The organism is Bradyrhizobium huanghuaihaiense, from assembly GCF_007830635.1.
Taxonomy (GTDB): Bacteria; Pseudomonadota; Alphaproteobacteria; order Rhizobiales; family Xanthobacteraceae; genus Bradyrhizobium; species Bradyrhizobium huanghuaihaiense.
In genome coordinates this window covers 1-55,891 of record NZ_VLLA01000030.1, presented here as the reverse complement: position 1 = coordinate 55,891, position 55,891 = coordinate 1, and the positions used below count along the sequence as shown (strand labels likewise).

General features: G+C 64.9%; 54 protein-coding genes (1 of these 54 cut by a window edge). 38 read left to right on the top strand and 16 right to left on the bottom strand.

Annotated elements, in window-relative coordinates:
• Positions 1-404 carry the start of a putative bifunctional diguanylate cyclase/phosphodiesterase gene (locus IQ16_RS37840; RefSeq protein ID WP_018645327.1) on the bottom strand. Its footprint begins 1,558 nt before the window's first position, so 404 of the gene's 1,962 nt are visible here — the first part of the coding sequence; the start codon lies at positions 402-404; its stop codon lies beyond the left edge, outside the window.
• 287 nt (positions 405-691) lie between these two features.
• The gene (locus IQ16_RS37835; protein WP_018645326.1) at positions 692-2,185 is read right to left on the bottom strand and encodes an FAD-dependent oxidoreductase; all 1,494 of its coding nucleotides are present in this window, start codon (positions 2,183-2,185) and stop codon (positions 692-694) included.
• 50 nt (positions 2,186-2,235) lie between these two features.
• Here IQ16_RS37835 and IQ16_RS37830 point away from each other — a divergent pair, with 50 nt between their 5' ends.
• On the top strand, positions 2,236-2,715 hold the full coding sequence (locus IQ16_RS37830; protein WP_035667200.1) for a MarR family winged helix-turn-helix transcriptional regulator: 480 nt from the start codon (positions 2,236-2,238) through the stop codon (positions 2,713-2,715).
• 55 nt (positions 2,716-2,770) lie between these two features.
• Here the strand turns inward: IQ16_RS37830 and IQ16_RS37825 are convergent, their stop codons facing one another.
• Positions 2,771-3,136, bottom strand: a complete 366-nt coding sequence (locus IQ16_RS37825; protein WP_018645324.1) for a nuclear transport factor 2 family protein — start codon at positions 3,134-3,136, stop codon at positions 2,771-2,773.
• 340 nt (positions 3,137-3,476) lie between these two features.
• Between IQ16_RS37825 and IQ16_RS37820 the strand changes: the two genes are divergently transcribed.
• Genes IQ16_RS37820 through hemC form a run of 3 tightly spaced genes read left to right on the top strand, consistent with a single transcriptional unit; the run spans position 3,477 to position 6,750 of the window.
• Entirely contained in the window at positions 3,477-4,067 is a 591-nt protein-coding gene (locus IQ16_RS37820; protein WP_018645323.1) for a TetR/AcrR family transcriptional regulator, read from the top strand.
• Positions 4,068-4,119: 52 nt separating this feature from the next.
• Positions 4,120-5,745 (top strand): GMC family oxidoreductase, encoded by a 1,626-nt coding sequence (locus tag IQ16_RS37815; protein ID WP_018645322.1) that lies wholly within the window; start codon positions 4,120-4,122, stop codon positions 5,743-5,745.
• Positions 5,746-5,769: 24 nt separating this feature from the next.
• Positions 5,770-6,750 (top strand): hydroxymethylbilane synthase, encoded by a 981-nt coding sequence (hemC, locus tag IQ16_RS37810; RefSeq protein WP_018645321.1) that lies wholly within the window; start codon positions 5,770-5,772, stop codon positions 6,748-6,750.
• A 371-nt stretch (positions 6,751-7,121) separates the two neighbouring features.
• On the opposite strand, the gene hemE is transcribed toward hemC, so the two are convergent.
• Positions 7,122-8,156 (bottom strand): uroporphyrinogen decarboxylase, encoded by a 1,035-nt coding sequence (gene hemE, locus IQ16_RS37805; RefSeq protein WP_018645320.1) that lies wholly within the window; start codon positions 8,154-8,156, stop codon positions 7,122-7,124.
• A gap of 106 nt (positions 8,157-8,262) precedes the next feature.
• On the opposite strand from hemE, the gene IQ16_RS37800 reads away from it, so the two are divergent.
• Together IQ16_RS37800 and IQ16_RS37795 are read left to right on the top strand one after the other, a co-directional pair.
• The gene (locus tag IQ16_RS37800) at positions 8,263-8,478 is read left to right on the top strand and encodes a hypothetical protein (protein ID WP_018645319.1); all 216 of its coding nucleotides are present in this window, start codon (positions 8,263-8,265) and stop codon (positions 8,476-8,478) included.
• Positions 8,479-8,651: 173 nt separating this feature from the next.
• A complete protein-coding gene (locus IQ16_RS37795; RefSeq protein WP_018645318.1) occupies positions 8,652-10,553 on the top strand; it encodes a sensor domain-containing diguanylate cyclase in 1,902 nt (633 codons plus the stop codon).
• A gap of 6 nt (positions 10,554-10,559) precedes the next feature.
• On the opposite strand, the gene IQ16_RS37790 is transcribed toward IQ16_RS37795, so the two are convergent.
• Both IQ16_RS37790 and trhO read right to left on the bottom strand, forming a co-directional pair.
• Positions 10,560-10,778, bottom strand: a complete 219-nt coding sequence (locus IQ16_RS37790) for a SlyX family protein (RefSeq protein ID WP_018645317.1) — start codon at positions 10,776-10,778, stop codon at positions 10,560-10,562.
• Positions 10,768-11,520, bottom strand: coding sequence for an oxygen-dependent tRNA uridine(34) hydroxylase TrhO (gene trhO / locus IQ16_RS37785; protein ID WP_018645316.1), 753 nt, complete (start codon positions 11,518-11,520; stop codon positions 10,768-10,770). The genes IQ16_RS37790 and trhO overlap by 11 nt, the downstream gene beginning before the upstream one ends.
• A 219-nt stretch (positions 11,521-11,739) precedes the next feature.
• On the opposite strand from trhO, the gene ggt reads away from it, so the two are divergent.
• From ggt to IQ16_RS37760, 5 genes are all read left to right on the top strand, one after another.
• Positions 11,740-13,326, top strand: coding sequence for a gamma-glutamyltransferase (gene ggt / locus IQ16_RS37780; protein WP_018645315.1), 1,587 nt, complete (start codon positions 11,740-11,742; stop codon positions 13,324-13,326).
• 220 nt (positions 13,327-13,546) lie between these two features.
• Positions 13,547-14,110 (top strand): (2Fe-2S)-binding protein, encoded by a 564-nt coding sequence (locus IQ16_RS37775; protein WP_018645314.1) that lies wholly within the window; start codon positions 13,547-13,549, stop codon positions 14,108-14,110.
• A gap of 4 nt (positions 14,111-14,114) precedes the next feature.
• A complete protein-coding gene (locus tag IQ16_RS37770; RefSeq protein WP_026312367.1) occupies positions 14,115-15,131 on the top strand; it encodes an FAD binding domain-containing protein in 1,017 nt (338 codons plus the stop codon).
• 2 nt (positions 15,132-15,133) lie between these two features.
• On the top strand, positions 15,134-17,422 hold the full coding sequence (locus tag IQ16_RS37765) for a xanthine dehydrogenase family protein molybdopterin-binding subunit (protein WP_018645312.1): 2,289 nt from the start codon (positions 15,134-15,136) through the stop codon (positions 17,420-17,422).
• 61 nt (positions 17,423-17,483) lie between these two features.
• Complete coding sequence (locus tag IQ16_RS37760) at positions 17,484-17,948, top strand: FKBP-type peptidyl-prolyl cis-trans isomerase (protein ID WP_018645311.1); 465 nt, start codon at positions 17,484-17,486, stop codon at positions 17,946-17,948.
• 164 nt (positions 17,949-18,112) lie between these two features.
• Here IQ16_RS37760 and IQ16_RS37755 read toward each other — a convergent pair whose 3' ends face one another.
• A complete protein-coding gene (locus IQ16_RS37755) occupies positions 18,113-18,331 on the bottom strand; it encodes a CsbD family protein (protein WP_026312366.1) in 219 nt (72 codons plus the stop codon).
• Positions 18,332-18,459: 128 nt separating this feature from the next.
• Between IQ16_RS37755 and IQ16_RS37750 the strand changes: the two genes are divergently transcribed.
• The 3 genes from IQ16_RS37750 to IQ16_RS37740 all read left to right on the top strand — a co-directional run bounded on the left by IQ16_RS37750 (position 18,460) and on the right by IQ16_RS37740 (position 20,062).
• Positions 18,460-18,975: a cupin domain-containing protein gene (locus IQ16_RS37750; protein WP_018645309.1), complete on the top strand. Its 516-nt coding sequence runs from the start codon at positions 18,460-18,462 to the stop codon at positions 18,973-18,975.
• Positions 18,976-19,109: 134 nt separating this feature from the next.
• Entirely contained in the window at positions 19,110-19,538 is a 429-nt protein-coding gene (locus IQ16_RS37745; RefSeq protein WP_026312365.1) for a VOC family protein, read from the top strand.
• Between the two features lie 35 nt (positions 19,539-19,573).
• A complete protein-coding gene (locus IQ16_RS37740) occupies positions 19,574-20,062 on the top strand; it encodes a VOC family protein (protein WP_018645308.1) in 489 nt (162 codons plus the stop codon).
• A gap of 121 nt (positions 20,063-20,183) precedes the next feature.
• On the opposite strand, the gene IQ16_RS37735 is transcribed toward IQ16_RS37740, so the two are convergent.
• Together IQ16_RS37735 and IQ16_RS37730 are read right to left on the bottom strand one after the other, a co-directional pair.
• Positions 20,184-21,317, bottom strand: a complete 1,134-nt coding sequence (locus IQ16_RS37735; protein WP_026312364.1) for a hypothetical protein — start codon at positions 21,315-21,317, stop codon at positions 20,184-20,186.
• A gap of 2 nt (positions 21,318-21,319) precedes the next feature.
• Positions 21,320-22,021, bottom strand: a complete 702-nt coding sequence (locus tag IQ16_RS37730; protein WP_026312363.1) for a FecR family protein — start codon at positions 22,019-22,021, stop codon at positions 21,320-21,322.
• Between the two features lie 51 nt (positions 22,022-22,072).
• On the opposite strand from IQ16_RS37730, the gene IQ16_RS37725 reads away from it, so the two are divergent.
• Positions 22,073-23,503 carry a phospholipid carrier-dependent glycosyltransferase gene (locus IQ16_RS37725; protein ID WP_018645305.1) on the top strand — a complete coding sequence of 477 codons (1,431 nt, stop codon included), beginning with the start codon at positions 22,073-22,075 and terminating at the stop codon, positions 23,501-23,503.
• Positions 23,504-23,566: 63 nt separating this feature from the next.
• Here IQ16_RS37725 and IQ16_RS37720 read toward each other — a convergent pair whose 3' ends face one another.
• The gene (locus tag IQ16_RS37720) at positions 23,567-24,208 is read right to left on the bottom strand and encodes an OmpA family protein (protein ID WP_018645304.1); all 642 of its coding nucleotides are present in this window, start codon (positions 24,206-24,208) and stop codon (positions 23,567-23,569) included.
• A gap of 479 nt (positions 24,209-24,687) precedes the next feature.
• On the opposite strand from IQ16_RS37720, the gene IQ16_RS37715 reads away from it, so the two are divergent.
• The 3 genes from IQ16_RS37715 to IQ16_RS37705 all read left to right on the top strand — a co-directional run bounded on the left by IQ16_RS37715 (position 24,688) and on the right by IQ16_RS37705 (position 26,592).
• On the top strand, positions 24,688-24,933 hold the full coding sequence (locus tag IQ16_RS37715) for a hypothetical protein (protein WP_018645303.1): 246 nt from the start codon (positions 24,688-24,690) through the stop codon (positions 24,931-24,933).
• A 121-nt stretch (positions 24,934-25,054) separates the two neighbouring features.
• Positions 25,055-25,309: a hypothetical protein gene (locus tag IQ16_RS37710; RefSeq protein ID WP_018645302.1), complete on the top strand. Its 255-nt coding sequence runs from the start codon at positions 25,055-25,057 to the stop codon at positions 25,307-25,309.
• Positions 25,310-25,425: 116 nt separating this feature from the next.
• The gene (locus tag IQ16_RS37705; RefSeq protein WP_018645301.1) at positions 25,426-26,592 is read left to right on the top strand and encodes a winged helix-turn-helix domain-containing protein; all 1,167 of its coding nucleotides are present in this window, start codon (positions 25,426-25,428) and stop codon (positions 26,590-26,592) included.
• 15 nt (positions 26,593-26,607) lie between these two features.
• On the opposite strand, the gene IQ16_RS37700 is transcribed toward IQ16_RS37705, so the two are convergent.
• Positions 26,608-27,570, bottom strand: coding sequence for an NAD(P)-dependent oxidoreductase (locus tag IQ16_RS37700; RefSeq protein WP_018645300.1), 963 nt, complete (start codon positions 27,568-27,570; stop codon positions 26,608-26,610).
• 175 nt (positions 27,571-27,745) lie between these two features.
• On the opposite strand from IQ16_RS37700, the gene IQ16_RS37695 reads away from it, so the two are divergent.
• A complete protein-coding gene (locus IQ16_RS37695; RefSeq protein WP_018645299.1) occupies positions 27,746-28,750 on the top strand; it encodes a LacI family DNA-binding transcriptional regulator in 1,005 nt (334 codons plus the stop codon).
• On the opposite strand, the gene IQ16_RS37690 is transcribed toward IQ16_RS37695, so the two are convergent.
• Positions 28,716-29,180: a ribosomal maturation YjgA family protein gene (locus IQ16_RS37690; protein ID WP_018645298.1), complete on the bottom strand. Its 465-nt coding sequence runs from the start codon at positions 29,178-29,180 to the stop codon at positions 28,716-28,718. The two genes, IQ16_RS37695 and IQ16_RS37690, sit on opposite strands and share 35 nt — an antisense overlap.
• A gap of 81 nt (positions 29,181-29,261) precedes the next feature.
• Between IQ16_RS37690 and IQ16_RS37685 the strand changes: the two genes are divergently transcribed.
• The 10 genes from IQ16_RS37685 (at position 29,262) to IQ16_RS37635 (ending at position 43,565) form a co-directional block, all read left to right on the top strand.
• Positions 29,262-30,593 (top strand): MFS transporter, encoded by a 1,332-nt coding sequence (locus tag IQ16_RS37685; protein WP_018645297.1) that lies wholly within the window; start codon positions 29,262-29,264, stop codon positions 30,591-30,593.
• A gap of 286 nt (positions 30,594-30,879) precedes the next feature.
• Positions 30,880-31,986: an efflux RND transporter periplasmic adaptor subunit gene (locus IQ16_RS37680; RefSeq protein WP_018645296.1), complete on the top strand. Its 1,107-nt coding sequence runs from the start codon at positions 30,880-30,882 to the stop codon at positions 31,984-31,986.
• Positions 31,987-32,248: 262 nt separating this feature from the next.
• Positions 32,249-35,386: an efflux RND transporter permease subunit gene (locus IQ16_RS37675; RefSeq protein WP_018645295.1), complete on the top strand. Its 3,138-nt coding sequence runs from the start codon at positions 32,249-32,251 to the stop codon at positions 35,384-35,386.
• Positions 35,387-35,419: 33 nt separating this feature from the next.
• Complete coding sequence (locus IQ16_RS37670; protein ID WP_018645294.1) at positions 35,420-36,019, top strand: TetR/AcrR family transcriptional regulator; 600 nt, start codon at positions 35,420-35,422, stop codon at positions 36,017-36,019.
• Between the two features lie 171 nt (positions 36,020-36,190).
• The gene (locus IQ16_RS37660) at positions 36,191-36,814 is read left to right on the top strand and encodes a flavin reductase family protein (RefSeq protein WP_026312361.1); all 624 of its coding nucleotides are present in this window, start codon (positions 36,191-36,193) and stop codon (positions 36,812-36,814) included.
• A gap of 257 nt (positions 36,815-37,071) precedes the next feature.
• Positions 37,072-39,339, top strand: coding sequence for an acyl-CoA dehydrogenase (locus IQ16_RS37655; protein WP_026312360.1), 2,268 nt, complete (start codon positions 37,072-37,074; stop codon positions 39,337-39,339).
• Positions 39,339-40,622, top strand: a complete 1,284-nt coding sequence (locus IQ16_RS37650) for an acetyl-CoA C-acetyltransferase (RefSeq protein WP_018645291.1) — start codon at positions 39,339-39,341, stop codon at positions 40,620-40,622. The genes IQ16_RS37655 and IQ16_RS37650 overlap by 1 nt, the downstream gene beginning before the upstream one ends.
• Before the next feature lie 2 nt (positions 40,623-40,624).
• Positions 40,625-42,721: a 3-hydroxyacyl-CoA dehydrogenase NAD-binding domain-containing protein gene (locus IQ16_RS37645; protein ID WP_026312359.1), complete on the top strand. Its 2,097-nt coding sequence runs from the start codon at positions 40,625-40,627 to the stop codon at positions 42,719-42,721.
• A 21-nt stretch (positions 42,722-42,742) separates the two neighbouring features.
• Complete coding sequence (locus IQ16_RS37640) at positions 42,743-43,153, top strand: acyl-CoA thioesterase (protein WP_018645289.1); 411 nt, start codon at positions 42,743-42,745, stop codon at positions 43,151-43,153.
• A 220-nt stretch (positions 43,154-43,373) separates the two neighbouring features.
• Positions 43,374-43,565 carry a hypothetical protein gene (locus IQ16_RS37635; RefSeq protein WP_018645288.1) on the top strand — a complete coding sequence of 64 codons (192 nt, stop codon included), beginning with the start codon at positions 43,374-43,376 and terminating at the stop codon, positions 43,563-43,565.
• Between the two features lie 219 nt (positions 43,566-43,784).
• Here IQ16_RS37635 and IQ16_RS47590 read toward each other — a convergent pair whose 3' ends face one another.
• Positions 43,785-44,234 (bottom strand): nuclear transport factor 2 family protein, encoded by a 450-nt coding sequence (locus IQ16_RS47590; RefSeq protein WP_430648223.1) that lies wholly within the window; start codon positions 44,232-44,234, stop codon positions 43,785-43,787.
• A 351-nt stretch (positions 44,235-44,585) separates the two neighbouring features.
• Entirely contained in the window at positions 44,586-45,038 is a 453-nt protein-coding gene (locus IQ16_RS37625) for a nuclear transport factor 2 family protein (RefSeq protein WP_026312358.1), read from the bottom strand.
• 154 nt (positions 45,039-45,192) lie between these two features.
• Between IQ16_RS37625 and IQ16_RS37620 the strand changes: the two genes are divergently transcribed.
• Together IQ16_RS37620 and IQ16_RS37615 are read left to right on the top strand one after the other, a co-directional pair.
• The gene (locus IQ16_RS37620) at positions 45,193-45,879 is read left to right on the top strand and encodes an HAD family hydrolase (protein ID WP_020607993.1); all 687 of its coding nucleotides are present in this window, start codon (positions 45,193-45,195) and stop codon (positions 45,877-45,879) included.
• A 107-nt stretch (positions 45,880-45,986) separates the two neighbouring features.
• A complete protein-coding gene (locus tag IQ16_RS37615) occupies positions 45,987-46,832 on the top strand; it encodes a DeoR/GlpR family DNA-binding transcription regulator (protein ID WP_018645284.1) in 846 nt (281 codons plus the stop codon).
• A 3-nt stretch (positions 46,833-46,835) separates the two neighbouring features.
• Here the strand turns inward: IQ16_RS37615 and IQ16_RS37610 are convergent, their stop codons facing one another.
• Both IQ16_RS37610 and IQ16_RS37605 read right to left on the bottom strand, forming a co-directional pair.
• Positions 46,836-47,252, bottom strand: a complete 417-nt coding sequence (locus IQ16_RS37610) for a type II toxin-antitoxin system VapC family toxin (protein ID WP_018645283.1) — start codon at positions 47,250-47,252, stop codon at positions 46,836-46,838.
• Positions 47,252-47,503 carry a type II toxin-antitoxin system prevent-host-death family antitoxin gene (locus IQ16_RS37605; protein WP_018645282.1) on the bottom strand — a complete coding sequence of 84 codons (252 nt, stop codon included), beginning with the start codon at positions 47,501-47,503 and terminating at the stop codon, positions 47,252-47,254. Before IQ16_RS37605 ends, IQ16_RS37610 begins: the two co-directional genes overlap by 1 nt.
• Positions 47,504-47,795: 292 nt before the next feature.
• Between IQ16_RS37605 and glpD the strand changes: the two genes are divergently transcribed.
• From glpD to IQ16_RS37570, 7 genes are all read left to right on the top strand, one after another.
• Positions 47,796-49,346, top strand: a complete 1,551-nt coding sequence (glpD, locus tag IQ16_RS37600) for a glycerol-3-phosphate dehydrogenase (RefSeq protein WP_018645281.1) — start codon at positions 47,796-47,798, stop codon at positions 49,344-49,346.
• Positions 49,343-50,419 (top strand): ABC transporter ATP-binding protein, encoded by a 1,077-nt coding sequence (locus tag IQ16_RS37595; RefSeq protein WP_145832053.1) that lies wholly within the window; start codon positions 49,343-49,345, stop codon positions 50,417-50,419. Before glpD ends, IQ16_RS37595 begins: the two co-directional genes overlap by 4 nt.
• 14 nt (positions 50,420-50,433) lie before the next feature.
• The gene (locus IQ16_RS37590) at positions 50,434-51,519 is read left to right on the top strand and encodes an ABC transporter ATP-binding protein (protein ID WP_018645279.1); all 1,086 of its coding nucleotides are present in this window, start codon (positions 50,434-50,436) and stop codon (positions 51,517-51,519) included.
• A complete protein-coding gene (locus tag IQ16_RS37585) occupies positions 51,519-52,493 on the top strand; it encodes a carbohydrate ABC transporter permease (RefSeq protein ID WP_018645278.1) in 975 nt (324 codons plus the stop codon). The genes IQ16_RS37590 and IQ16_RS37585 overlap by 1 nt, the downstream gene beginning before the upstream one ends.
• Positions 52,493-53,299, top strand: coding sequence for a carbohydrate ABC transporter permease (locus IQ16_RS37580; RefSeq protein WP_018645277.1), 807 nt, complete (start codon positions 52,493-52,495; stop codon positions 53,297-53,299). Before IQ16_RS37585 ends, IQ16_RS37580 begins: the two co-directional genes overlap by 1 nt.
• 10 nt (positions 53,300-53,309) lie before the next feature.
• Entirely contained in the window at positions 53,310-53,639 is a 330-nt protein-coding gene (locus IQ16_RS37575) for a DUF2160 domain-containing protein (RefSeq protein ID WP_018645276.1), read from the top strand.
• 130 nt (positions 53,640-53,769) lie between these two features.
• Positions 53,770-55,512 carry an ABC transporter substrate-binding protein gene (locus IQ16_RS37570; protein ID WP_035667209.1) on the top strand — a complete coding sequence of 581 codons (1,743 nt, stop codon included), beginning with the start codon at positions 53,770-53,772 and terminating at the stop codon, positions 55,510-55,512.
• The last annotated feature ends 379 nt before the right edge of the window (positions 55,513-55,891 follow it).

Below are 55,891 nucleotides of genomic sequence, written 5' to 3'. Positions count from 1 at the left end.
CCGGTCGAGGCATTGGCGAAGAAGGCGACCGGGACGATGCCCCAGGCCGCCCCGAGCAGAAAGGCATTGCGCACCAGCCGATGCATGGCGCGCTGCGAGACGAAGTGCGGCTTGGTGATGCGCCGTGCGCCGTGGGATTGCAGGCCGAATGCGATCGCGGCAGTGGCGACCGTGCCCGCCCAGATCAGGGCGAACGTCCGGTCCGGCGAGGCCCACAGCGCGATGGCCAGCACCATGGCGTTGCAGGCATTGGCAAGCATGATGCCGACCGAATAGCCGAGCACCAGCGACATCTGTTCGGCGCGGATGTGGCCCGCCACGGCCTCGTCCGTTGCGGGACCGCCGAACGCCGACAGATCGCCGGCGAACAGCCGCGCGAAATAGCTGGTCAGTTGAGTCCGCATTCCAGAGCCTAGCAGCAGGGCCGTTTGTCCGGCTCGATCCGAAGAATTCTCCGCAAACCTTTGACGAACTATGAATTATCCACGCTGGCGGCTGGTGTTGCGATCACTTCTAGGTGCCGAAAGATTTGTATCGATAACAAATCGATACAATTGCGGCGCGTCGCGTTACGGTTGTAACGGAGGGAACATGTTCGCCACGAGTTCCGCTGTCGAGCCGGGCGATGACACCGGTGTCAGGAAGGGGCGTTCAGCGCCCCGATTGCTTCGGATCGCAACAGAGCGATTCTTCAGACCACGCCTTGTTCGTCCAGGAATCGCATGAGCGCATCGGTTTGCTGCGAGCCGACGAAGGCGCCGATGTAGCCGTCGGGACGTATCAAGACCCAGTCCCCGGGCGAGACGGCGTAGGCGCTGCGGAAGTGCTGGCCTTCGTCGACGAGTTCGCCATCCGGGCCGATGCAGTGGACGTGTAGCCCGTTGCGCGCCGGCACGGCGTCGCGTTTCGCCTGATAGCCAAGCAGCGTCCAATGAGGTCCCTTGAGCAGCTCGAACAGCCGCATCGGCTGTCCGGCGGCGCCACGCAGCGGCGCATCCGGTGCACGATCTCCCGCGAGCAGCCCAGACTCGCGCTCCGGCTGCTCCAGCGCGAGCGGCGAGCCGGGATAGCCGATGTCGAGCTGCTGCACCTCGCGGCCGCGCCTCATCTCGCCACGCTTGGCGGCATCCAGCAATTTTGTGGCAAGGCCGAGCATGCCGGCGGCAACCGGGCGGCGCTCGCTTTGATAGCTGTCGAGCAGAGCTGCGGGGGCCCCACCGATCACGGCGGCGAGCTTCCAGCCGAGATTGTAGGCATCCTGCACGCTGGTATTGAGACCTTGCCCACCGGTCGGGGGATGAATGTGAGCGGCATCGCCGATCAGGAATGCGCGGCCGTCCCGGTAACGATCGGCAAGACGCGCGTTCATCTGATAGGCCGACGCCCAATGCACGGCACGAACGCGAATATCGCTACGCTCGGTGCGCTCGGCAATCATGGCCGAGAGCCCTTCGGCCGACAGATCGACCTCGCCTTCGAGCGGGACCGGCGCCTGCAACTGAAACAGCTCCGTGCCGGCCAGCGGACACAGCGCCATCTGCCGATCCATCGCACCGTCGTGGAAGCGATGCCACGCGCCACGGTCCAGCCCCGTCAGCACAACGTCGGCGACGATGGCGCGCACGCCGAGCGTCTTGCCCGGGAAGCCGATAGCGAGCGCGTGACGCACGAAGCTGCGGCCGCCGTCGGCGCCGACGAGGTAGCGCACGCGGATGGTTTCCTCGCCGCCCCTGCCTGACAGGTGCGCGGTCACACCGTCCTGGTCCTGCTCGAAGCCGGTCAGCTCGCGGCCAAACTCCACTTGCCGCCCAAGCTCGCGCAGGCGTTCGCGCATCACCCCCTCGGTCAGGAATTGCGGGATCATCAGCGCCATGTGGTAGGGCTCGGCCGGTGTCGGGGCGATGTGCTCCGCGACCTCGGATTCGATGAAGCTGCCGTCGTCGCGGTATTCGCGCTGGGGCGGGTAGGGGCCGCCGGCCGCGACGATGCGGTCGAGGATGCCGAGATCCTCGAAAATCTCCTGGGTGCGCGGCTGGATTCCCTTGCCGCGCGAGCCGTGGAACGGACCGTCGTTCTTCTCGATCAGCCGAAAGGAGACGCCCCGCCGGGCGAGCTCGATGGCGAGCGTCAGGCCGGCCGCGCCGGCGCCTGAGATCAGGACATCCGTCGTGAATTGCTTTGTCATGGGACCCTCGATATGTGTAATATGCACATATTAAACAGAGGGCAGCCGGAGTGTCAAGAAGGGTGCAAAATACACATATTAAAAAACAGGTGCGTTCGCTTCACGAGGCGTTGATCGACATCATCAGCGTCATGAACCGCCGTCAGGGCGACGAGATGATGATCCGCGAGGCCGGCATATCGCTCGATCGCGCCCTGTTTCCGCTGCTCGTCGGCATCGAGAGGCGCGGTCCGATCGGCGTCGTCGATCTCGCCGATCGGATGGGGCGGGACTACACCACGGTGAGCCGGCAGGTCGCGAAGCTGGAAAGCCTGGGGTTGGTGAAGCGCCATGCCAGCGAAGCTGATCGCCGCGTCAGCGAAGCGACCATCACGCCGAGCGGCAAGGCCATGACGGACGCAGTGGACCGGGCGCGCGAGCGCATCGTCGGCGGGATGTTCGCGAGCTGGGACGATCAGGATGTCGAGGATCTCGTGCGCTTGATGCGCAAGCTCGCGGACGCGATGATCGCGCCGGGTGACCCAAGCTGAAATCACGAAGACGCTGGCTGATGAGCAAGACCAATCGCGTGCTGTTGCGTGTAACTCAGCGCCCCAGCTGCTTTGGGTCGTAATAGAACCGCTCTTCGATCAGCTGATCCCCGCGCCAGGTCTGCCATGCGATCTCGTCCAGCGTCCGCGTGACACCTTCAGCATTGGTGAAGCCGAAACTCCAGCGCGTCGCGACATGGTCGCCCTCGATCATGCTTGGCCCGATGCGGACCGCCTTGACCTCCTTGGAGGCCGCCAGCACGCCGCGCTCCTTGGCAACGAGCTTGTCGCGGCCGACCGTAGGTGCAGCGTTGTTCTCATAGGTGGCGGCATCCGGCGTGTAGAATTGTTCTATCGCGCCGACGAAGTCCCCATCCTCCAGCCGCTTCGCAAAAGCTTCGACGATGTCACGGCTCGGCATGGAGCACCTCACGAGTAAAACCGACTGATAGTCGGTAAATACCGACCGGTAGTCGAAAAGTCAACTGGCCGCTCGCGGCAAATTCGATTAGAGCTTCACCTGATCAAATTGAGGTGCGTCCGCGAAGAAGGTCGGCCCCCTCTCCCGCTTGCGGGGGAGGGCTGGGGTGGGGGTGTCTCCGCAATGAAGACCCCCAAGAGGAGAGAGCCCTCACCCGGCGCTTCGCCATAGCCGAGGCGGCGCCTCGGCGTTCCTAAGCGGACGGCCGCCGAAGGCGGCCTGTGCCTCTCCCGCAAGCGGGAGAGGTTGAGCAAGCACCCGCGGCTCCAGACGAGGACTGATGGCGAAACAGGCGGAGCGGCGGGCGGCGACATCGGAGGCGATCCTGACGGCGGCGCGCCGGCTGTTCGGGACGCGGGGCTTTGCCGCGACCACCATGGACGAGATCGCCGAAGGCGCCTTCGTCGCCAAGGGCGCGGTCTATCACCACTTCAAGACCAAGGAGGCGGTGTTCGAAGCCGTGTTCGACCAGGTCTCGCGCGACCTCGTTGCCGAGATCGACCGCACCGCGCGGGCCGAGAAGGACGTGCTCGCCGCCATGGTCGCCGGCATCCAGCATTATTTCGCCGCGACCGCCAAGGGGCCGACCGGCCAGATCATCCTGCGCGATGGCCCCGCCGTGCTCGGCTGGGAGCGCTGGCGCGAGATCGACGCGCGGCATTTTGGCGGCAAGATGCCGCGTGCGCTCTCGGCAGCGATGGAGGCCGGCCTGATCGCGCGGCAGCCGGTCGAGCCGCTGGCGCGGCTGTTGCTCGGTGCCGTGACCGAGGCCGCGGTCGCCTGCGCCGGCCGCGCCGACATCGCAAGGGCGGGCGCGGAATATGCCCGTGCGTTCAAGTCGCTGGTCGAGGCGCTGCGCGTGCGCGCATGATTGTGCTACTGACGAAGCGGAAACGCCCACACAACAAGAAGAACAGTAGCGCATGAACGCAAATTCCTCTCTCGCCCCCACCGATCCTGAATTCGACTACATCATCGTCGGCGCCGGTTCCGCCGGCTGCGTGCTTGCCAACCGCCTGTCTGCGAACGGCAAGCACAGCGTGCTCCTGCTCGAGGCCGGCCCGAAGGATTCCAACATCTGGATCCACGTGCCGCTCGGCTACGGAAAACTGTTCAAGGAGAAGTCCGTCAACTGGATGTACCAGACCGAGCCGGAGCCCGAGCTGAAGGGCCGCCAGGTGTTCCAGCCGCGCGGCAAGACGCTGGGCGGCTCGAGTTCGATCAACGGCCTGCTCTATGTCCGCGGCCAGCACGAGGACTACGACCGCTGGCGCCAGCTCGGCAACACCGGCTGGGGTTACGACGACGTGCTGCCTTACTTCAAGAAGGCCGAAAACCAGTCGCGCGGTGCGGATCAGTATCACGGCACGGGTGGGCCGCTGCCGGTCTCCAACATGATCGTGACCGATCCGCTGTCGAAAGCGTTCATCGACGCCGCGGTCGAGACCGGTCTGCCCTACAATCCCGATTTCAACGGCGCGACGCAGGAAGGCGTCGGCCTGTTCCAGACCACGACGCGCAACGGCCGCCGCGCCTCGACGTCGGTCGCCTATCTCGGCCCCGCGCGGACGCGCAGCAATCTCAAGGTCGAGACTGAGGCGCTCGGTCAGCGCGTGCTGTTCGAGGGTCGTCGCGCCGTCGGCATCGAGTACAGGCAAGGCGCAACCGTGCGCCGCGCGCGGGCACGGAAGGAGGTCGTGCTGTCGAGCGGCGCCTACAACTCGCCGCAGCTCTTGCAGCTCTCCGGTGTCGGTCCCGGCGATCTCCTGCGCAAGCACGGCATCGATGTGGTGCTGGACGCGCCGGGCGTCGGCCACGATCTCCAGGACCATATGCAGGTCCGCATCGTGATGCGCTGTTCGCAGAAGATCACGCTGAACGACACCGTCAACAATCCCCTCCGCCGCACCATGGCCGGCGCACGCTATGCGCTGTTCCGCAAGGGCTGGCTGACGATTGCGGCCGGCACGGCGGGCGCATTCTTCAAGACCAGCCCGCGGCTCGCTTCGCCCGACATCCAGGTCCACTTCCTGCCGTTCTCGACCGACAAGATGGGTGAGAAGCTGCATGATTTTTCCGGCTTCACCGCCTCGATCTGCCAGCTCCGTCCCGAGAGCCGCGGCTCCCTGCGCATCAAGAGCGCCGACCCGAGCGTGCCGCCGGAGATCCGCATCAACTACATGTCGACCGAGACCGACCGCACCACCAACGTCGAGGGCATCAAGATCCTGCGCAAGATCCTGAACGCACCGGCGCTGAAGCCGTTCGTGGTCAGCGAGTATGATCCCGGGGCGAAGGTATCCACGGATGCCGAGATCCTGGATTATTGCCGCGAGCGCGGCAGCACCATCTACCATCCGACCTCGACCTGTCGTATGGGCAACGACGCGCTCGCGGTGGTGGACCAGCGACTGAAGGTGAGGGGGCTCGACGGTCTCCGCGTCGTCGACGGCTCGGTCATGCCGGACCTCGTCTCGGGGAACACCAACGCGCCGATCATCATGATCGCCGAAAGGGCCTCCGACATGATATTGGAGGATGCGCGTTAATTTGCGGCTCGAAAGGACAACGGCTTGGCTACGCGACTGAAGATCGGCACCCGCAAGAGCGCGATGGCGCTGGCACAGACGGAAGAGATCGCGCGCCGCCTGACTGCCGCCGTGCCCGGTCTCGATGTCGAGATCGTCAAGTTCGACACCACGGGCGATCTCGACCAGACCAGCAAGCTCTTGCCGCATGGCGGCAAGGGCGGGGCCTTCGTGGCACAGATCCGCGCCGCCGTGTTGTCGGGCGAATTGCAGGCGGCGATGCATTCGCTGAAGGACATGCCGGGCAACGAGGACACGCCCGGCCTCGTCATCGGCGCCACGCTGTCGCGCGATCCGCCAAGCGATGCGCTGGTGCTGCGCGACGGCGTGACGCTTGAGGCGCTGCGCCAGTCCCGCGGCAAAGGTTTCAAGATTGGCACCAACGCGGTGCGCCGGGCCGCCTATGCGCGGCGGTTATTCCCCGATGTCGAAGTGATCCACTTCCGCGGGGCGGCCGACACCCGCGTACGCAAGCTTGATAATGGCGAGAAGCAGCGCTTGCCCGATGGCGGCGCGGTGGGGCCGGCGGATGCGCTGATCATGGCGCGCTCGGGTCTCGATCGCGTTGGACTCGCCAGCCGCATCGCCTACGAGTTTACGCCGGCGGAGATGCTGCCGGCGGCAGGGCAGGGCATCGTCGCCGTCGAATGCGCCGCGCAGGACTGGCAGACGCGAAAAATCCTGTCGTCGATCGACGATCCCGCCGCGCACGCCTCAGCCGATGCCGAGCGCGAGGTGCTGTGGGTGCTCAACGGTCACTGCAATTCGCCGGTGGCGGGTTTTTCGACCATCGCGGGCGATCAGATGTCGCTCACCGCGTCCGTGCTCGACCTCTCCGGCAACACCATCATCGAAGCCTCGCGCACGGGGCCGGCCAACCGCCCGCGCGAGCTCGGCCGCGCGGTGGGTCTCGATCTGCTGGCGAAGGGCGCGGCGGAGATCATCGAGCGCAGCCGGCCGCGCTGAGCCGCTGGTCTACATCTCCAGCGTCATTGCGAGCGCAGCGAAGCAATCCAGACTGTCACCCGTGGAAAGATTCTGGATTGCTTCGCGGAGCCTGTCATCGGGCCGCGCTTCGCGCGGACCCGTTGGCTCGCAATGACGGGTTTGGTGAGGAGCCGTCGTCTAACCCGCTTCGGCAAAGCCGGTTGGCACGCTGGTCTTTCTCAAAACGGGCCAGCGGCGGGATCATGCCATCCTGCTCCTGTTTTGCCCGACGGGTCAAACCTCGTCGCTGCCGGACCTGAAGCTGCGCCGTGCGAAATTCTTCAATGATTTGTACTGTGCATGGGGTTGTTTTCGCACTTTTTTGTTCCGCCGCTTGAGAGGCGGAAAAATCAGCCCCGCACCCGCCTGATCATCTGCTCGACATGGGCGATCGGCGTCTCCGGCTGGATGCCGTGGCCGAGATTGAAGATCAGCCGCCCCTCGGCGAAATTGGCGAGCACGTTGTCCACCGCGCGGTCGAGCGCGGCGCCGCCGGTGATCAGCACCAAGGGATCGAGATTGCCCTGCACGGCGACCTTGCTTTGCACGCGCTCGCGGATGAAGGCCGGCTCCGCGGTCCAGTCGATGCTGACGCCGTTGACCCCGGTTGCCTCGACGTAGCCGGGCAGTTGCGCAGCAGCCCCCCGGGGGAAGCCGATGATCTTCGCATCCGGCGCCTTCGCCCGCACGCCCTCCACGATGCGCCGCGTCGGCTCGGTTGACCATCGCACGAATTCGGCCGGCGGCAGCACACCGGCCCAGGTGTCGAAGATCTGCAAGGCATCGGCGCCGGCGGCGAGCTGCGCCAGCAGATACTCGATCGAGCTGTCGACCAGCACGTCGATGATCTTCGAGAAAGCTTCCGGATGCCGGTAGGCCATCATCCGGGCCGGCGCCTGGTCGGGCGTGCCGTGGCCCGCGACCATGTAGGTCGCCACCGTCCACGGCGCACCGCAGAAGCCGATCAGCGCGGTCCTGGGATCGAGCGCGCTGCGCACGATCTTCAGTGCCTCGAATACCGGCGCGAGCTTGCTGAAGTCCGCCTGCGAGGCGAGCGTTGCGACCTTCGCCGGATCGTCCAGCGGCTCAAGCCGCGGGCCTTCGCCGACCTCGAAGCGCACCGAGCGGCCGAGCGCGTAGGGGATCACGAGAATGTCGGAGAAGATGATCGCCGCGTCGAAGCCGAACCTGCGGATCGGCTGCAGCGTCACCTCGGCCGCCAGCTCCGGGTTGAAGCAGAGATCGAGGAAGCCGCCGGCCTTGGCGCGCACCTCGCGATATTCCGGCAGGTAGCGGCCGGCCTGTCGCATCATCCACATGGGCGGGACGGGCTGGCGCTGGCCGGAGAGCACGTCGATGAAGAGCTTTTTTGCAGGCTGGGGCACGAATGGTCCTGAACGAGGTTATGGCTCCTGATACACCGCCCCGGCGCTCAGCGGAACAGGGGAACCAGCGCAATCGGGTCGCGTTGACCAGCCAAAGGAGGAGATCATGGCTGAGAGATTCAATCCCGCCCCGCACGACAAGCACGCCGACGATCTGCGTGAGGCGCTCGCCGCCGATGGTCACGCCAAGCTCGATACCGGACTGGAGGACAGCTTCCCGGCGTCCGATCCCGTCAGCGCCACGCAGCCGATGCCGTCGAAGGCCGATGCGGAGGCAGATGCCCCTTCGCTCTGGGACAAGGTTAAGGCGATCTTCAGCTAGCGGCGTGGCACGCCGGATTCCGATCGGCCTGCTAAGGTCTTGTTAGCAATGCGCTGATCCCGGCGTCCGTAAGACTACTGGAAGCGGGGAGATAGCCGCGTATTCCGGTAGTGATTTCAGAGTTCACTAAGAGAAGCCGCAGAGTTTCCGAAACGATCGGAGAACTCTGCCGCATGAGCGCTACCCAACGAGCCGGATGGAGCCGCCTGCCGCTGCGTGCGGCGGCGTTCGTCGTGCTGACCTGCGCGACCATCCTCGGCGTCAGCGCCTGGCGTGAATGGGCCGCGCGCGATGCTGTGCTCAAGGGCGCCGAGACCGAGATGGCGAACGTTGCGCGCTCGCTGACCCAGCATGCCGAGGACAGCCTCGACCTGCTCGATTCGGGCGTCGTCGGCGTCGTCAGCCGGCTGGAGATGGACGGCACCGACCCCGCCACGATCGCCAAGCTCAGATACCTCATGGAGGTGCGCAAGAAGGCGACGGAGCGCGTGCACAGCTTCGCCATCATCGACGACCAGGGCAACTGGCTGACCTCGCCCGGCACGATCGGCTCGACGCTCAGCGACGACGCGTTCTTCCGCCATCACCAGCTCTCCCCGAAACGAGAGGCCCATCTCGGCCGTCCCGTGAAGAGCCTGCTCGATGGCGAATGGGTCGTCACCCTGTCGCGCCGCTTCAACAAGGCGGACGGCAGCTTTGGCGGCGTGGTGCTCGCGACCATCAGCTCCGGATATCTGTCGCGTTTCTACGAGCAGTTCGAGATCGGCCGCAACAGCTCCGTGGCGCTGACACATGGCGACGGCCTGATCGTCGCACGCTACCCGAGCAACGAGAAATTCGTCGGACGCAGCGTCGCCGACAAGCCGCTGTTTCGCGACCCGAGCCTGCAACGTCCGAGCGGCGCCTATCACTTCAAGTCGCCGCTGGACGGCGCCGAACGCGTCAGCTTCTTCAAGCGCTCTGGCCGCTATCCGTTCTTCCTGCTCGCCACCGTCGACAAGGACGCACTGCTGGCGCCCTGGCGCGCCGCCGCAGTTTCCCGCATGCTCTACGTGCTTGCGCTGGTCATGCTGATCGCGATCATCGGCGCGGTGCTGGTGCGGCAGTTGCAGCGCGGGCAGCGCATGGCGGCCGCCCTGGTCGAGAAGGAAGCCCATTTCCGCCTGCTCGCCGAAGGCTCCAGCGACATGGTGACCCGGATCGGGCTGGACGAGCGGCTGCGCTACGTCTCGCCGTCGTCGGTCCGCGTCGTCGGCTGGCGCGCCAATCAGCTGATCGGAACGGACGCGCTCGCCGGCATTCACGAGGAAGACCGGCCGCAGGTCCAGGCCCTCGTCGACGCCATGAAGCGCGGCGAGAAGGAGGAGGCGCGCGTCACCTACCGTAACTCGCACCGGCAGAAGGGCGAAGTCTGGCTCGAATCGACGATGCGGGTGACGCGCAAGGACAGCGGCCGTGTCGATGGCGTGGTCGCGATCTCGCGCGACATCACCGAGCAGAAGACGCTGGAAACCAGGCTCGAGACGCTCGCGACCGAAGACAGCCTCACCGGGCTTGCCAACCGTCGCCGCTTCGACGAGCGGCTGGAGGAAGAATGGGCGCGGGCCTATCGCGACCGGTCCAGCCTTGCTCTGCTGATGATCGACGTCGACCATTTCAAGGCCTACAACGACGAATACGGCCACCCCGCGGGCGACGCCTGCCTGCGTGTCGTGGCTCAAGTCATCGCGGCCGAGGTGCAGCGTCCCGGCGATCTCGCTGCGCGCTACGGCGGCGAGGAATTCGCCATGCTGCTGCCGAACACCGATGCCGTGGGCTGCGCGCGGATCGGCGAGCGGATCCGGAAGGCGATTCGCGGGGCGGGCCTCGTCCACACCAGCAATCATGCGTCAGGCTACGTCACCGCTTCGCTCGGCGGTGCGGCCTGCCGGCCGGCACTGGAGCGCACTGCCGGCGTCGGCACCCTTGTCGAGGCGGCCGATCAGGCGCTCTACGCCGCCAAGGAAGGCGGCCGTGACCGCCTGATGATGTCGGTCCAGGTCGCGAACCTGCTGCCCAAGGCGGTCGGCGAGTAAGATGGCTCAATAATGCGGTGGGCGTTCGTTGGCCGGTCCCGGCACATGGGCCTCGGCCTGCTGCAGTCGCTCGCCGAGCTCTGCGATCTTCCGGGTCAGCGCGTCGATCTGCTTCCACTGCGCGGTGATGGTCTCGTTCAGCGTCTCGATCGTGTCGTCCTGATAGGCGATGCGCATCTCCAGCGTGTCGATGCGCTCGCTCAGCGTCTTGATCTCATTCGTCACGTGCCGCGTCCTTGTCCCGTTCCCGCAAACCGTGGCCCAGCGCAACGCGCTCGTCGAACACGAAACATTCGCCGCGCCAGCGGCTCTGTGCCTCCGGCACCACTTCCAGATATTTCAGGATGCCGCCCTTGAGGTGATAGACCTCGGCAAAGCCGCGGGCGAGCAGGTGTGCGCTCGCCTTCTCGCAGCGGATGCCGCCGGTGCAGAACATCGCGATCCTGCGGTGTTTGGCCGGATCGAGTTTTTGCGCGGCAAAGTCCTTGAACTGGCCGAAGCTCTTGATGTCGGGATCGACCGCGCCCTCGAACGTGCCCATCGCTACCTCGAAGGCATTGCGGGTATCGAGCACCAGCGTGTCGGGTGCCGCGATCAGTGCGTTCCATTCGCGCGCATCGACATAGGTGCCGACCTGACGCGTCGGATCGGCGGCCGCATCGCCCAGCGTGACGATCTCCTTCTTCAGCCGCACCTTGAGCCGGCCGAACGGCATCGCCTCCGCGGTCGAGAACTTCAATTCGAGGCTGTTCAGCCGGCCGCCGAACAGGGCGCCGTGTGCGAGCTCGCGGGCGAACGTGTCGATCGCCTCGGCTGTGCCCGCGATGGTGCCGTTGATGCCCTCCTCGGCCAGCAGCACGCTGCCCTTCAGCACAAGGCCGGCGCAGAGCGCGCGCAGCGGCTCGCGCAGCTCGCGGTAATCGGGCAGGGCGGCGAATTGATAGAAGGCGCAGACCTTGGTGATCATGGCGGCTCGTTTAGCAGGCGGCCGCCGCCCAGAAAACCCGCATGGCCGAACGTTAATTCCCGTCTATACGCCCAGCGGATGGCTGCCATTTCCCTGGTATGCCAGCATTGCCCCGACCGGCCGGAATGTGTCATGTAGACCCGGTTTTTCCGATACGGCGCGGCGCGCGCATCCACGGCCAAGAAAGCCTCAAGAAAGCCTAACGAGAGCAAGAATTCGATGAGAAACTTCCATTTCCCCGGCAGGTCCACGGTCCACGCCACCAACGCGATGGTTGCGACCTCGCATCCGCTGGCCTCGCTGGCCGCGATCGAGGTGCTGCGCGAGGGCGGCACGGCGGTGGACGCGGCCGTGGCAGGCTCGGCCTTGCTCGGCGTGATCGAGCCGCAGTCGACCGGCATCGGCGGCGACTGCTTTGCGCTGATCCAGCCGCGCGGCGAAGGCAAGATCATCGCCTATAACGGCTCCGGCCGCGCCCCGAAGGCGGCGAGCGCCGACTGGTATCTCGAGCGCAAGATCAACTCCGTGCCGCTGACCTCGGCGCATGCGGTCTCGATCCCCGGCGTGATCGACGCCTTCGCGACCGTGCTGCGCGATCACGGCAAGTTCGGCTTCGACCGTTTGCTCCAGCCCGCGATCAAGGCGGCTGAGGAGGGCTATGTCGTCGCCCCGCGCATCGCCTTCGACTGGAAGAACCAGTTCGAGAAGCTGAAGAATGGCACCAACACGGTCCGCTACCTGCTGCCGGGCGGCAAGCCGCCAGTGGCCGGCGACGTCATCCGCCAGGCCGAGCTCGGCAAGACGCTGCGCGCGATCGCCAAGGACGGCCGCGACGCCTTCTACAAGGGCGCGATCGCGGAGGACATGGTCGAGACCCTGCGCGGCATCGGCGGCCTGCACACGCTCGACGATTTCGCCGCGCACACCACCGAAACGACGACGCCGATCGGCACCGCGTACAAGGGCTACGACGTCTGGCAGTGCCCGCCGAACGGCCCGGGCGTCACCGCGCTTCTGATGCTCAACATCCTGTCGCGCTTCGACCTGACCAAATATGCGCCCGTGAGCGTCGAGCGCTTCCATCTCGAGGCGGAAGCCGCGCGCATCGCCTACATGAACCGCGAGATGCACGTCGCCTCGCCCGAGCACATGAAGATCAACGTCGCCGAGATGCTCGAGAAGGGTTTTGCCGACGAGTACATCAGCAAGATCCGCATGGACGGCATGCTCGACCTGCCGAACGTCGCGCCGCCGATGAACCCCTCGACCATCTACATCACGGTGGTGGACAAGGACCGCAACGTCTGCTCGTTCATCAATTCGGTCGCGCACTCCTTCGGCTCGGCGATCGTCTCCAACAAGACCGGCGTGCTGTTCCAGAACCGCGCCGGCGGCTTCCGCATCCAGCCCGGCCATCCCAACTGCATCGAAGGCGGCAAGCGCCCGCTGCACACGATCATGCCGGGCCTGCTCACCAAGGGCGGCCGTTCCACGATGTCGTTCGCGGTGATGGGCGGCCAGTACCAGCCGACCGGCCAGACTCATCTGCTGACCAACATCCTCGACTACGGCTGCGACGTGCAGGAGGCGATCGACATGCCGCGCGGCCTGCACTACGAGGGCCAGTACCAGCTCGAGGACAGCGTTCCCGCCGACATCGTCGAGGGCCTGAAGAAGCTCGGCCACAAGACCACCAGCGTGGTCGGCCCGCTCGGCGGCGCCCAGGCGATCTGGATCGATTGGGACAAGGGCACCCTCACCGGCGGCTCGGACCCGCGCAAGGATGGCTGCGCGCTCGGCTACTGATCGCCGGCGCGGGACAAGTTCCTCGCAGAAGATCAGGAAAAGTTGACGGAGGGCGGCGTGGCATCTGCTGCGCCGCCCTTTCTCATTCGGAACGGGGCTCATCGCTCCCAGTTAAGGGCGGAGCGGCGCAGGTGTGCGCCGCTTGATCCGAAAGCGGCGGAGGCCGTTCATGCCCGACAACTCGAGTTCCAGACCATCCGGCTTCGACCGACGCGCGTTCATGGCCGGTGCTGCCGGCAGCGCGCTTGTTCCGATGACGGCACGCGCGGCTGCGCAGGACCCACGCGCACCGGCCGCGCAGGATCCGTCAGCCCCGGTCGACGTCACGCTGCATGTGAACGGCAAGGATCGGCGCCTGCGCATCGATGCGCGCACGACCGTGCTCGATGCACTTCGTGAGCATATGGGTCTCACCGGCAGCAAGAAAGGCTGCGATCACGGCCAGTGCGGCGCCTGCACGGTGCTGATCGGTGACCGCCGCGTGGTGTCGTGCCTGACGCTGGCGCTCGCAGCCGAAGGGCAGGAGATCACGACGATCGAAGGCCTCGCCACCGATGATCGCCTGCACCCGATGCAGCAGGCTTTCGTCGACAATGACGCGTTCCAATGCGGCTATTGCACGCCCGGCCAGATCATGTCGGCGATTGCCTGCGTGAAGGAGGGGCATGCGGGCTCCGAGGCCGATATCCGTGAATATATGAGCGGGAACATCTGCCGCTGTGCCGCCTATCCCAACATCGTCGCAGCCGTGAAGCAGGCTGCGCCCGAGATCTTGAAAGGCTAAGCGCATGCGACCCTTCCTGTATCAGAGGGCGACGGACCCTGACATGGCGGTGCAGGCGCTCGGCGCAGCTGCCGCGGCCAACAATCCGCTGACCCAGGCCACCGCGCAGCCGCTCGCCGGCGGCACCACGCTGATCGACCTGATGAAGCTCGACGTGATGCGGCCGACCGCGATCGTCGACATCAATCCGCTCGCACAGGGCTGGTCGGCGATCGAGCCTGATGGCGAGAACCTGCGGCTCGGCGCGCTCGCGAAGATGTCCGATGTCGCCGTGCATGACGAGATCCAGCGCAACTATCCGGTGATTGCCAATTCCCTGAAGCTCGCCGCCAGCGCCCAGCTGCGCAACATGGCAACGCTCGGCGGCAATGTGATGCAGCGAACGCGCTGCAGCTATTTCCGCGATGTCTCCTACGAGAACTGCAACAAGCGCAATCCGGGCTCGGGTTGCGCGGCGATGGACGGCGTCAACCGCATGCATGCGGTGCTCGGCGTCTCCGACCAGTGCATCGCGACCTATCCCGGCGATTTCGCCCAGGCCCTGATCGCGCTGGATGCGACGGTCGAGATCACGGGCAGGTCCGGCAGCCGCAGCATGCCCTTCGCAGAGCTGCATAAGATGCCGGGCAGTTCGCCAGACATCGAGACCACGCTGCAGCCGGGCGAGCTGATCTCGGCCTTTACGGTCTCCGGCCGCTGGCCGCGGTCGGTCTACCTCAAGGCGCGCGACCGGCAGTCCTACGAATTCGCCCTGTCGTCCGCTGCGATCGCGCTCGACGTGCAGGATGGCACGATCCGGGAGGCGCGTGTCGCGCTCGGCGGCGTTGCCACGGTCCCCTGGCGCGCCCGCGAGGCGGAGGCGCTGCTGAAGGGGCAGAGGTTCGATGACGGCCTGGCGCAGCGCGCGGCCGATGCCGCCTTTGCAGACGCGCGCGGCCGCCGGCACAACAGCTTCAAGATCGCGCTCGGCAAGCGCGTCGTGGCACGCGCGCTCCAGCAGGCCGTAACGATGGAGATTTGACCATGACTGCTGCTGCTCCCGAGCCGAAGGCGAATATGGGCCAGCCCGTGCCGCGTTATGACGCGCACTCGAAGGTCACCGGGCGGGCGACCTACGCGTCCGACATGCCGCTGGCCAATCCGGCCTATGCCTTCCTGGTCACCAGCGCCATCGCCAAGGGCCGCGTCGACGGTTTTGATCTCGCCGAAGCGAGGGCGGTCCGAGGCGTGATCGACATCGTCACGCACGAGAATGCACCGAAGCTGAAGGAATCAAAACTGTTCAGCAATGGCGGCTACGCAGGGACCACGATCCAGCCATTGAAGTCACCCGACATCGCCCATGACGGCCAGATCATCGCGGTCGTCATCGCCGAAAGCTACGAGGCCGCGCGCGAGGCGGCCAACCGCGTCAAGGTCAACTATACCGTCGCTGCACCCAGCGCGACCTTCGACTCGCCGGGAACGACGACGGCCGCCGCGAAGGGACAAAATTCGCAGTTCAAGGAAGACCCGAAGGTCGGCGACTTCGCGAAGGCGTTCGCGGCAGCCGAGATACAGCTCACCGCCGCCTACGATACGCCGACGCAGCACCACAATCCGATGGAGCTGTTCACGACGAGCTGCGCCTGGATCGGCGACGATCTCGTCATCTACGAGCCCAGCCAGTACGTCCATGGCCTGAAGAACGGCGTCGCCGAGCAGCTCGGCATCGATGCCGACAAGGTGCGCGTGGTTAACCCCTATGTCGGCGGCGGCTTCGGCTCGCGCGGATCGATGACGCCGCGCACCGCGATCATTGCCGGCATCGCCAGGCGGCTGAACCGGCCGATCAAGCTGGTCGCGACCCGCGACCAGGGCTTCACTATCACGACCTACCGCGCCGAGACGCGCCACGAGATCAAGCTCGGCGCCAGCCGCGACGGCAAGCTGGTGGCGCTCAGGCACGAGGGCGCCGAAGTCTCCTCGCGGCCGGACGCCTATTGTGTCGGCGGCACCAAGACGACGACGCGGCTCTATGCCTGCCCGAATGTCGACAGCCTGGTGTCGATCGTGCGCGCAGACCGCAATACGCCCGGCTTCATGCGCTCGCCGCCGGAGGTGCCGTATCTGTTCGCGCTGGAAAGTGCGATGGACGAGCTCGCCGTGAAGCTCGACATGGACCCGGTCGAGCTCCGCCGCATCAATGACACCACCAATGAGCCGATCGGCGGCAAGCCCTATACGTCGCGATCGCTGATGGCATGCTTCGACGAAGCGGCCAAAGCCTTCGGTTGGTCGCAGCGATCGTCGCAACCGAAATCGATGGCGGAGGGTGACTGGCTGATCGGCTATGGCTGCGCGGCCACCTGCTATCCGACCCAGATGGGACCGGCAGCCGCCCGTGTGCGCCTCCAGCGTGACGGCCGTACCCGGGTCGAGATCGCCGGCCATGAGATCGGCACCGGCGCCTATACGGTCATCGCGCAGACCGCAGCCGAGCGGCTCGGCGTGCCCCTGGAGAAGGTCGCTGTTTTCATCGGCGACAGCGATCTGCCTCCTGCCCCGGTTGCAGGCGGTTCGAACTCGACCGCCAGCACCTGCTCGGCGGTGATGATGGTGTGCGACCAGATTCGCCAGCGCCTGTTCAAGGCCGTGATGCCTGACAGTCTCACAGACAAGGCGAAGGAAACCGTTGGCATCAGCCAGGCGCCAACGACCCAGGCCGCGAAGAGCAATCGTCCGCTCGATATCGAGAAGGCCTTCGACGCGCTCGGCGTCAGCGTGGTCGAGGAATATGGCGAGTGGAAGCCGGAAGGCGCGCCGCTGGACTCGTTCAAGGCCATGCACAGCGGGCACGTACGTCTCGTCGGCGGCCATCAAATGCAGGACAAGATCGCCTACGCATTCGGTGCCGAGTTCGTCGAGGTCAGGGTCAATCGCTTCACGCACGAGATCCGCTGTCCTCGCCTCGTCGGCGCGTTCGCGGCCGGCCGCATCATGAACCCGCGCACGGCGCGGAGCCAGCTGATGGGCGGCCTGATCTGGGGCATGTCCTCGGCGCTGCTCGAGGCCACCGAGATCGACGAGCGCAATGCGCGCTACGTCAACGACAATCTCGCCGACTATCTCGTGCCAGTGAACGCGGACGTCCCCGGCGTCGAGGTGATCCTGCTCTCCGAGCAGGACGATCACATCAATCCCGCGGGCGCGAAGGGGCTCGGCGAGCTCGCCAATGTCGGCACCAATGCGGCGATCTGCAACGCGCTCTATCACGCCACCGGTCAGCGCATCCGCAAGCTCCCGGTCCGGCTGGAAAATATCGAGGTTTAAAGGGGTGGAAACGGCGACGGCGTTGGGTTAGACACCTCCCGCCTCAAATGGAAGGTGTCTAATGCAGCGTTTCCAGCGCGTGCTCCTCGCTATCATGTCGGCACTCGCGATCACGGTGATCGCCAGCGTGTCCGATTTCGTTTCCACCACGGCCTCGGCCCAGACCGCAGGAAAGACCATGACCACAGCTTCAGGCTTGCAGATCATCGACACCGCCGTCGGCACCGGCGCCTCGCCGCAGCCCGGCCAGATCTGCGTGATGCATTATACCGGCTGGCTCTATGAGAACGGCCAGAAGGGCAAGAAATTCGACTCCTCCGTCGATCGCAAGGAGCCGTTCGAGTTTCCGATCGGCAAGGGCCGCGTGATCGCGGGCTGGGACGAGGGCGTCGCCTCGATGAAGGTCGGCGGCAAGCGCACGCTGATCATTCCGCCGCAGCTCGGCTACGGCGCGCGCGGCGCCGGCGGCGTGATCCCGCCGAACGCGACGCTGATGTTCGACGTGGAATTGCTCGCGGTGAAATAATCACCCCGTCATTCCGGGGCGATGCGTAGCATCGAACCCGGAATCTCGAGATTCTCATGTGCGCAATTGCGCACCGTAGTTCGGCTCTTCGAGCCGCCCCAGAATGACGGCTCAAACAAAAAGACCGGCCTTGCGGCCGGTCTTTTCGTTTTCAGATCGATGCGTCACTCCGCCGCGCGGCGTGCCGCAGCCGCGGCGTGATCGATCGCATCCTTCGCGGCGTCCTTGGCATCGCCCATGGCCTGCTGGCCCTTGCCCTTGACTTCCTGGACCGCGCCTTCACCCTTCATGCGGTCGGAACCGGTGGCTTCACCGACGCCCTGCTTGGCCTTGCCGATCGCCTCGTTGGCGGTGCCCTTGATCTTGTCGGTCGTGCTACCCATGAAGCTCTCCTTCCATTTTGCGCGCGAGAACAACGTCAGGCAGCTACGAGAGTTCCGATTTTGGTATGGCTTGCGGATGCGGCTTCGGGTTAGTTTGCCGCGCACGGAACCAACAGAAAGCAAGACCAATGACCGGCCATGACCATTCACATTCCCACCATGACCACGATCATCACGACGATCGCTGGAAACATGACGGCGTGCGTGTCATTCCCGGCAACCAGCTCGATACCAACGTGCCGTCGACGGCCGGCATGGACCGCGCTGCGGCGATCAATTTCGCACGCGTCGGCGCGCAGAAATTGTGGGCGGGCACCGTCAGCATCAAGCCCGACGCCAAGACCGGTGCGCATCACCACGGTCATCTCGAGAGCGTCATCTACGTCGTGAAGGGCAAGGCGCGGATGCGCTGGGGCGAGAAGCTGCAGTTCACCGCGGAGGCGGGCCCTGGTGACTTCATTTTCGTGCCCCCTTACGTGCCGCACCAGGAGATCAATGCCAGCCCGGACGAGGTGCTGGAATGCGTGCTGGTGCGCAGCGACGGCGAGGCGGTGGCAATCAACCTCGACATCGAGCCGGTCGAGAAGCCCGAGACCGTGCTGTGGATCGACCCGGTGCACCGGGACCCCAACGAGAAGAAGTAAGGCCGGCCTGAAAGCCTGCCGGTTCTGTGCGACAGAACCCCGCAGGCGGAGGAGCCTGAAAAAATATCCGGAAGCCGTGTCGGATGGCCGTCGGGCCGGCCGTCCTTGGGCAGAACCCGCCCAAGGAGCTTCCGATGCCCAGGATGATTTTCGTCAATCTGCCGGTGACCGACCTCAAGCGCGCGACCGCCTTTTATGAGGCGGTCGGCGCGGTCAGGAACCCGCAATTTTCCGACGAGACGGCGAGCTGCATGGTCTTCTCCGAGACCATTTTCGCCATGCTGCTGACCCACGACAAATTCCGCCAGTTCACGCCGAAGCCGATCTCGGATGCCAGGACCTCGAACCAGGTGCTGTTCTGCCTGTCCGCGGACAGCCGCAACGAGGTCGACGAGATCGTCGGCAAGGCGGAGGCAGCGGGCGGCGTGGCCGATCCCGGCCCGAAGGACGAATACAGCTTCATGTATGGCCGCAGCTTCGAGGATCCGGACGGCCACATGTGGGGTGTGAACTGGATGGACCTCGCGGCCTTCGCCGCGCAGTCCGACATGGCGGACGCCTGATCGAAACCCAAGCCAGCTGAAGAGGAGCATTCACGATGTCCAAGCTCGTGCCCTGCATGTGGTTCAACGGCGATGCCGAGGAAGCTGCGAAGTTCTACACGTCGCTGGTGCCGAATTCCGAGATCACGCACGTGCAGCGAAATGTTTCGGACGGCCCGTCCGGCAAGACGGGCTCCGTGCTCGTCGTCGAGTTCACGGTGGCCGGGCAGCCCCTGGTCGCGCTCAACGGCGGCATGAAGATGGAGTACACCCACGCGATCTCGCTGATGATCCATTGCGATGACCAGGCCCAGGTCGACAGCGTCTGGAGCGCGTTCCTGGCCCATGGCGGCAAGGCGGAGCAGTGCGGCTGGCTCAGGGATCGCTGGGGCGTGGCCTGGCAGGTGGTGCCGAAGGTGATGTTCGAGTTTTTGTCGAGCCCGGACAAGGCCGCCGCCGCGCGCGCGATGCAGGCCATGATGAAGATGGTGAAGCTGGACGCCGAAGTCTTGCGGCGAGCCTTCGAGGGCAAGTCGGCGGCGTGACTCGCACCACGTACTCAGTGCCGTAGGGTGGGCAAAGGCGCTCTTGCGCCGTGCCCACCATCTGTTTGTGTTCGCGAGAGGTGGTGGGCACGCTACGCTTTGCCCACCCTACGAAACTGTCTCAGTAATTAATCCGCAGCCCCACGCCGCCGTGAATCGTGTTGCCGACCGGCTGCGGGCCCAGCGTGCCGTTGGCGAACAGGTCCACGATCCAGCCCTTCTGCACGCGGAAGCCGAGGCGGCCGCCATATTCGAACCAGCCCTGGTTGCCCATGGTCGGCACCACCGTGCCGTTGCCGGTCACCGTGGCGACGATGCCGCTGTGGCTGGCGAACGACTGCACCCAGCCGCCGTTGATGTTGGTCTCGATGTTGCTGCCGAACAGATGCGTCCACTGGCCGCCGATCTTGACGAGGCTGGTTCGGTCGGTGCCATCAGCGATGCTGGCGTCGAATGGATTGAACGCCACCGCATTGTCGCTATAGCCGGAGACACGTTGCCAGAGCTGCCAGACCTCGATCGAGGCTGCGACCTCGTCGCGCGGTGACACGCGGCTCATCCAGCCGGCACGGCCGTAGACCGCGTAGTTCGAAGCGTTGGTCGAGCTCGTGACGCTCACCGGCCCGAGGCTGGTGTCGTAGCTGCGGGTATAGCGCGCCTTCTCCCATGGTGTCAGGATGGTGCCGACGTCGAAGAACGGGCGCGAGGAGCCCCAATCGGTGAAGTCATAGCGCAGCGCGAAAGCGCCGATCGGCGCGCTGGTGATCTTGTAGCCGCCCTCGTTGTATTGCGTGTAGGCGATGCCGGCGAGCAGCGACAGATTGTTGGTCAGCTCCTTGCGGCCGTGGATGCCGGCTGAGAACGAGCCGGCCGAGCCGAACGCGCTGATGCAGTCGCTGCAATTGATCTGCTCGTTGACGCCGAGCAGCACCGTGCCGAGCACCCGGTTGGTGATCATCTGGTTGAAGCGCTGATTGGCGAGACCGCCAATCGAATTGCCGCTGGAATCCGCGCCGGTCGGTGTCGGGCTCGGCGACGGATACGGGACCGGCGATGGTGACGGAGAGGGGATCGGCGACGGAGAGGGCGAAGGTGAGGGAGAGTAGGTCGGTATGGGAGTCGGTCCGGTGGTGCATTCGGACTCGCACGTCGCCTGGGCTGCAGCCGGGCGGACGTCCAGCGCGACAACGGCAAGTGCAGTGACGGCGGCCAGCACGCCGGCAAGGATGAATCGTCCGAAGTGGAATTTCGTCATCGTCAGCGCCCGCACAGCATGCCGTCGTCATGGACGGCGGGCGTGATGGTCGGCGAGGCGTCGGCATATTGGTTGACCGCGCACAGCCCGGCGCTTGCGGCGCAGTTGGCGGCGAAGGTCCAGGGCGGCGTGCTGGTCTTGGTGATAGAGACCTTGCCGCCGGTCGATGTGATGATCGCGGTGTCGCCGGGCTGGGTGAGCTGCACGCATTGGAAGCTCAGCGTGCAGACACTCGCGGCGCCATCCTGAAGCACCACGACGGAACGGCCGCGCTGGGAGAGGATGTCGAGCGTGGTGCCGCGCACGCCGATGGTCGCGAGCGGCGTCGTGATCTTGTAGGCGGTCTTCTCGGAATGCCCGGTGACGAAGCGGAATGCGCCCGTCGTCATGCGGATCGCGACGTCGCGATAGCTGTGCTCGTCGTTGAAGACGGTGCGGTCGAGCTTCAGCGTCGCGCTCGGGCCGAGCGAGAGGTTGGTGCTGTCGGCCATGACGAAGCGCGCCGCGCCGTCGGCGCCGGTGCGCACGGTCTCGTCGCGCAGCATGCTGTCGCCGACATTGATCGGCGTCGTGGTCGCGGCTACCCGCACCACCTCGTTCTGGATCACGACGGCTTCGCCGACACGCGTCTGCGCCTGCGCGCAAGGCGCGGCGCACAATGCGGCCATGAGCAGTGTGGGGAAAAGCCAAAAACGCAAATTCATTTCGCAACCGATCGATGGGTCCCTGATCGTACCGGATCGCGCGCGCTTGCGATGTGGCGGAATTATCACAAGCGGCGCGGGACGTGCGCTATGCTTAGTGACAGTTGCGGCAGAATGCGTTCAATGACGAGAACCAGTATTTTTTTTCTCCGCGGTGAAGCCGATTTGCCACGCAAAACAGCCCCACAACAGACGCTCGAATTGCCTGCGGTTCCGAAGGTGTCGCGGAGCGCAGTGATTGCTGTCGCGATTTTCCTGATTGCGCATCTGGCACTGTTGATCGGTCTCACCACGCCGGAGAAATTCGTCTTCGACGAGGTGCACTACGTGCCGGCGGCGCGCCAGATGCTGGCGCCGGTGATGTCGCAGCCGATGCTCAATCCGATGCATCCGCCGCTGGCCAAGGAGCTGATCGCGGCGTCGATCGCGACCTTCGGCGACAACGCGTTTGCCTGGCGCTATCCCGGGACGTTGTTCGGCGCACTCGCCATCGTCGCGATCTATCTGTGCGGCCTCGCGCTGTTCGCAGCGCAAGGGCCGGCGATCGCCGCCGCGCTGATCGCGGCCTTCAATCAGATGCTCTACGTGCAGGCGCGCATCGCGATGCTCGACATCTTTGCGCTCGGCTTCGGCCTGCTCGCGACCGCCGCCTTCACGCATGGCTTTCGCAGGGAGCGGCCGCATGCACTGTTCGCATTCGCGGGCGCTCTGTTCGGTCTTGCCGCAGCCTGCAAATGGAGCGGCTTGTTTCCACTCGGTGTCTGCATCGCCATCGTCGCGGTGATCCGCCTGATGCAGAGCTGGCGCACGCTGTTCGCCGATGCGAAGCCGGACGACTGGTACCGGCCCGATCTCTGGCCGGACTTCAGCGCGCTCCAGGTCGCGCTTTGCTTCGTCGTGCTGCCGGCGATGACCTATCTCGCCGCCTTCGTTCCGCTCTATGGATTGTCGCTGACTGATCTGGTCGAGGCGCAGCGCCGGATCTTTGCCGACAACACCACGACCGCGATCGCCGGGCACACCTATATGAGCTCGTGGCCATCCTGGCCGCTGCTCGCGCGCCCGGTGTGGTTCCTGTTCGACAAGACGGCGGAGGACAACATCTCCGCGATCGTCTTCCTCGGCAATCCTCTGGTGGCGTGGCCGGCGCTGGCTGCGCTCGCCGTCGTGCTGCGCGATTTCATCGTCGCGCGCCGGTGGGATGCATTCCTGATCGCGGCGTTCTACTTCGGCCCATGGCTTGCCTGGGCGTTGCTGCCGCGCACGCTGGGATTCATCTACTACTACCTGCCGGCCGCGACCGCGGCGTCGTTTGCACTGGTCTACGTCCTGCGCCGGGGCGGCATGCCGCGCTGGCTGCTGTGGGCCTATGTCGGCGTCGCCGCGATCGGCTTCGCGGTCATGCTGCCGATCTCGGCGGCCTTCATCGGCACGTCGATGCAGACATTCAATCGGCTGATGCTGTTCCAGAGTTGGATCTGACAACGGAAGGCCGCCTGCCGTTCGAGCGGCAGGCGGCTTGTTGATTGGCAGTTACATCTCAGCTCATTTCGACGCGGTCTTGGTGTCCATGTTCACGACCTGGACGCGGCGGTTGATCGGGTCGGCGCCGTTGGCCGTATCCTTCAGCTTGGTCTTGCCGTAGCCGACGGTGACGAGATCGGTGCCGTTGAGGCCGTAGTTCTGCACCAGGTACTTCTTGATGGTGTCGGCGCGCCGTTCGGAGAGGCCCTGATTATAGTCTTCGCCGCCGATCGCATCGGTGTGGCCGGCGACCACGAAAGTCGAGCCCTTCAGCGCCGGGTCGGACAGCGCCTTGCCGAGCGCCTGCACCGACGGCACCGAGGTCTTGGCGATGTCGGCCGAGTTGTAGTCGAACTGGATCTCCAGATCGATCTTCGGCTTGGTCGCGGCGAGCTCGGCGATCTGCTCGCGTTCGCCCGTCGAGAGCGACCGGGTCGAGCGGTTGCGCACCGTGTTCAGGAATGTCGCTTCCTTGGCCTGCGCGGTCGGATCGGCCTGCGGACCGACGGACAGGCCGCGGGTCACAGGCTTCGGCTTCAGCGCATCCAGGATCTTGTCGGTGGAGACGTTGTTGTCGCCGGCCAGAGCCAGGCCCGCCGTCATCGACAGCGCCGCCGAGAGCGTGATCGCCTTCAGTCCAAAAAACTTATCAAAACGGGTCATTGTCGTATTCCTCGCTGTAACGCCTGATGGCGATTTGATGCTGCGAGCATAGGGGAGGTTCAAAACCCAAAGTGTGATCCTGGTCACGGTGGAAGGAGAGGTCATTCTGGCGCGATCGGCGATTTTCTGGCGCATGACGGCCCAGCCGTCCGGGACGAGCGCGAACGGGGAAGAGGAGTGGTCGCATCCGTCCCAACGCGGGTTCGAGCTGCGGTTGTCCTGGCGTGACCCAGATCACCATGGATAGCGGCCGCGAACCGCAAGGCCGGTTCACATGACGAAACCTGTGCTCACCGATCGTCGCAAAGCCGTCGCGCGATGGCCAGTCTGCGAACAATTTTTCGGCCAGATGCATGCCTAGCAGGACACGTTATCCGACGAGAGCGAATGAGGGAGCCGAGTACCGTCCAGTGCCGAGGCCGAGTGACTATCAATCCTATCGCAGTGGCCTGCCCGATCGGACTGTGTCCCTGAGCTCCATGCCTATCTATATCGGCGCGGCGATGATCGCGCTGGCGATCCTGCTGTCGACGCTGATCACGGGCCTCACCTCCCGCTATGTCGGCCTCGGAGCGCCGACCGAAGAGAACATGTGGCTGGTCGACCGTCTCACCGGCAGCGTCTATCGCTGCCAGGCCGAGGGGCGCGGCAAGGCGTTGTGTGAGCCGGACGTTGCCACGGGCAGCCTCGGAGACCGGTCCGGGCCGCCGAAGGACAGTCGTTGACCGCTTCCGCCTTCGCACCGCAGCAAGAAAATTGTCTTCTCCGCGAAACGTCCGCGCGAGAGAATACGTAATTGCGAAGGCCGGCATGACGCCGGTTTCGTTTTACGGAGGAGACTTTTCAATGAAGATCTTGCTCACGGCCGCAGCCTTTGTCGCGTTCACCCTTTCGCTGTCCCCCGCATCCGCCGCCATGATGGCGTGCACCAAGGACAACATGATGAAGTCCGCCGCCATGATGGGCGGCACACCCGATACGCCGGCCAAGATGGCAGCCAACAAGGAAATGGCCATGGCCAACACCGACATGAGCAACGGCAAGATGAAGAGCGCCTGCGCGCACTACATGAAGTCGCAGAAGGCGATGTCGATGAAGTAGGCGCGCCGCGCGCCATCCGGCCGCGCTGTCAGCAGATGGCAGCGCGGCTTTTTCTTTGACGGCTGCTTTTCCCCGTTCTTTCTCTTGACGCGAATCCCGCTACATTGCGTCCTGCAATGTCCCGCGCGCCCAAACCTCTCCCCCTCACCACGACACAGGCCCGGCAGATCTGGCTGCATGCCCAGCGGCTGGATGAGCGCACCCCGTTCGGCGAGGGGCCGCAGGCCGTCGCCGACACGGTCGCTCATCTCGGCTATGTCCAGATCGACACCATCAATGTCATCGAGCGCTGCCACCATCACATCCTGTTCAGCCGCATCCCGTCCTATCGCCGCGCCGATCTGCGCCAGGCCCAGAGCGCCGACAAATGCGTGTTCGAATACTGGACCCATGCGCTCTCTTACATCCCGGCCGGCGACTTCCGCTTTTTCCTCCCCGCGATGCGCGAGCACCGCCGCGAGGGCCACAAATGGTACGCCTCGGTCAAGCCGGCCGACACGCGCAAAGTGATGCGGCTGCTGCGCGCCGGCCCGCTGACGATCCGCGATATCGAGGACGACGTGCTCACCGAGAAGGAGCACCTTTGGCAGAGCCGCAAGCCTTCGAAGCGGGCGTTGCAGCTCGCCTTCTACACCGGCGTTGCGACCATCAGCGAGCGCCAGGGCATGCTCAAGACCTATGAGCTGATGACGCGCCATTTCGGCTGGGACAAGCTGCCGAAGCCGGCCTCGAATAAGGATATCACGGCCTATCTGCTCGACCGCGCGCTGCGCTCACAGGGCGTCGTCAGCCTGGATTCGATCTGCCATCTCGACGCGCCGCGCAAGAAGGCCGTCGCGGGCATGATCGCCACGCGCGTTCGCCGCGGCGAACTCATCCCGGTCGCGATCGAAGGTGCCGGCAAGCAGGAGCATTGGGCGCAGCCCGCGGTGCTGGAGGCGGGCGGCGAGGGGCCATCGCCCGATCTCGTCCACATCCTCTCGCCGTTCGATCCCCTGATCATCCAGCGCAAGCGCACCAACCTCATCTTCGGCTACAACCATCTGTTCGAGGCCTACGTGCCGAAGGCCAAGCGCAAGCTCGGCTATTTCGCGCTGCCGGTGCTGGTCGGCGAGGAGATCGTCGCCGCGCTCGACCTCAAGACCGACCGGCAGGCGAAGAAGCTGTTGATGCAGAAATGGACCTGGGTCGGGCAGGGCAAGAAGACGGCGGGACGCAAGGATTTGAAACGAGTGATCGAGGAAGAGCTGCACCGCTTTGCGCAATTTCAACTCGCGGAGTGAATCGCGTCGTCCTGTCTACGGTCGCTCTTCGAGCTCACCCGATCCGCTAGCTACGACATGCGCATATCGGTCCAGCACCTCGTCGGCCGAATAGCTGGACCGTTGCGCAAATTCGTCCCGCAGGCCCAGCCGCGCGGAGAGCTTCAAGCGCGCCACCGTGGCGGTGGCCATCAGGGGATCGAAACCCAATTCTCGCAAGCCTGCGGCTACGCCATCCATTTCCACCGCGCGGCGTTCGGCGTGCAGCACGTCGGAGCGGACGCACATGTCCAGGAACTTGCTGAACGTGGTGGCATCCATCGACGTGCAAAGTCCGCGCATGGTTTCATCGCGCACGCCGGCGAGCGTTGCGGCGGTCAGCGCCTCGACCAGCAGCGCCTCCATGCCTTTCGTCACCACGCTTCGCAGCATCTTCACGGCCGCTGCCGTGCCGGCTTCGGGGCCCGCGACCTCGATACGGAAGCCGAGTGGCCTGAACGTTTCTGCGAAGCGCTCGGCACCGCTGCCGGACGTGTAGAGCGTGACCGCGGCGCCATAGAGGTCGACCGACCCCATCAGATTCGCGTCCGCGAACAGTCCGCCGCGTGCCTCCACGGCTTCGGCTATTCTCTTTTTCGTTCGCGGGGTCGCGGCGTTGATGTCCACCACGAGGCAGCCGGGACGAACGAGCTTGGAAAGGGCCTCACCCATCTTGGCCGCGACCGCAACGACCACGGCGGAAAAGATCACGTCCGCGTCCGACAGGTCCTCGAGCCGGTCGACGAGCGTGACGCCACAACCGGCCGCCATCGCACGAAAAGCCTGGGAGTAGGGCGGTGCATTGGTCTTGCCCTGGCAGAACGCGACCATCGGTGCACCGGTCTGCGCCGCAAGATGGGATGCAAAGCATCGCGCGGCCTCGCCAAATCCGACAAAGGCGATCTTGGGCTGCGGCATGGCTGGAGCCTCCTTGCGCGGCGTTTCACCGCCGACGGCCATTGTGCCGGGTTCGCTAGGGGAGTCAATGAACCGGTTCACCAAAGGGTTGGTCGCTCACGATAATTGTTATGTAGATTGGCTAAATATGCGGCAAAACTGACCGATGTCGCCTTGTCTCGGATGGTGAACCGGTTCATATAGCAGCATGCCATCACACGCTCGCCGATCGCCAACCGTGAAGGTCAAGGACGTCGCCCGGGAGGCCGGTGTCGCGGTTGGGACCGTATCCCGCGTACTCAATGATCATCCCGCGGTGACCAGGGAGCTGCGCGAGCGCGTCGAAAAGGCCATGGCCCATCTCGGCTATGAGGTCGATGTCACGGCCCAGAGCATGCGCGCGGGCCGGTCGCGGCTCGTGGCCTGCGCCATCCGTGATTTCGACATCCCGCGTTTTGCGCTGTTCATCAAGGAGGCCGAGGCGGTCCTGCGTGAGGCGGGATACACCTTGCTGCTGGCGAGCACGACCAACCGCCCCGACGTCGAGATCGCCTTGCTGCGTGCCTTCCGCAGGCGCCGGGTGGACGGGGTGATGATGACGCTGAGCGACGAGCAGCATCTAGATGTGCGCGAGGCGCTGTCGGAGGCGCTGATGCCGGTGCTGCTCATCGACCGCGATCGCATCGAGGCGCTCGATCGCGTCACGGCCGATCATCGCGAGGGCGCGCGCCTGGCGACGAGCCATCTGCTCGATCTCGGGCACCGGCGGATCGCCATGCTGGTCGGCGACCTCAACGCTTTTCCGTCGCGAAGCCGCCTGGAGGGTTTTCGCGCGGCGCATGCGGCGGCGGGCATCGCGCCGGACCCGAGGCTGTTGCGAGACGATGTGCTCTCGAGCGAAGACGCCTATCGGGCGACGGCGTCGCTCATGAGTCTCGCGGAGCGCCCGACAGCGCTCTTCGTCGCGGCAATGGACATGCTCGGCGGCTGTCTGCGCGCCCTGCGGACCATGGGCGTTGCCGTCGGCGATGGGATTTCAGTGGTGGCCGGCAGCGATTCCGACCTCGCCGAATTGCACACGCCGCCCATCACGGCAATCGCGTGGGATCTGGCGGCCATGGGCCGCCACGCCGCGACCATGCTGCTGGAGCGGATGCGCGGCGATGAGATCGAGCGCGGCCGTGGTCTCACCGTGCCGACGCAGCTGATCATTCGCGGGTCGAGCCGGCCGTTTGCGAGTTGAGCGGGCTCACCCTCCGCATGTCGGCCAGACGGTCCAGCCCAACGCCGAACACGATCCCGATCGCATAGGCCACCAGATTCCACAGCGAAAATATCCGCCCGAGCAAAAGCGCGCCCGCCGTCGTGAGTCGAAAGGCATCGAGCCACGGCGCATGCACCAGCCGGGAGAATTCCACGACGATCGCGATCAACACCGCGATGGCTGCGAGTTGCGTCCGCGTCAGCCGTGGCAGCAAAACTCCGACCAGCAAGAACACCATCGTCGCCCACAGCAGCGAGCCGCCGTACTTCACCACGAAGGCGGGGAGGCCAAGCGGAAAACCGTACCAGCGCAGGGACAGCCCGCAGGCGATCACGACCAGCGCGAGGGCGGCGCGGGTCAGCGATGTCCGGAGCGGTGCAATGGAGTTGACTGGTTGCGTCCCGTGCATTGCTCGCTCCATTGACTCTTTGCCCGCAATGCGGAAAACCGCGAGCCAGCCCATAAAAGCAACAACCCCGGGGGGAAAGCCATGAGCCAGACCACGACCTATGCCGGTTCCGCCGGCGCCGCCAAGAGCGAAATCGAGATCTCGACGATCCGCGCCATCTCCTGGCGCCTGATTCCGTTCCTGGTGCTGGCCTACTTCTTCTCCTACCTCGACCGCGTCAATCTCGGCTTCGCCGCGCTGACCATGAACGCGGAGCTGAAGTTCACGCCGCTGATCTTCTCCTGGGGCGCCGGCATCTTCTTCATCGGCTATTTCATCTTCGAGGTGCCGAGCAATCTGGCGCTGGAGAAGTTCGGCGCCAGCCGCTGGATCGCCCGCATCATGGTGACCTGGGGCATCATCTCCGCCTTGATGGCCATGGTCAGCGGCGTGACCAGCTTCTACGTCCTGCGCTTCCTGCTCGGCGTCGCCGAAGCCGGCTTCTTTCCCGGCATCATCCTCTATCTCACCTATTGGTATCCGGCCGAGTATCGCGCCCGCTTCCTCGCCGCCTTCGCCGTCGCGGTGCCGGTCTCGACCGTGATCGGCGCGCCGATCTCGGGCCTGCTGCTCGGGCTCGACGGTTTGATGGGGCTGAGGGGATGGCAGTGGCTGTTCATCATCGAGGGCATTCCGTCCGTGCTGCTCGGCATCGTCACCTGGTTCTATCTCACCGACAAGCCGGAGAAGGCGGACTGGCTCTCGGCCGAGCAGAAGGCCTGGCTCAAGGCAAAGCTCGATTCCGAGATCGCGGCCAAGCAGGCGGTGAAGCATCTCTCGCTCGGCGAGGCGTTGTCCTCGCCGAAGGTGATCGCACTCAGCCTGATCTATTTCGGCTTCGTCGGCGCGCTCTACGGCATGCAGTTCTGGCTGCCGCAGATCGTCAAGGCGTTCGGCCTCACCAACGCGCAGACCGGCTTCGTCACCGCGATTCCGTATCTGTTCGGCACCATCGCCATGATCCTGTGGGCGCGGCATTCCGATGCGACGCGCGAGCGCGTGATGCATGTCGGCGCGCCGCTGCTGCTCACGGCGGTCGCGCTCGGCGTCTCCTCCTATCTCACCGATCCTACGGCGACGATGGTGGCGTTGACGGTGGCCGCGATCGGCGTGTTCTGCTGCTTCGGCGTGTTCTGGACGCTGCCGACCGCCTGGCTCTCCGGCACGGCCGCCGCTGGCGCCATCGCGCTGATCAACTCGATCGGCAATCTCGCCGGCTTCGGCGGTCCTTATCTGATCGGCTGGGTCAAGGAGGCCACGGGGCAGACCTCGACCGGTCTGCTCGTCCTCGCGGTCCTGCCTCTGCTCGCCGGCATCCTGGTGTTTGTGGGCGGCCACGACACCAAGCACGAGTTCGCCGGACAGGGGCGGTGAGAGCCGAGTGAACGGTCCCGTAGGGTGGGCAAAGCGCAGCGTGCCCACCAGACCGTTATTGTGATCCTCAAATGAGAGATGGTGGGCACGGCGCTACGCGCCTTTGCCCACCCTACGGTCTCTCGCCCGAGGCCCAGGATTGCGCTGCGTTCCATCCGGGTCTACGGGCCTCCGCCCAATCCTTACCACCCCTTAACGATCACGCTTTCCTGATGACTGACGATTATTGACTTTTATCAGTGATTAGTCGACATTCCTCTCATTGCAGCCGCAGGAGTGTCCTCCGATGTTCGTCCGGTCCGTTTTGTCCAGCTATTCCAAGCTTTTGGCGGGTGTGTCGCTGGCCCTGATGGCCGCCACCCTGGCCGGGTGCAATGACACCGTCGCCGAAAAGGCCGAGCCGCCGCGGCCGGTTCTGGTCGCGACCGCCCATTATGATGCCGAGACCCCCGAGCGGAGCTTCGTCGGCACCGTCCGGCCCCGCATCGAGAGTGACCTGGGCTTCCGCGTCGCCGGTAAAGTTGCAAAGCGCCTCGTGGAAGTCGGCCAGACCGTCGAGATCGGCCAGCCGCTCGCCACCCTCGACGAGGTCGACCTGAAGCTCCAGGCCGAGCAGGCCCTGGCGGAGCAGACCGCTGCGACCGGCGTGCTGGCCCAGGCCGCCGCCGCCGAGCAGCGCGCCAAGGATTTGAAGGCCAAGGGCTGGACCACCGACGCGCAGATGGATTCGAGCCGTGCTTCCGCCGACGAGGCGCGCGCCCGCCTGAACCGCGCCGAGCGCGCGCTCGAGCTGAGCAAGAATTCCCTTTCCTACGCGACGCTTGCTGCCGACGCCCGTGGCGTCGTCACCGCAACGCTGATCGAGCCCGGCCAGGTGGTCGCCGCGGGCCAGGCTTCGATCCGTGTCGCCCGCTTTGCCGAAAAGGAAGCGGTCGTCGCGATCCCTGAGACGCTGGTTGGACGCGCCAAGTCGGGCGTCGCCAGCGTCACTCTTTGGTCGGAGCCGGACAAGAAGTACGCAGCGAAGCTGCGCGAGATCGCGCCTGCGGCGGATCCCGCCACCCGCACCTATCTCGCAAAGTTCTCGCTGCCCGAGGCCGACGACAAGGTCGCGCTCGGCATGACCGCGACGCTGACGCTGTCGGACGCCGCCACCGAGCGCGTCGCGCGGCTGCCGCTGTCGGCGCTGTTCAACGAAGGCGGCAAGCCGTCCTTCTACGTCGTCGACGACAACGGCGCGGTCACGCTCAAGCCGGTGACGGTGAAGTCCTACGAGAGCAACGACGTCGTCATCACCGGCGGTGTCGAAGAGGGCGCCAAGATCGTCGCCCTCGGCGTGCAGAAGCTCGATCCGGGCCAGCGGGTGCGGGTCGTGTCGTCATTGAGTTTCTAACTACCGTCATTCCGGGGCGCCCAAAGGGCGAACCCGGAATCTCGAGATTCCGGGTCTGGTCCTTCGGACCATCCCGGAATGACACGAGAAGTGAGTTACGTCGTGTGAGGTGAGTTTCGGCCTTTGTCCCTAAGCAAAGGCTGAAGCGGCGAAGCGATCCAGAATCTGCCCAGCCCCCTGGATTGCTTCGCTGCCTCGCGACGACGGTTTGAACAGAGCGGCTGTCGTTGTTTGCAACTGGATCGTCTTTTCGGAGAGAGCGATGAAGCGCTTCAACCTTTCGGCCTGGGCCGTCAGCCATCCGACGCTGGTTCTCTTCCTGATGCTCGTGCTCGGCGTCGCCGGCTTCTTCTCCTATGAGAAACTTGGGCGCGCCGAGGATCCGTTCTTCACGGTGAAGGTGGTCAACGTCTCCGTGATCTGGCCGGGCGCGACCGCGCAGGAGATGCAGACCCAGGTCGCCGACCCCATCGAGAAGAAGATCCAGGAGCTGCCCTATTTCGAGAAGGTGCAGACCTATTCCAAGCCCGCCTTCACTGCGCTCCAGGTCACCTTCCGCGACTCGACGCCGCCGAAGGACGTGCCCTATCTCTTCTATCTCCTGCGCAAGAAGCTGGTCGACGTGCAGGGCCAGCTGCCGTCCGGCATCCTCGGGCCGGTCGTCAACGACGAGTTCTCCGACGTCGATTCCATCCTCTACATGATGACCGGCGACGGCGCCGACTATGCCCAGCTCAAGAAGGTCTCCGAAGGTTTTCGCCAGCGCCTGCTGAAGGTGCCCGGCGTCACCAAGGTCGACGTCTACGGCAATCAGGATGAGCGCATCTTCGTCGAGTTCAGTCACGCCAAGCTCGCCACCCTCGGCATCACGCCGCAGGCGCTGTTCGATTCGCTCGCCAAGCAGAATAATGTGACCCCGGCCGGCACGGTCGAGACCTCTTCGCAGCGCGTGCCGCTGCGCGTCACCGGCGCGCTCGACGGCGCCAAGGCTGTCGCCGAGACCCCGGTCGAGAGCAACGGCCGCGTGTTCCGCCTCGGTGATATCGCCACCGTCACCCATGGCTATGTCGATCCGCCGAGCTTCGTCGTCCGCCAGGAAGGCAAGGCCGCCATCGGCATCGGCGTCGTCACCGCCAAGGGTGCCAACATCCTCGAGCTCGGCAAGGAGGTCGAGAAGGCCACGGCCGAGTTCATGAAGGCCGTGCCGCAGGGCATCGACGTCAAGCTGATCGCCGACCAGCCCAAGGTGGTCGAGCACGCCGTCGGCGAGTTCGTGCACTCCTTCATGGAAGCGCTGGTCATCGTGCTATTCGTCTCGTTCCTGGCGCTCGGCTGGCGCACCGGCATCGTGGTCGCGCTGTCGGTGCCGCTGGTGCTCGGCATCGTCTTCATCGTCATGAACATGATGTCGCTCGATCTGCACCGCATCACGCTCGGCGCGCTGATCATCGCGCTCGGCCTGCTCGTCGACGACGCCATCATCGCGGTCGAGATGATGGTGGTGAAGATGGAGCAGGGCTGGGATCGCATGCGGGCTGCGTCCTTTGCCTGGGAATCCACTGCGTTTCCGATGCTCACGGGAACGCTGGTCACGGCCGCTGGCTTCCTCCCCATCGGCTTTGCCAATTCGGCGGTCGGCGAATATGCCGGCAGCATCTTCTGGATCGTGGCGATCGCGCTGGTCGCCTCCTGGTTCGTGGCGGTGATCTTCACGCCCTATATCGGCGTCAAGCTGCTGCCGGAGATGAAGGCGCACCACAACCACGACCCGCACGCGGTCTACGAGACCCGCATGTATCGGGGCCTGCGCGCCATCGTGCAATGGTGCGTCAACCACCGCATCACCGTGGTGGTCGCGACCGTCGGCGTCTTCATTGCCTCGATCGTCGGCTTCGGCCATGTCCAGCAGCAGTTCTTCCCGCTGTCGGAGCGGCCCGAGCTGTTCCTCCAGCTCCGCCTGCCTGAGGGCACCGCCTTCAACGTCACCGAGAAGTCGGTCAAGAAGGCCGAGACGCTGCTCAAGGACGACAAGGACATCGAGACCTATACGTCCTATGTTGGCCAGGGATCGCCGCGCTTCTGGCTCGGCCTCAACCCGCAACTCCCGAACGAAGCCTTTGCCGAGATCGTCATCGTCGCCAAGGGCGTCGAGGCGCGCGAGCGCATCAAGGCCAAGATCGAGGGCGCGGCTGCCGATGGCTTCCTGTCCGAGGCGCGCGTCCGCGTCGACCGCTTCAACTTTGGTCCGCCGGTCGGCTTTCCCGTCCAGTTCCGCGTGATCGGCCCCGACGCCAACAAGGTGCGCGAGATCGCCTACCAGGTTCGCGACGTCATGCGCCAGAACAAGAGCGTCAAGGACGTCCAGCTCGACTGGAACGAGCAGTCGCCCTACCTGAAGCTCGTCGTCGACCAGGATCGCGCCCGCGCCATGGGCCTGACCCCGCAGGACGTCTCGCAGGCGCTCGCAATGCTGATCTCGGGCTCGCAGGTCACCACCGTGCGTGACGGCATCGAGAAGGTCGGTGTGGTCGCCCGTGCGATCCCGTCCGAGCGTCTCGACCTCGGCGGCGTCGGCGATCTCACCATCACCTCGCGCAATGGCGTTGCCGTGCCGCTGCAACAGATTGCCAAGATCGAATATGCCCACGAGGAGCCGATCATGTGGCGGCGTAACCGCGACATGGCGATCACCGTGCGCTCCGACGTCGTCGACGGCGTGCAGGCGCCCGACGTGACCAACCAGATCACGCCGAAGCTGAAGGCGATCAAGGACCACCTCGAGCCGGCCTACCGGATCGAAGCCGGCGGCGCGTTCGAGGAATCCGCCAAGGGCAACGCCTCGATCTTCATCCTCTTCCCGGTGATGGTCATGGTGATGCTGACGCTGCTGATGATCCAGCTGCAGAGCTTCTCGCGCCTGATCCTGGTGTTCCTCACCGCACCGCTCGGCATCGTCGGTGCCTCCTTCGGCCTCAACGTCGCCAACGCCCCGTTCGGCTTCGTGGCGCTGCTCGGCCTGATCGCGCTCGCCGGCATGATCATGCGCAACGCGGTCATCCTGGTCGACCAGATCGAGACCGACGTCAGCCACGGCCTGACCCGCCGCGAGGCGATCGTGGAGGCGACCGTCCGCCGGGCCCGCCCGGTGGTGCTGACGGCGCTCGCCGCCATCCTCGCTATGATCCCGCTGTCGCGCTCGGCCTTCTGGGGCCCGATGGCGATCACGATCATGGGAGGCCTGTTTGTCGCGACGTTCCTGACGCTGCTGTACCTGCCGGGCCTCTATGCCCTGTGGTTCCGGAAGAGCCTGGACGAGGCGGGTACCCCCGAGCAGCCTGCCGCGCCGCAGCATGGGAGCGATGACGAGCACGCAATTCCGCTTGCCGAAGCGGCTGAATAGATGAGAAGACTGCTGACCAACGAGTCCTGACTGATGGCCCTTGTTTCGGAACATATCGAAGTCGACACCCGGGATCGTATCCTCGAGGTGGCCGAGCGGCTGTTCCGTGTGATCGGCTACCAGAAGACCACGGTCGGCGACATCGCCAAGGAGCTCAGGATGAGCCCCGCCAACGTCTATCGCTTCTTCGAGTCGAAGAAGGCGATTCACCAGGCGGTGGCGCGGGGCCTGATGGGCGAGGTCGAGCTGGAGGCGCAGCGGATAGTGACCCGGCCCGGTCCGGTGCTGCCGCGCTTCCGGGAGCTGCTCACCACTATCCACCGCATGAACACCGAGCGCTATGTCGGCGACAACAAGCTGCACGAGATGGTCGCGATCGCGATGGAGGAGGACTGGGACGTCTGCGTCGCCCATATGGAGTGCATCGCGGGCGTGATCGGCCAGATGATCGCGCAAGGGGTGGCCTCCGGCGAGTTCGAGGCGCCCGACCTGCAACTGGCCTCGCTGTGCGCCTGCACCGCGATGATTCGCTTCTTCCACCCCCAGATGATCGCCCAGTGCGCCACCAAGCCGGGCCCGACCATCGACCAGATGATCGATTTCGTCATCGCGGGTCTGTCGCCGCGCCACTGACGGGCGGCCCATTTTTCCCTATAAGTTGGTTTGCCGCCCGGCAGAGGATGGCGGCAAAGGACGGATCAACAAACTCCGTCATTGCGAGCGTAGCGAAGCAATCCAGACTGTCTCCGCGGAGGGATTCTGGATTGCTTCGCTGCGCTCGCAATGACGACAAGGAAGCAGCGCGTGACCGACAAAGACCTTTACTTCTACGAGCCCTCCAAGGGCCATGGCCTCAAGCACGATCCCTTCAACGCCATCATTGCGCCGCGCCCGATCGGCTGGATCTCCTCCCGCGACACCAAGGGCCACATCAACCTCGCGCCCTACAGCTTCTTCAACGCGTTCTGCTACGTGCCGCCGATCATCGGCTTCTCCTCGACCAACTGGAAGGACACGGTGGCGAACATGGAGCAGACCCGGGAGTTCGTCTGGAATCTCACCACGATGGACCTCGCCAAGAACATGAACGCGACCGCCGCGCATGTCGCCCCCGAGGTCGATGAGTTCAAGCTCGCGGGCCTCACCGCCGTGCCCGGCAAGCTCGTCAACGTGCCGCGCGTCGGCGAAAGCCCCGTCGCCTTCGAGTGCAAAGTGTCCGACATCGTCCGCCTCAAGGGCGCCGACGGCAAGGAGGCCGATGCCTGGCTGACGCTGGGCGAGGTCGTCGCCGTCCATATCGACAAGGCCATGATCAAGGACGGCGTCTACCAGACCGCCGCCGCCCGCCCCATCGTCCGCGCCGGCCGCCGCGGCGATTATTTCGAGATCAAGCCGGAAAACATGTTCGAGATGGTGCGGCCGGATTGATCTGGTCGCTCCCGTAGCCCGGATGGAGCGAAGCGAAATCCGGGATTCTTACGGCGGATAGACTTTCCCGGATTGCGCTTCGCTCCATCCGGGCTACCGCTCCTCATCCTCCCGGAACTGCCACCACGCCCGGCCGTTATGGCCTGGGCGGCCGCCCGGCCGCGTCAATTCGCTTGTTTTTGCCCGCGAAGTGTTCACGCACCCCCGCCAGTTTCCGCTAAAATGCCCTGTCACCGCGCCGATGCATGAGGTCCGCCATGAGCTTCCGCCGCGACACTGTCACCAAGCCGATCTTCTCCTGGGCGCGCGGCGTGCTGCCGGCGATGTCCGACACCGAGCGCGAGGCGCTGGAGGCGGGCGATGTCTGGTGGGATGCCGATCTCTTCACCGGCGATCCCGACTGGTCGAAACTGCTGAAAATCGCGCCGGCCAAATTGACCGACGAGGAGCAGGCCTTCCTGAGCGGCCCCGTCGACGAGCTCTGCGCCATGCTCGACGAGTGGAAGATCTTCTGGGAATTGCGCGACCTGCCGCAGGACGTCTGGCACTTCGTCAAGCGCGAGAAGTTCTTCGGCATGATCATTCCGAAGGAGTTTGGTGGCCTCGGTTTCTCGCCCTATGCGCATTCGGAAGTGGTGCGCAAGATCTCGACGCGCTCGATCGCCGCGGCCGTCACGGTGATGGTGCCGAACTCGCTCGGCCCCGGCGAGCTCTTGATGCGCTTCGGCACGAAAGAGCAGCAGGAGCGCTGGCTGCCGCGCCTTGCCGACGGCCGTGACATTCCCTGCTTCGGCCTCACCAGTCCGGAGGCCGGATCGGATGCCGCCTCGATGGTCGATACCGGCATCATCTGCAAAGGCAATTTCGAAGGCCGCGAGGTCACAGGCCTCCGGCTCAACTGGCACAAGCGCTACATCACGCTCGGACCCGTCGCGACGCTGCTCGGTCTCGCCTTCAAGGCCTATGATCCCGATCATCTTGTCGGCGACCAGGAAGAGCTCGGCATCACCGTGGCGCTGATCCCGACCAATCTGCCCGGCGTCGAGATCGGCCAGCGCCATCTGCCCTCGATGCAGGTGTTCCAGAACGGACCGAACCGGGGCCGCGACGTCTTCATTCCGCTCGATTACGTCATCGGCGGCCAGGAGCGTCTCGGGCAGGGTTGGAAGATGCTGATGACCGCGCTCGCAGCCGGCCGCGGCATCTCGCTGCCGTCGCTGTCGGCGGCCGGCGCCGCCTATGCCGCGCGCACCACCGGCGCCTATGCGCGCATCCGCGAGCAGTTCGGCATCTCGATCTCCAAGTTCGAGGGCGTCGAGGAGCCGCTCGCGCGCATCGTCGCCACCGCCTATCAGCTCGACGCGGCGCGGCGGCTGACCTGCGCGGCGCTGAATGCCGGCGTTCATCCGGCCGTCATCTCCGGCATCATGAAGCTGCACGCGACCGAGCGGATGCGCACCGCGGTCGACGACGCCATGGACATTCACGGCGGCAAGGCCGTGATCGACGGTCCGCAGAACTATCTCGGCAATCTGCATCGCGCCGTGCCCGTCGGCATCACGGTCGAGGGCGCCAACATCCTGACCCGCAATCTCATCGTATTCGGGCAGGGCGCCATCCGCGCCCATCCCTATCTTCTCAAGGAGATGAATGCGCTTGCGGACACCGACCGCGAGCGAGGGCTCACCGCGTTCGACACGGCGTTCTGGAAACACGTCGGCCATAGTTTTCAGACGCTGTTCCGCGCCTTCGGCCGGAGCTGGACTTTTGGCGCCTTCGCAATGGCGCCCGATGCCGGCGATGCCACGCCGTTCTACCGCCAGCTCTCGCGCTATTCGGCGGCCTTCGCGCTCTGTGCCGACATGGCGCTGCTGACGCTCGGCGGCGCGCTCAAGCGCAAGGAGATGCTGTCGGCACGCTTCGGCGACATTCTCTCCGAGCTGTATCTGCTCTCGGCCGTCCTGAAGCGCTGGCAGGACGAGGGACGGCAGAAGGAGGATTTTGCCGCGCTGGAATGGTGCATGGCGACCGGCTTCAAGACAATCGAGAACCGGCTTGCCGAAATCCTCGCCAACCTGCCCAATCGCTTCGTCGCCGGCTTCCTCAAGCTCGTGGTCCAGCCCTTCGGCGCGCGCGTGCTCGGCCCGTCCGACCGCGTCGTGCATCGATGCGCCAGCCTCGTGCTGGAGCCGTCGGCCGCGCGCGAGCGCCTCACGCCGGATCTCGCGCATGTTGACGACGACGGCGCTTTCGCCCGGCTGGAGCGCGCGTTCAAGCTGGTTGCAGAGGCCGACGCCATCGCCAAGCGCATGCGCGCCGCGCACGTCCGCGACTGGAAGGAGGCGGTGACCAAGGGCGTGATCACGCAGGCCGAGGGTGAACAACTGGCGGCTGCTCACGAAGCCGTCACAAAAGTCATCGAGGTCGACGATTTTGCGCCGGAGGCGCTGTCGCCGATTTACAGGAAAGCCGCCGACGTGCATCAGTTCTTCCAGGAACTCGGTGAGCAGAGGGCGGCAAGCTGATGGCACGACCGGTTTTCATCGTCGACGGCAGCCGGACGCCGTTCTTGAAGGCCCGTTCGGGGCCGGGTCCGTTCACGCCGGTCGATCTTGCCGTGCAATGCGGTCGGCCGCTGCTGGCGCGCCAGCCGTTTTCACCTGATGATTTCGACCAGGTCATTCTCGGCTGCGTCAACGTGATCGCGGATGAGATGAACCCGGCCCGCGTCGCCGCGCTCCGGCTCGGCATGGGCGAGGACATGGTCGCCTTCACCGTGCAGATCAATTGCGGCTCCGGCATGCAGTCGATCGACACCGCCTATCGCTACATCCGCGAAGGCCATGCCGACATGATTTTGGCGGGCGGCACCGAGGCGCTGAGCCACGCGCCGCTGGTCTGGCCGAATTCCGGCGTGCGCTGGTTTGCAGGTCTCGCCACCGCCAAGGGCGTGGCCGCAAAGCTCGCCGCTGCGTTCAAGCTGCGCCCGCGCTATCTCAAGCCGATCATCGGCCTCGAGCGCGGGCTGACCGATCCCGTCACCGACCTGAACATGGGCCAGACCGCCGAGGTCGTCGGCCATCTCTTCGGCATCACCCGCGCCCAGTCCGATGCCTACGCTGCCGAGAGCCACCGCCGGCTTGCGCATGCGCAGGCCGAGGGCTTTCTGAAGGACGAGGTCGAGACCGCGTTCTCCCGCGACGGAAAATTCTTCGACCATGACGACGGCGTGCGGCCGGACTCGACGCCCGAGTCTCTCGCGAAACTGAGGCCGGTGTTCGAGCGCCCCTGGGGCCAGGTCACCGCCGGCAATTCCTCGCAGATCACCGACGGCGCCTCCTGGGTAATCCTTGCTTCCGATGCGGCTGTAGCCAAGCACAAGCTGGAGCCGAAGGCTGTCATCGTCGACAGCCATTGGGCCGCGCTAGATCCAAGCATCATGGGGCTTGGTCCCGTGATGTCGGCGACGCCGCTGCTCCAGCGCAATGACCTCACCATCAAGGAGGTCGAGACCTGGGAGCTGAACGAGGCCTTTGCGACCCAGGTGCTCGGCTGCCTCGCAGCCTGGAACGACGAAAAGTTCTGCCGCGAGATTCTTGGGCTCGACGGCGCCGCCGGTGAGATCGACCGTGACAGGCTCAATGTCGATGGCGGCGCGATCTCGCTCGGCCATCCCGTCGGCACCTCCGGCAACCGCATCGTGCTGCATCTCGTCAACGCGATGAAGCGGCTCGGCACGCGGCGCGGGGTTGCCACCGAATGCATCGGCGGCGGGCTCGGCGGCGCCATGCTGATCGAGGCGGTGTGACCATGGATTCCAAGATCATGACCGCGCTCGGCGATCGCGTGCTGACGCTAGGGCCGCAACCCGCGACGGATGGTCCCTACAGGCACTTCAAGCTGACGCGCGATGCCGACGGCGTCGCCTGGCTGTTGTTCGACCGTGACGGCGCCAGTGCCAACACGCTGTCCTCTGACGTGATGGAAGAGTTCGACGCCGCGCTCGCGGCGATCGAGACCGAGCGTCCGGCCGGCCTCGTCATCCGCTCCGCAAAGCCGTCCGGCTTCATCGCGGGCGCCGACGTCAACGAATTCCGCGGCGCGGCCGATCCCGAGATGGTGGAGACGCGCATCCGCGCGGCGCATGCGGTGGTCGATCATCTGGAAGTGCTAAAGCTGCCGACGGTCGCGGTGATCCATGGCTTCTGTCTCGGCGGCGGGCTCGAGGTCGCGCTCGCCTGCCAGGCGCGCATCGCCATCGACGGTGCGCGCTTCGGCTTCCCGGAGGTGATGCTGGGCCTGCATCCCGGTCTCGGTGGCACCGCGCGCTTCACCGCGCTGGTCAATCCGACCCAGTCGATGGCCTTGATGCTGACCGGCCGCACCATCGATGCGCGCCGCGCCAAATCGCTCGGCCTCGTCGACACCGTGACGCAGGAGCGCCATGTCCGCGGCGCCGTGAAGGACGTGCTGTTCGGCCGGCTGAAGCGGGCGAAGCCCGGCCTGCTGGCGCGCGCGGCCAATCTCGGACCGGTGCGCGGGCTGCTGGCCAAGCGCATGCGCTCGGAGGCGGCGAAAGCCGCCCCCCGCGAGCATTATCCCGCGCCTTACGCGCTGATCGATCTCTGGGAGGCTCATGGCGGCAGCAAGGCCGCGATGCTGAAGGCCGAGCAGGCGTCATTCGCCAAGCTGATGGTGACGCCGACCGCGCAGAACCTGATCCGCGTGTTCTTCCTGCGCGAGCAGATGAAGAAAGCGGCAGGCTCCGGCAACACGTTGAAGCATGTCCACGTCATCGGCGCCGGCGCGATGGGCGGCGACATCGCGGGGTGGTGTGCGGGGCAGGGGCTGCGCGTCTCGCTCGCCGACATGAAGGCGGAGCCGATCGCAGGCGCGGTCAAGCGCGCGGCCGAGCTCTACGGCAAGATCATCCGCAAGCCCACCGACGTGCGCGACGCGCTCGATCGCCTGATCCCTGACATGGACGGCGAGGGCGTCCGCAACGCCGATCTCATCATCGAGGCGGTGCCGGAAAAGCTCGAGCTGAAACAGAAGGTCTATGCCGGCCTCGAGCCGCGGATGAAGCCGGGCGCGATCCTTGCGACCAATACATCGAGCATTCCGCTTCAGGATCTGCGCACCACGCTGGCGCGGCCGGAGCGGCTGGTCGGCCTGCATTTCTTCAACCCGGTCTCGCGGCTGCAACTGGTCGAGGTCGTCAGTCATGACGGCAACGACGCACGGGTGCTCAAGGAAGCGCTCGCCTTCGTCGGCGCGATCGACCGCCTGCCGCTCGCCGTGAAGAGTTCGCCCGGCTTCCTCGTCAACCGCGCGCTGACGCCTTACATGCTCGAAGCCATGGTGATGCTGGACGAGAAGACCGACCAGCGGCTGATCGATGCCGCGGCCGAGCAGTTCGGCATGCCGATGGGGCCGATCGAGCTTGCCGACCAGGTCGGCCTCGACATCTGCCTCGACGTCGGCGACATGCTGCGCACCAAGTTCGGTGATCTCTTGCCGCCGACGCCGGCCTGGCTGCGCGAGAAGGTGGCCAAGGGCGAGCTCGGCCGCAAGACCGGCAAGGGCTTCTACACCTGGAAGGACGGCAAGGCGGAGAAGGCGCCGTTGCCGGAGACCGGCCCGCGCGTCACCGACCAGATGATCGACCGCCTGGTCCTGCCGATGTCCAATGTCTGCGTCGCGGCGCTGCGCGAGGGCATCGTCGACGATGCCGATGCGGTCGACGGCGCCATGATCTTCGGCACGGGTTATGCACCATTCCGCGGAGGTCCGCTCAACTATGCGCGCACGCGCGGCGTGGAAAACATTGTATCCACCCTGCGCGCGCTGGCGGAGCGATTCGGCGAGCGCTTCGCGCCCGATCCGGGCTGGGACAATTTCAAGTGAGCAATTCCAAGTGAGAGAGGCATGAGCGAGAAATCCAATACCGGACCGAGCGGCGATCTCTGCATCCGTACGCTGGCGATGCCGGCCGATACCAACGCGAACGGCGATATCTTCGGCGGCTGGCTGCTCAGCCAGATGGACGTCGGCGGCGGCGTGTTTGCATCGAAAGTCGCGAAGTCGCGCACGGTCACGGTTGCGATCGAGGCGATGAATTTTCGAAAAGCGGTCTATGTCGGCGATCTCGTCTCCGTCTACGCCAACCTCGTGCGTGTGGGGCGCACGTCCATCACCGTGCATCTGGAAGCGTGGGCGCTGCGCCGCGGCGAGCAGCATCCGTTCCTCGTCACCGACGGTAACTTCACCTACGTCTCGATCGACGAGCACGGTCGCCCACAGGCGGTTCGTTCGAGCGACACCGTCATCGCGACGTAATCGCGCGCGGCGCTCTGTCTCGTCTCACGAAAACTTGCAGCAAACGAAACGCGGCGCGCGTGAGTCATCGCGTCGCGGCTTCGCCAAGAACCAGTCATAAAACGGATGAGGTCCCGGCGCACTCAATTGCCTGTCGATTCGAGGTGAAAACGGCCTCAAATGCCCAGGAACTTTTGGGCCGAGATGCCGTTATTTGCCCGCACTGAGGAAACCACGGACCATGCCGGACAGCTACATCATCGAAGTCGATTCGCAGACCGCAGGTATCGTCGTTCGTTCTTCTGGAGGTTACTGCTTCTTCGCCTCATCCCACCGATTCAACCGTCTCGAAGGCCAGCTCTTCCGCAACGCCCGCGAAGCCGAGCGCGCTGCCCGCAAGCTGGTGAACGGCGATGTGAAGGAGGCGGCGTAAGCGCCTGCCGCCGGTGATTTCGACGCGCGAAGCGTGTCGGAATTTTTTGCAGCCTCTTCCTTCTCCCCTTGTGGGAGAAGGTGGCGCGAAGCGCCGGATGAGGGGTCTGCTTCCGCAAATTCAACTGTGAGAGGTCAATCGCGGAGAGAGACCCCTCACCCGTCTCGCCGCGTTGCGGCGAGCCACCCTCTCCCACAGGGGGAGAGGGGAGGAACTTCATCACAACTTCGTCGCGGAGCGGGACAACAGCTTCCAATCGTCGCCCTGCTTCAGCCAGTTCATCAGGATGTGAAGGCTGTTTGCCACTTTCTGTCCGCCGGTCATCATCTCGGCCAGCCAGTGGAAGCGTACGATCGCGGCGGGACCGACGATCTTGATGGTTGGATCCTTGTACGTAATCGACAGGAATTCGGTCTTGCCGTCGGTGGCGTTGGCGATGAAAGCCGCCTTGTCCTCGAGGAAGCCGCTGGAATGGCTGTAGCTCAAATCGTCCGCGCACAGCGCGCCGAGCGCCTTCGGATCGGCCGCGATCTGGGCGAGGCGAAATGCCTCGACGTTCTTTGCCACCGCCTCGTAGTCCGTCGTGGCAGCATGATCGCGATTCAGTGTCATCATATCCTCCGTCCTTGATCTTGCGCCCACTGTTGCAGCCGCACTTGATTTTGTCATTTTGTCGAGCGTCAGGTCGCAAAACGCTGCATTGTGCCAGGCAGCGCGATTTCTGACACGCGAAGCGTGGTCGGAATTTTTTGCCGCCTTGATGCCGCTGCACTTTCTTCTCCCCTCATGTTCGCCGAAGCCCTGGCGAAGGCGGATGTGGGAGAAGGTGGCATAGGCCGCCTTCGGCGGCCGTGCCTTAAGAGAACGCCGAAGCAAAGCTTCGGCTATGGCGCCGGATGAGGAGTCTGCATCCTTTGAATTCCGCTGCGAGAGGCGTGCCTGCTGAAGCATACCCCTCACCCGGCTCGCCGCTCTGCGGCGAGCCACCCTCTCCCGCAAGGGGAGAGGGTGAGAACGCCATCACAACTTCGTCGCGGCGCGCGACAAGAGCTTCCACTCGTCGCCCTGCTTCTGCCAGTTCATCAGGATGTGAAGGTTGGTCGATACTTTTTTCCCATCGGCCGCCATTTCCTGTTCTCCCAGCCAGTGGAAGCGGACGATCGCGGTGGGGCCGACGACCTTGATGGTCGGGTCCTTGTATTCGATCGACAGGAACTTCGATTTGCCGTCGGTGGCATTGGTGATGAAGGTCGCCTTGTCTTCGACCTTGCCGCTGGAATGGCTGTAGCTCAGATCGTCCCAGCACAGTGCGCCGAGCGCCTTCGGGTCGGCCGCGATCTGGGCGAGGCGGAAGGCCTCGACCTTCTTCGCCACGGCGTCCTCGTCCGCTGACGCGGCCAGCGCCGATGTGGTGAGAGCGAGCGCGGAAACCGCCAGAGTCGAGAGAGCCAGATCGCGTCGGTTGATCGTCATCGTTTCCTCCTTTTTGGTCTTGGCCGGAGTGTTGCAGCCGCGCGCGACTTTGTCGAGTGTCACGTCGTGGTCATGTGGATGCGTCATTGCGTGATCGAGGCCGTATTGATACGTCTCGCGCATCGATGCGTCGCGCATGTGGGAAAGTACGGAAATGATCGAGGCTAGACAGGGTGCGATGGGCAAGGCGTTGCTGTTCGACATCGACGGCACGCTCGCCGACACCGATCCGTTGCACCTGAAGGCTTTCAACCAGGTGCTCGGCCCGCACGGCCATGTCTTCGATCACGCACGCTTCTCCAGGGAGCTGCAAGGCTTCGCCAATGTCGCGATCGGCGAGCGCTTTCTGCCCGACGAGGCGCCGGAGCGGCGCGCCGCGATCCTCGACGAGAAGGAGGAAGTCTTCCGCGCGCTCGTGGCCGGCCAGATCGCGCCGCTGCCCGGCCTGATGGCGCTGCTCGACCGGGCCGACAGTGCCGGCATTCCCATGGTTGCCGTGACCAATGCGCCGCGTCTCAACGCCGAGCTGCTGCTCTCCGGTCTCGGCATCACGCATCGCTTCAAGGCGCTCGTGATCGGCGCGGAGCTGCCGCACGGCAAGCCGCATCCGCTGCCTTATCAGGAAGGGCTGCGTTTCGTCGGCGCGCGCCCGGAAACCTCGATCGCATTCGAAGACTCCCGCACCGGCGTGCAATCCGCTGCGGCGGCCGGCATTCCGACCGTCGGCATAAGGACCAGCCTCAGCCACGCCGATCTCGTTGGGGCAGGCGCGGTCACGTCCGCCAGCGCCTTCGACGATCCGGCGCTGCTCGCGCGTCTTGCCGCCGCCATGACTTGGTAAGAAATGGCGTGGTGAGGGCCCTTCATCCGTTAACCGTGATCGGCGCGCGCATTGACCGCAGGCGCGAACCGCCGCACCATGCATCATCCTGAATTGAGGCCGTTGCCGTGACCGGATTGACCCATCGCCAAGCCGAAATCCTCAACATCGCGCGCGCCTCCGGCCGTGTCATGGTCGAGGAGCTCGCGCGCCGGTTCGAGGTCTCGGCGCAGACCATCCGCAAGGACCTCAACGATCTCTGCGAGCGGAGGTCGCTGACCCGCATCCATGGCGGTGCCATCATCGCGTCCGGCGTGGAGAACCTCGCCTATGAGGCGCGCCGCTTCGTCGCGGCCGACGAGAAGAAGGCGATCGGCGCTGCGGCGGCCTCGCTGATCCCGAACGGCTGCTCGCTCTTCATCAACATCGGCACGACGACCGAGGAGGTCGCGAGCGCGCTGACCTCGCATGAGGATCTGCTCGTCATCACCAACAACCTCAACGTGGCGATGCTGCTCTACCGCCATCCCCGCATCGAGGTGGTGGTCGCCGGCGGCACGGTGCGGCGCGCCGACGGGGCGGTGGTCGGCTCGACCGCGACGCAGCTGATCGGACAGTTCAAGGTCGACTACGCCATCATCGGCGCCTCCGCAATCGACGAGGAGGGCGCGCTGCTCGACTTCGATTATCGCGAGGTGCAGGTGGCGCAGGCCATCATCGCCAATGCCCGCAGCGTCATGCTGGTCGCCGATTCCACAAAGCTCCGCCGCAGCGCGCCGGTGCGCATCGCCCATATCACCCAGATCCAGACCTTCGTCACCGACCAGGAGCTGCCCGAGCGCCTCGCCACCATCTGCCACAGCAAGGGCATCGAGGTGGTCGAGGCGATGCCGAAGGGGGCGGACATCGATGATCCGCCGGCCGATGCCCAGGATGCAGCGCCGGAAGCCGCGCCGGTGGTGCGGCTGCGCTGAGATTTAGGTGCCGGTCCACGGATTGAGCAGCGGGACGCCCATAGGTTCGAAATCCGCCACATTGAGCGTAACGACCGTCAAGCCGTGAACAAGCGCGGTCGCTGCGATGAGGGCGTCGCGCTCGGCCCGCGGGTTGGGAACGTGCAGTTGCGCGCAACGCTGCGCGACGGCCGTGTCGATCGCCAGGATCCGCCCCTCGAAGCGGGCCAGAATGTGATCGTTGATCCAGGCACGCAGCACGGCACTTTGTGCCGCGTCCTTGCGTTCGATCAGGCGTGCGCCAAGTTCGATCTCAAGAATCGAAATGGCGGAAATGAAAAAATTTGCCGCTGGAGCTGCATTGGCCCAGGCGACGACGTTCCGATCAGCCTTATCCGGCCGTCTCAGTTCTGAAATGACATTGGTGTCCAGCAGGAACATCAGTCGAGATCAGCGGCCCTGAAGATCCCGTCGTCAACGCGAGGCGGATCGAAATCAAAGTCCGCATTCGTCTGCGCCAGAGCTTCCGCAAGGCTCATGTGTCCGCCGCTCAGGCGCAAATAATCCTCGATCGTCAGCAGGACGTGGGCCGGGCGGCCGCGGTCCGTAATAAAGATGGGTCCCTGCGATGCTGCTTTCTTGGCGCCGCTGGTGTCTTGATTGAATTCCCGGCTGGTCAGGGTGGTCACCATCGTCTGAGGCTCCAAGCCGTGAGTATGACTCCGCTTGCGAGACATATGTAGAGATGTTTCTACATTCAAGTCCATAAGCTTGTTGGTTGACGGGACCGCGCCAGCCTTGCCGTTCAATCGAGCTGCTTGCCCCTCAATCTGCCCGTCGACCTGCCGATTTTCCCGCCTCGTTGCCGTTGAAAAAGTTCCTCTTTCACTTCCTTTCGCCTCTCTTTCATCTTGCTTTCGTTTTTCGGTGTGATCTAATCAAAAACGAAAGTAACCGCTCGAAGGAACGGGCGGTCGCCGGGGGATGCGTCTGTTGGAGCGTATTTTCGATCTCGCCATCATTGGAGGCGGTGTTAACGGCTGCGGCATCGCGCGTGACGCGGTGGGCCGGGGCAACACGGTTTTCCTGTGCGAAATGAACGATCTGGCGTCCGGGACGTCGTCCTGGTCGACCAAGCTGGTGCATGGCGGCCTGCGCTATCTTGAATATTACGAGTTTCGGCTGGTCCGCGAGGCGCTGATCGAGCGCGAGATTCTCTGGGGCATCGCGCCCCACATCATCCGCCCCTTGCGTTTCGTTCTGCCGCATCACGCCGGCCTCCGCCCGGCCTGGCTGCTGCGCCTCGGCCTCTTCCTTTATGATCACATCGGCGGCCGCCATCTGCTGCCCGCCACGCGCTCGGTCGATCTCAAGCGCGACGAGGTCGGCAAGCCGCTGATCCCAAATCGCTATAGCCGCGCCTTCGAATATTCGGACTGCTTCGTCGATGACGCCCGCCTCGTCGTGCTCAACGCGCGCGATGCCGCCGACAAGGGCGCCGAGATCCGCACCCGCACCCGCGCCACCGAGATCCGCCAGGCCGACGGCGTCTGGACCGTCAGCATGCTCAACACGCTGACCGGCGAGCGCTCGCAGGTTCGGGCGAAAGCGCTGGTCAATGCCGGTGGCCCGTGGGTCGAGGACGTGCTCGGCCGCGGCGCCGGCGTCAATGCCAAAGCCAAGGTGCGCCTGGTGCAGGGCTCGCACATCGTGGTCAAGAAGCTCTACGACCACGACCGCGCCTACATGTTCCAGAATGCCGACGGCCGCATCATCTTCGTGATCCCGTACCAGGACGATTTCACGCTGATCGGCACCACCGATCGCGACTATGACGGTGATCCCGCCAAGGTGAAGGCGACGGCTGAGGAGATCGAGTATCTCTGCAAGGCGGCCAGCGAATATCTGGCGAAGCCCGTGACGCCTGAGGACGTGGTCTGGACCTATTCCGGCGTGCGGCCGCTCTATGACGACGGCGCCAGCGAGGCCAAGGCCGCGACGCGCGACTACGTGTTCGAGCTCGACACGCCCGGCGGCTCTCCGCTGCTGTCGATCTATGGCGGCAAGATCACGACCTATCGCCGCCTCGCCGAGGAGGCGCTGGAGCGGCTCGCGCCCTATCTTCGCAGTGCGAAGGCACGCGAGGGCTGGACCGGCAAATGGCCGCTGCCCGGCGGCGACATGAACGTGTCCGACATCGACGGCCTGATCGTGGAGCTGCAGCGCGGCTATCCCTTCCTCGGCCATGAGCATGCGCGGCGCCTCGCGCGCGCCTATGGCACTCGCGCCATCAAGCTGCTCGGCGACGCGAAATCCGCCGCGGATCTCGGCCAGGCCTTTGGCGCCACGCTGACCGAGCGCGAGGTCCGCTACCTCATGGCCAACGAATGGGCCGTCACCGCCGAGGACATCGTCTGGCGCCGTTCCAAGCTCGGCCTGCGACTATCTGCCGACGAGATCGCGGCGCTTGACGACTGGATCAGGGCCCACGCTATGCCGCAAAGTCCCCTGCTGGAAGCGGGAGGACGCCCATGACCGTGACACTCGATCACGTGACCCGGACCGTCGACGGTATCGAGCACATCCGCGACGTCTCGCTGGCGCTCGAGAGCGGCACGCTCAACGTGCTGCTCGGGCCGACGCTCTCGGGCAAGACCTCGATCATGCGGCTGCTCGCCGGCCTCGACAAGCCGACCACGGGCAGGGTGCTGGTTGGCGGCAAGGACGTCACCGGCGCCGACGTGCGCCAGCGTTCGGTTGCGATGGTCTATCAGCAGTTCATCAACTACCCCTCGCTCACTGTCTACGAGAACATCGCCTCGCCCCTGCGCGTGCAGGGCAAGCCGCGCGAGGAGATCGAGACGCGGGTGGCGGAAGCCGCAAAGCTGCTGCGGCTCGAACCGTTCCTGAAGCGCACGCCGCTCCAGCTCTCCGGCGGCCAGCAGCAGCGCACCGCGATCGCGCGCGCTCTGGTCAAGGGCGCCGATCTCGTGCTGCTCGACGAGCCGCTCGCCAATCTCGACTACAAGCTCCGCGAGGAGCTGCGCGCCGAGCTGCCGCGCATCTTCGAAGCCTCCGGAGCGATCTTCGTCTATGCCACCACCGAGCCGACAGAGGCGCTGCTGCTCGGCGGCAACACGGTGTGCATGTGGGAGGGCCAGGCGCTGCAGATGGGCGAGACCGCCAACGTCTACCGCCGGCCGCAGACCTTGCGCGTGGCGCAGGTGTTTTCCGATCCGCCGCTCAACCTCGTCGGCATCGAGAAGAGGAACGGACACGTCGCCTATGCCGGCGGCACGGCCTCGCCGGCCTCGGGACTCTATGCCGCGCTGGCTGACGGCGCCTATCGCGTCGGCTTCCGCGCCCATCAGCTTGGGCTTGCCAATGGCGAGGCCGATCGCCATGCCTTCCATGCCACTGTCACGGTGACCGAGATCACCGGTTCGGAGAGCTTTGTGCATTTGACCCGCGACGGATTGAACTGGGTGGCGGTGTTGCACGGCGTGCACGAGTTCGAGCCCGGCCAGACCATCGATGCCGTGCTCGATCCCAATGATGTCTTCGTCTTCGATGCCGCCGGCCGTTTGGTCGCGGCACCGGGCTCGTAAGGGGGAGGTGCGCGATGGCCCGCATTGACCTCGTCGATCTCGCCCATTCCTACGGCGGCAATGATGCGCCGCAGGAAAGCTTTGCGCTCAAGCCTGTCACCATGACCTGGCGGCAGGGCGGCGCTTATGCGCTGCTCGGCCCAAGCGGCTGCGGCAAGACCACGCTGCTCAACGTCATCTCCGGCATCATCACGCCCTCGCGCGGGAAGATCCTGTTCGACGGGGTGGACATCACACCGCTGTCAACCCAGAAGCGCAACATCGCCCAGGTGTTCCAGTTTCCGGTGATCTACGACACCATGACGGTGGGGCAGAACCTGGCGTTTCCGCTGAAGAACCGCGGCGTGGCGAAGGCTGACATCGACAGGCGCGTCGCCGAGATCGGCCGCCTGCTCGATCTCGAGCCCTATCTGAACCGCAAGGCGACGCGGCTCACGGCCGACGCCAAGCAGAAGATCTCGCTTGGCCGCGGCCTCGTGCGCAACGACGTCGCCGCCGTGCTGTTCGACGAACCGCTCACCGTGATCGATCCCGAGCTGAAATGGCAGCTTCGGTCCAAGCTGAAGGCGCTGCATCGCGAGCTCGATCTCACGATGATCTACGTCACCCACGACCAGACCGAGGCGCTGACCTTCGCCGACACTGTCGTCGTCATGCATGACGGCCGCGTGGTGCAGAGCGGCACGCCGGCCGAGCTTTTCGACAAGCCGGCGCATACGTTTGTCGGTTATTTCATCGGCTCGCCCGGCATGAACATCCTGCCGGCCGAAGTGAGGGGACGCGAGGCCAAGATCGACGGCCACGTCATCGCGCTGAACCGCAGCTACGACAACCTTCCGGCCGGTGCCAAAATCGAGATCGGCGTGCGCCCCGAATTCGTCGAGGTGGTCGCACCCGCGCCCGGCCTGCTCACCGCCAGGATCGAGCGCATCGACGATCTCGGCCGCATCCGTTTCGCGCGGGCGCGCCTCGGCGATGCCAAGCTCGCGGCGCGCGCGCCGGCGGGCTTCACGAGCTCAGACGCCACGGCCGGGCTGAAATTCGATCCTTCGCATGTGCACGTCTATGCCGACAGCCTTCTGGTGGAGGGAGCCGCCTGATGGACAAGACCGTCAACCAAAAAGCCTGGTTCCTGGTGCTGCCGGTGTTCCTGGTCGTCGCCTTCTCCGCGGTGCTGCCGCTGATGACGGTGGTGAACTATTCGATGCAGGACACCTTCGGCAACAACCAGTTCTTCTGGAACGGCGTCGGCTGGTTCAAGGAACTGCTCGATCCCTCGACCGATCTCGGCGGCCGCTTCCTCGCCTCGCTCGGCCGCAATCTGTTCTTCTCGATGGTGATCCTCGCCATCCAGGTGCCGCTCGGCATTGTCGTGGCGCTGTCGATGCCGCGCGAGGGCTGGACGGTGGCGGCCTGCCTGATCATCCTCGCGCTGCCGCTGCTGATTCCGTGGAACGTGGTCGGCACGATCTGGCAGATCTTCGGCCGGCCCGACATCGGTCTGCTCGGCTATGTCCTGAACGCGATCGGCATCGACTACAACTACGTCTCCAACGAGGTCGACGCCTGGGTCACGGTCATCGTGATGGACGTCTGGCACTGGACCAGCCTCGTCGCGCTGCTCTGCTATGCCGGCCTGAAGTCGATCCCGGATGCCTATTACCAGGCGGCGCAGATCGACGGCGCCTCGCGCTGGGCGGTGTTCAAGGCGATCCAGCTGCCGAAGATGAACCGCGTGCTCTTGATCGCGGTGCTGCTGCGCTTCATGGACAGCTTCATGATCTACACCGAGCCGTTCGTCGTCACCGGCGGCGGACCCGGCAACTCCACCACTTTCGTGTCGATCGAGCTCGTCAAGATCGCGCTCGGCCAGTTCGACCTCGGCAAGGCCGCGGCGCTGTCGCTGGTCTATAACCTGATCATCCTGATCGTCTGCTGGATCTTCTACACCGTCATGACCAATGCCGGTGTCGAGCGCAAAGTTCAGGCTTCGAGCGAGCCGGCGGCGGAGCCGAAGCCTTCGGCCGCGCTCAAGCCCGTGCCAGCGCTCAAGCCAAAGGAAGGAGTGGCCTGATGCATTCGATCCCCGGCCGCCGCCTCATCATGGGGCTGTTCCTGATCTTCCTGCTGCTGCCGATCTACTGGCTCGTCAACATGAGCTTCAAGACCAACAGCGAGATCGTCTCGACGATGACGCTGTGGCCGCACACCCCGACGCTGCAGCACTACAAGCGCATCTTCACCGACGAGAGCTGGTATTCCGGCTACATCAATTCGCTGGAATACGTCGTCCTCAACACCATCATCTCGATCTCGGTGGCGCTGCCCGCGGCCTACGCGTTCTCGCGCTACCGCTTCCTCGGTGACAAGCACCTGTTCTTCTGGCTGCTGTCGAACCGCATGGCGCCGGCGGCGGTCTATGCGCTGCCGTTCTTCAACCTTTATTCGGCGATCGGCCTGTTCGACACGCCCTGGGCCGTCGCGCTCGCGCATTGCATCTTCAACGTTCCGCTCGCGGTGTGGATCCTCGAAGGTTTCGTCTCCGGCGTGCCGCGCGAGATCGACGAGACCGCCTTCCTCGACGGCTATTCCTTTCCGCGCTTCTTCATCAAGATCCTGGTGCCGCTGATCGCGAGCGGCATCGGCGTCGCCGCCTTCTTCTGCTTCATGTTCTCCTGGGTCGAGCTGCTGCTGGCGCGCACGCTGACCTCGGTGCACGCCAAGCCGATCGCGGCGATCATGACGCGCACGGTGTCGGCTGCGGGCATGGACTGGGGCCTGTTGGCTGCGGCCGGCGTGCTCACCATCATTCCGGGCGCGCTGGTGATCTGGTTCGTCCGCAATTACATCGCGCGCGGCTTCGCGCTCGGCCGGGTGTAGGGAGGTTCTTATGGAATCCATCGCATGGATGGCCTGGACGCTGCCGACCGCGATCTTCTTCGCCGCGCTGGCCTGCACGCTGGCGGTGATGACGTGGCTCGCCGCGGTCTATCCCGAGGCCGAACGCGTCGGCGTGCTCAGTATTCCGACCACGCGCGGCGACCGCCTGTTCGTCTCGCTGATTGCGGCAGCCGTCATCCATCTCGCGTGGATCGGCCTCGTCGGCACCGACGCGCTCGCGACGCTGCCGATCGGTGAGGAGGGGTTTGAGATCTCGAGCCTGTGGCTCGCAAGTGGAATTTCGCTGGCCACGGCCGTGCTCATTTTCCGCACGGTCTGAAGCTTGCGAAGGGACGGCCAGATCCGGGGGCAACCCGGGCCTGTATAAAATTTTGTCGCTGCAACGGAGGAACAACATGCGACAGTTTAGGAGAAGGAAAGGTCCATTGACCAAGAGCAGTTTTCTGACCATGTCCAGCACTGCCGCGCTTCTGGCGGTGTCGTTCACCGTCTCGGCGCCGGTCCGCGCTGCCGACGACGCCGCGATCCAGAAGTGGATTGCGGAATTCCAGCCCTCGACGCTGTCGAAGGAAGACCAGAAGAAGGAGCTGGAGTGGTTCGCCAAGGCCGCCGAGCCCTTCAAGGGCATGGAGATCAACGTCGTCTCCGAAACCATCACGACTCACGAATACGAATCGCAGACGCTGGCCAAGGCGTTCTCCGAGCTCACCGGCATCAAGCTCAAGCACGACATCATCCAGGAAGGTGACGTCGTCGAGAAGCTGCAGACCCAGATGCAGTCCGGCAAGAACGTCTATGACGGCTGGATCAACGACAGCGACCTGATCGGCACGCACTTCCGCTACAATCAGACGATCGCGCTGTCGGACTACATGACCGGCGAGGGCAAGGACGTCACCGATCCCATGCTCGACGTCAACGACTTCATCGGCAAATCGTTCGGCACGGCGCCGGACGGCAAGCTCTACCAGCTGCCCGACCAGCAGTTCGCCAACCTCTACTGGTTCCGCTACGACTGGTTCACCAACCCCGACTACAAGGCCAAGTTCAAGGCCAAGTACGGCTACGAGCTCGGCGTGCCCGTGAACTGGTCCGCCTATGAGGACATCGCCGAGTTCTTCACCAACGACATCAAGGAGATCAACGGCGTCAAGGTCTACGGCCATATGGACTATGGCAAGAAGGACCCCTCGCTCGGATGGCGTTTCACCGACGCCTGGCTGTCGATGGCCGGCAACGGTGACAAGGGCATTCCGAACGGTCTGCCGGTGGACGAGTGGGGCATCCGCATGGAAGGCTGCCGTCCGGTCGGCTCCTCGGTCGAGCGTGGTGGCGACACCAACGGTCCGGCCGCGGTCTATTCGATCACGAAGTACCTCGAGTGGATGAAGAAGTATGCTCCGCCGCAGGCCCAGGGCATGACCTTCTCCGAGTCCGGCCCCGTGCCGGCCCAGGGCAACATCGCCCAGCAGATGTTCTGGTACACCGCCTTCACCGCCGACATGGTGAAGCCGGGCATCGCCGTGATGAACGCGGACGGTACGCCGAAGTGGCGTATGGCTCCGTCGCCGCACGGCGCCTACTGGAAGGAAGGCATGAAGCTCGGCTACCAGGACGCCGGCTCCGTGACGCTCTTGAAGTCGACCCCCGCGGATCGCCGCAAGGCGGCCTGGCTCTACCTCCAGTTCATCGTCTCCAAGACGGTCAGCTTGAAGAAGAGCCATGTCGGTCTCACCTTCATCCGTGAATCCGACATCTGGGACAAGTCGTTCACCGAGCGTGCGCCGAAGCTCGGCGGCCTGATCGAGTTCTACCGCTCGCCCGCGCGCGTGCAGTGGACCCCGACCGGCAACAACGTGCCCGACTATCCGAAGCTCGCCCAGCTCTGGTGGCAGAACATCGGCGATGCGTCGTCCGGTACGAAGACGCCGCAGGCCGCGATGGACGCACTGGCCGCCGCCCAGGACTCCGTGATGGAGCGCCTGGAGAAGTCCGGCGTGCAGGGCGCCTGCGGTCCGAAGCTGCACAAGAAGGAGACGGCCGAGTACTGGTTCGCCAAGGCCCAGAAGGACGGCACCATCGCCCCGCAGCGCAAGCTCGCCAACGAGAAGCCGAAGGGCGAGACGGTGGACTACGACACGCTGATCAAGTCGTGGCCCGCCACTCCGCCCAAGCGCGCGGAAGCGAAGTAAGCAGCGCGCAAAGCGTCATCAAATGCGAAAGGCCGGGAGCGATCCCGGCCTTTTTGTTGTGTGCCGAGTATGAGCGACAGCTTGGAGGTGGAAGTCCTCTATCCAGCCTGATGGCGGCGAAGGATTAGCGAAGCGCAAGGGCGTCATCGTGAGGTGGGGTCTGAAGAAAGCGTGGAGCAAAGCCGCGGCCCGATGGACAAACACCGGATAACGAGGCCTACCCGGCCGGACGAGCGAGCAATTGATCGCGAAGTCCAAGGTCATCAAAGGTCGGGGTGGTAAATTCGGCGGGCGTGCGGTGAAGGCGGTCGGTCTTACCTCGGGAGGTCTGCGCTGTGTCTCGGCAACGAGACTGAGACCGTCGCAAGACGGCCTGACC

Excerpts from the sequence above, each read along its gene's own strand:
- IQ16_RS37750 (WP_018645309.1), top strand. The coding sequence starts at position 18,460 with ATGACCGGCCATGACCATTCACATTCCCACCATGACCACGATCATCAC.
- IQ16_RS37690 (WP_018645298.1), bottom strand. The coding sequence starts at position 29,180 with ATGCACGGGACGCAACCAGTCAACTCCATTGCACCGCTCCGGACATCG.
- IQ16_RS37575 (WP_018645276.1), top strand. The coding sequence starts at position 53,310 with ATGGAATCCATCGCATGGATGGCCTGGACGCTGCCGACCGCGATCTTC.
- IQ16_RS37670 (WP_018645294.1), top strand. The coding sequence starts at position 35,420 with ATGGCCCTTGTTTCGGAACATATCGAAGTCGACACCCGGGATCGTATC.
- IQ16_RS37795 (WP_018645318.1), top strand. The coding sequence starts at position 8,652 with ATGAGCGCTACCCAACGAGCCGGATGGAGCCGCCTGCCGCTGCGTGCG.
- IQ16_RS37775 (WP_018645314.1), top strand. The coding sequence starts at position 13,547 with ATGGCCGGTGCTGCCGGCAGCGCGCTTGTTCCGATGACGGCACGCGCG.
- IQ16_RS37815 (WP_018645322.1), top strand. The coding sequence starts at position 4,120 with ATGAACGCAAATTCCTCTCTCGCCCCCACCGATCCTGAATTCGACTAC.
- IQ16_RS37730 (WP_026312363.1), bottom strand. The coding sequence starts at position 22,021 with ATGAATTTGCGTTTTTGGCTTTTCCCCACACTGCTCATGGCCGCATTG.
- IQ16_RS47590 (WP_430648223.1), bottom strand. The coding sequence starts at position 44,234 with ATGACAAAATCAAGTGCGGCTGCAACAGTGGGCGCAAGATCAAGGACG.
- IQ16_RS37735 (WP_026312364.1), bottom strand. The coding sequence starts at position 21,317 with ATGACGAAATTCCACTTCGGACGATTCATCCTTGCCGGCGTGCTGGCC.
- IQ16_RS37765 (WP_018645312.1), top strand. The coding sequence starts at position 15,134 with ATGACTGCTGCTGCTCCCGAGCCGAAGGCGAATATGGGCCAGCCCGTG.
- IQ16_RS37645 (WP_026312359.1), top strand. The coding sequence starts at position 40,625 with ATGGATTCCAAGATCATGACCGCGCTCGGCGATCGCGTGCTGACGCTA.
- IQ16_RS37700 (WP_018645300.1), bottom strand. The coding sequence starts at position 27,570 with ATGGCCGTCGGCGGTGAAACGCCGCGCAAGGAGGCTCCAGCCATGCCG.
- IQ16_RS37800 (WP_018645319.1), top strand. The coding sequence starts at position 8,263 with ATGGCTGAGAGATTCAATCCCGCCCCGCACGACAAGCACGCCGACGAT.
- IQ16_RS37820 (WP_018645323.1), top strand. The coding sequence starts at position 3,477 with ATGGCGAAACAGGCGGAGCGGCGGGCGGCGACATCGGAGGCGATCCTG.
- IQ16_RS37755 (WP_026312366.1), bottom strand. The coding sequence starts at position 18,331 with ATGGGTAGCACGACCGACAAGATCAAGGGCACCGCCAACGAGGCGATC.
- IQ16_RS37610 (WP_018645283.1), bottom strand. The coding sequence starts at position 47,252 with ATGTTCCTGCTGGACACCAATGTCATTTCAGAACTGAGACGGCCGGAT.
- IQ16_RS37680 (WP_018645296.1), top strand. The coding sequence starts at position 30,880 with ATGTTCGTCCGGTCCGTTTTGTCCAGCTATTCCAAGCTTTTGGCGGGT.
- IQ16_RS37580 (WP_018645277.1), top strand. The coding sequence starts at position 52,493 with ATGCATTCGATCCCCGGCCGCCGCCTCATCATGGGGCTGTTCCTGATC.
- trhO (WP_018645316.1), bottom strand. The coding sequence starts at position 11,520 with ATGATCACCAAGGTCTGCGCCTTCTATCAATTCGCCGCCCTGCCCGAT.
- IQ16_RS37640 (WP_018645289.1), top strand. The coding sequence starts at position 42,743 with ATGAGCGAGAAATCCAATACCGGACCGAGCGGCGATCTCTGCATCCGT.
- IQ16_RS37655 (WP_026312360.1), top strand. The coding sequence starts at position 37,072 with ATGAGCTTCCGCCGCGACACTGTCACCAAGCCGATCTTCTCCTGGGCG.
- IQ16_RS37625 (WP_026312358.1), bottom strand. The coding sequence starts at position 45,038 with ATGACGATCAACCGACGCGATCTGGCTCTCTCGACTCTGGCGGTTTCC.
- IQ16_RS37710 (WP_018645302.1), top strand. The coding sequence starts at position 25,055 with ATGAAGATCTTGCTCACGGCCGCAGCCTTTGTCGCGTTCACCCTTTCG.
- IQ16_RS37825 (WP_018645324.1), bottom strand. The coding sequence starts at position 3,136 with ATGCCGAGCCGTGACATCGTCGAAGCTTTTGCGAAGCGGCTGGAGGAT.
- IQ16_RS37725 (WP_018645305.1), top strand. The coding sequence starts at position 22,073 with ATGTGGCGGAATTATCACAAGCGGCGCGGGACGTGCGCTATGCTTAGT.
- IQ16_RS37635 (WP_018645288.1), top strand. The coding sequence starts at position 43,374 with ATGCCGGACAGCTACATCATCGAAGTCGATTCGCAGACCGCAGGTATC.
- IQ16_RS37835 (WP_018645326.1), bottom strand. The coding sequence starts at position 2,185 with ATGACAAAGCAATTCACGACGGATGTCCTGATCTCAGGCGCCGGCGCG.
- IQ16_RS37595 (WP_145832053.1), top strand. The coding sequence starts at position 49,343 with ATGACCGTGACACTCGATCACGTGACCCGGACCGTCGACGGTATCGAG.
- glpD (WP_018645281.1), top strand. The coding sequence starts at position 47,796 with ATGCGTCTGTTGGAGCGTATTTTCGATCTCGCCATCATTGGAGGCGGT.
- ggt (WP_018645315.1), top strand. The coding sequence starts at position 11,740 with ATGAGAAACTTCCATTTCCCCGGCAGGTCCACGGTCCACGCCACCAAC.
- IQ16_RS37720 (WP_018645304.1), bottom strand. The coding sequence starts at position 24,208 with ATGACCCGTTTTGATAAGTTTTTTGGACTGAAGGCGATCACGCTCTCG.
- IQ16_RS37745 (WP_026312365.1), top strand. The coding sequence starts at position 19,110 with ATGCCCAGGATGATTTTCGTCAATCTGCCGGTGACCGACCTCAAGCGC.
- IQ16_RS37605 (WP_018645282.1), bottom strand. The coding sequence starts at position 47,503 with ATGGTGACCACCCTGACCAGCCGGGAATTCAATCAAGACACCAGCGGC.
- IQ16_RS37570 (WP_035667209.1), top strand. The coding sequence starts at position 53,770 with ATGTCCAGCACTGCCGCGCTTCTGGCGGTGTCGTTCACCGTCTCGGCG.
- IQ16_RS37585 (WP_018645278.1), top strand. The coding sequence starts at position 51,519 with ATGGACAAGACCGTCAACCAAAAAGCCTGGTTCCTGGTGCTGCCGGTG.
- IQ16_RS37590 (WP_018645279.1), top strand. The coding sequence starts at position 50,434 with ATGGCCCGCATTGACCTCGTCGATCTCGCCCATTCCTACGGCGGCAAT.
- IQ16_RS37650 (WP_018645291.1), top strand. The coding sequence starts at position 39,339 with ATGGCACGACCGGTTTTCATCGTCGACGGCAGCCGGACGCCGTTCTTG.
- IQ16_RS37705 (WP_018645301.1), top strand. The coding sequence starts at position 25,426 with ATGTCCCGCGCGCCCAAACCTCTCCCCCTCACCACGACACAGGCCCGG.
- IQ16_RS37715 (WP_018645303.1), top strand. The coding sequence starts at position 24,688 with ATGCCTATCTATATCGGCGCGGCGATGATCGCGCTGGCGATCCTGCTG.
- IQ16_RS37620 (WP_020607993.1), top strand. The coding sequence starts at position 45,193 with ATGATCGAGGCTAGACAGGGTGCGATGGGCAAGGCGTTGCTGTTCGAC.
- IQ16_RS37740 (WP_018645308.1), top strand. The coding sequence starts at position 19,574 with ATGTCCAAGCTCGTGCCCTGCATGTGGTTCAACGGCGATGCCGAGGAA.
- IQ16_RS37760 (WP_018645311.1), top strand. The coding sequence starts at position 17,484 with ATGCAGCGTTTCCAGCGCGTGCTCCTCGCTATCATGTCGGCACTCGCG.
- IQ16_RS37770 (WP_026312367.1), top strand. The coding sequence starts at position 14,115 with ATGCGACCCTTCCTGTATCAGAGGGCGACGGACCCTGACATGGCGGTG.
- IQ16_RS37685 (WP_018645297.1), top strand. The coding sequence starts at position 29,262 with ATGAGCCAGACCACGACCTATGCCGGTTCCGCCGGCGCCGCCAAGAGC.
- IQ16_RS37675 (WP_018645295.1), top strand. The coding sequence starts at position 32,249 with ATGAAGCGCTTCAACCTTTCGGCCTGGGCCGTCAGCCATCCGACGCTG.